The sequence below is a fragment of the Domibacillus indicus genome (assembly GCF_023715895.1).
In the GTDB taxonomy this organism is placed as follows: Bacteria; Bacillota; Bacilli; order Bacillales; family Domibacillaceae; genus Domibacillus; species Domibacillus indicus_A.
The window spans coordinates 1-55031 of sequence record NZ_JAMBOO010000027.1 but is presented as its reverse complement, the minus strand read 5'-3'; the positions used below and the strand labels follow the sequence as shown (position 1 = coordinate 55031).

At 45.5% G+C, this 55031-nt stretch carries 69 protein-coding genes, 2 rRNA genes and 2 other annotated features; of the genes, 70 read left to right on the top strand and 1 reads right to left on the bottom strand.

From position 1 onward, the window contains the following. The 69 genes from rrf to M3221_RS21650 all read left to right on the top strand — a co-directional run. A 5S ribosomal RNA gene (rrf, locus tag M3221_RS21990) occupies positions 1-88 on the top strand; the annotation flags it as partial. A gap of 120 nt (positions 89-208) precedes the next feature. Beyond that, complete coding sequence (locus M3221_RS21985) at positions 209-682, top strand: CtsR family transcriptional regulator (protein ID WP_396395255.1); 474 nt, start codon at positions 209-211, stop codon at positions 680-682. A gap of 5 nt (positions 683-687) precedes the next feature. After that, positions 688-1221 carry a UvrB/UvrC motif-containing protein gene (locus M3221_RS21980; RefSeq protein WP_251273800.1) on the top strand — a complete coding sequence of 178 codons (534 nt, stop codon included), beginning with the start codon at positions 688-690 and terminating at the stop codon, positions 1219-1221. Then, complete coding sequence (locus tag M3221_RS21975; RefSeq protein ID WP_251273799.1) at positions 1221-2276, top strand: protein arginine kinase; 1056 nt, start codon at positions 1221-1223, stop codon at positions 2274-2276. The genes M3221_RS21980 and M3221_RS21975 overlap by 1 nt, the downstream gene beginning before the upstream one ends. 18 nt (positions 2277-2294) lie before the next feature. Continuing rightward, on the top strand, positions 2295-4733 hold the full coding sequence (gene clpC, locus M3221_RS21970) for an ATP-dependent protease ATP-binding subunit ClpC (RefSeq protein WP_242236839.1): 2439 nt from the start codon (positions 2295-2297) through the stop codon (positions 4731-4733). A gap of 60 nt (positions 4734-4793) precedes the next feature. Next, positions 4794-6167: a DNA repair protein RadA gene (radA, locus tag M3221_RS21965; RefSeq protein WP_251273798.1), complete on the top strand. Its 1374-nt coding sequence runs from the start codon at positions 4794-4796 to the stop codon at positions 6165-6167. A gap of 90 nt (positions 6168-6257) precedes the next feature. After that, positions 6258-7340 (top strand): PIN/TRAM domain-containing protein, encoded by a 1083-nt coding sequence (locus M3221_RS21960; RefSeq protein WP_251273797.1) that lies wholly within the window; start codon positions 6258-6260, stop codon positions 7338-7340. A gap of 23 nt (positions 7341-7363) precedes the next feature. Continuing rightward, positions 7364-8059: a 2-C-methyl-D-erythritol 4-phosphate cytidylyltransferase gene (gene ispD, locus M3221_RS21955; RefSeq protein ID WP_251273796.1), complete on the top strand. Its 696-nt coding sequence runs from the start codon at positions 7364-7366 to the stop codon at positions 8057-8059. 5 nt (positions 8060-8064) lie between these two features. After that, entirely contained in the window at positions 8065-8547 is a 483-nt protein-coding gene (ispF, locus tag M3221_RS21950; protein ID WP_251273795.1) for a 2-C-methyl-D-erythritol 2,4-cyclodiphosphate synthase, read from the top strand. Positions 8548-8569: 22 nt separating this feature from the next. Continuing rightward, positions 8570-10030 carry a glutamate--tRNA ligase gene (gene gltX, locus M3221_RS21945; RefSeq protein ID WP_251273794.1) on the top strand — a complete coding sequence of 487 codons (1461 nt, stop codon included), beginning with the start codon at positions 8570-8572 and terminating at the stop codon, positions 10028-10030. A gap of 33 nt (positions 10031-10063) precedes the next feature. Beyond that, positions 10064-10289, top strand: a binding site (T-box leader). Continuing rightward, positions 10260-11000 (top strand): serine O-acetyltransferase, encoded by a 741-nt coding sequence (gene cysE / locus M3221_RS21940; RefSeq protein ID WP_309241441.1) that lies wholly within the window; start codon positions 10260-10262, stop codon positions 10998-11000. Its footprint overlaps the feature before it by 30 nt. Further along, positions 10990-12387 (top strand): cysteine--tRNA ligase, encoded by a 1398-nt coding sequence (cysS, locus tag M3221_RS21935; RefSeq protein ID WP_251273792.1) that lies wholly within the window; start codon positions 10990-10992, stop codon positions 12385-12387. The genes cysE and cysS overlap by 11 nt, the downstream gene beginning before the upstream one ends. Next, positions 12387-12800, top strand: a complete 414-nt coding sequence (locus tag M3221_RS21930) for a Mini-ribonuclease 3 (RefSeq protein WP_285881792.1) — start codon at positions 12387-12389, stop codon at positions 12798-12800. The genes cysS and M3221_RS21930 overlap by 1 nt, the downstream gene beginning before the upstream one ends. After that, positions 12797-13546 carry a 23S rRNA (guanosine(2251)-2'-O)-methyltransferase RlmB gene (rlmB, locus tag M3221_RS21925; protein ID WP_251273790.1) on the top strand — a complete coding sequence of 250 codons (750 nt, stop codon included), beginning with the start codon at positions 12797-12799 and terminating at the stop codon, positions 13544-13546. The genes M3221_RS21930 and rlmB overlap by 4 nt, the downstream gene beginning before the upstream one ends. A 2-nt stretch (positions 13547-13548) precedes the next feature. Further along, positions 13549-14058 carry an NYN domain-containing protein gene (locus M3221_RS21920; RefSeq protein WP_251273789.1) on the top strand — a complete coding sequence of 170 codons (510 nt, stop codon included), beginning with the start codon at positions 13549-13551 and terminating at the stop codon, positions 14056-14058. Positions 14059-14156: 98 nt separating this feature from the next. Beyond that, positions 14157-14774, top strand: coding sequence for an RNA polymerase sporulation sigma factor SigH (gene sigH / locus M3221_RS21915; protein ID WP_251273802.1), 618 nt, complete (start codon positions 14157-14159; stop codon positions 14772-14774). A 61-nt stretch (positions 14775-14835) separates the two neighbouring features. Beyond that, positions 14836-14982: a 50S ribosomal protein L33 gene (rpmG, locus tag M3221_RS21910; protein WP_050182407.1), complete on the top strand. Its 147-nt coding sequence runs from the start codon at positions 14836-14838 to the stop codon at positions 14980-14982. Between the two features lie 30 nt (positions 14983-15012). Continuing rightward, positions 15013-15198 carry a preprotein translocase subunit SecE gene (secE, locus tag M3221_RS21905; protein WP_242236808.1) on the top strand — a complete coding sequence of 62 codons (186 nt, stop codon included), beginning with the start codon at positions 15013-15015 and terminating at the stop codon, positions 15196-15198. Between the two features lie 319 nt (positions 15199-15517). Then, entirely contained in the window at positions 15518-16054 is a 537-nt protein-coding gene (gene nusG / locus M3221_RS21900; RefSeq protein WP_251273788.1) for a transcription termination/antitermination protein NusG, read from the top strand. A gap of 166 nt (positions 16055-16220) precedes the next feature. Further along, positions 16221-16646: a 50S ribosomal protein L11 gene (gene rplK, locus M3221_RS21895; RefSeq protein WP_045851841.1), complete on the top strand. Its 426-nt coding sequence runs from the start codon at positions 16221-16223 to the stop codon at positions 16644-16646. A gap of 108 nt (positions 16647-16754) precedes the next feature. Then, on the top strand, positions 16755-17459 hold the full coding sequence (rplA, locus tag M3221_RS21890; RefSeq protein WP_251273787.1) for a 50S ribosomal protein L1: 705 nt from the start codon (positions 16755-16757) through the stop codon (positions 17457-17459). A gap of 70 nt (positions 17460-17529) precedes the next feature. Continuing rightward, positions 17530-17672 (top strand) — a sequence feature (ribosomal protein L10 leader region). Between the two features lie 59 nt (positions 17673-17731). Continuing rightward, the gene (gene rplJ, locus M3221_RS21885; RefSeq protein WP_242236800.1) at positions 17732-18232 is read left to right on the top strand and encodes a 50S ribosomal protein L10; all 501 of its coding nucleotides are present in this window, start codon (positions 17732-17734) and stop codon (positions 18230-18232) included. 73 nt (positions 18233-18305) lie between these two features. Further along, entirely contained in the window at positions 18306-18668 is a 363-nt protein-coding gene (gene rplL / locus M3221_RS21880) for a 50S ribosomal protein L7/L12 (protein ID WP_251273786.1), read from the top strand. A gap of 72 nt (positions 18669-18740) precedes the next feature. Beyond that, on the top strand, positions 18741-19340 hold the full coding sequence (locus M3221_RS21875; protein ID WP_251273785.1) for a class I SAM-dependent methyltransferase: 600 nt from the start codon (positions 18741-18743) through the stop codon (positions 19338-19340). Between the two features lie 241 nt (positions 19341-19581). Next, positions 19582-23136: a DNA-directed RNA polymerase subunit beta gene (gene rpoB / locus M3221_RS21870; RefSeq protein WP_242236794.1), complete on the top strand. Its 3555-nt coding sequence runs from the start codon at positions 19582-19584 to the stop codon at positions 23134-23136. A gap of 92 nt (positions 23137-23228) precedes the next feature. Continuing rightward, positions 23229-26819: a DNA-directed RNA polymerase subunit beta' gene (gene rpoC / locus M3221_RS21865; RefSeq protein ID WP_251273784.1), complete on the top strand. Its 3591-nt coding sequence runs from the start codon at positions 23229-23231 to the stop codon at positions 26817-26819. 257 nt (positions 26820-27076) lie between these two features. Then, positions 27077-27499 carry a 30S ribosomal protein S12 gene (gene rpsL / locus M3221_RS21860; RefSeq protein ID WP_045851848.1) on the top strand — a complete coding sequence of 141 codons (423 nt, stop codon included), beginning with the start codon at positions 27077-27079 and terminating at the stop codon, positions 27497-27499. Positions 27500-27541: 42 nt separating this feature from the next. Further along, entirely contained in the window at positions 27542-28012 is a 471-nt protein-coding gene (rpsG, locus tag M3221_RS21855) for a 30S ribosomal protein S7 (RefSeq protein ID WP_045851849.1), read from the top strand. A gap of 53 nt (positions 28013-28065) precedes the next feature. Beyond that, entirely contained in the window at positions 28066-30144 is a 2079-nt protein-coding gene (fusA, locus tag M3221_RS21850; protein WP_251273783.1) for an elongation factor G, read from the top strand. 130 nt (positions 30145-30274) lie between these two features. Then, positions 30275-31462, top strand: a complete 1188-nt coding sequence (tuf, locus tag M3221_RS21845; RefSeq protein ID WP_251273782.1) for an elongation factor Tu — start codon at positions 30275-30277, stop codon at positions 31460-31462. A 237-nt stretch (positions 31463-31699) separates the two neighbouring features. Further along, positions 31700-32008: a 30S ribosomal protein S10 gene (rpsJ, locus tag M3221_RS21840; RefSeq protein WP_018395154.1), complete on the top strand. Its 309-nt coding sequence runs from the start codon at positions 31700-31702 to the stop codon at positions 32006-32008. A gap of 35 nt (positions 32009-32043) precedes the next feature. Continuing rightward, positions 32044-32676, top strand: a complete 633-nt coding sequence (rplC, locus tag M3221_RS21835) for a 50S ribosomal protein L3 (protein WP_251273781.1) — start codon at positions 32044-32046, stop codon at positions 32674-32676. Between the two features lie 30 nt (positions 32677-32706). Beyond that, the gene (rplD, locus tag M3221_RS21830) at positions 32707-33330 is read left to right on the top strand and encodes a 50S ribosomal protein L4 (protein WP_251273780.1); all 624 of its coding nucleotides are present in this window, start codon (positions 32707-32709) and stop codon (positions 33328-33330) included. Beyond that, the gene (gene rplW / locus M3221_RS21825; protein WP_046176550.1) at positions 33330-33614 is read left to right on the top strand and encodes a 50S ribosomal protein L23; all 285 of its coding nucleotides are present in this window, start codon (positions 33330-33332) and stop codon (positions 33612-33614) included. The genes rplD and rplW overlap by 1 nt, the downstream gene beginning before the upstream one ends. Before the next feature lie 33 nt (positions 33615-33647). Then, complete coding sequence (gene rplB / locus M3221_RS21820; protein WP_251273779.1) at positions 33648-34478, top strand: 50S ribosomal protein L2; 831 nt, start codon at positions 33648-33650, stop codon at positions 34476-34478. Between the two features lie 60 nt (positions 34479-34538). After that, positions 34539-34817, top strand: coding sequence for a 30S ribosomal protein S19 (gene rpsS / locus M3221_RS21815; RefSeq protein ID WP_046176552.1), 279 nt, complete (start codon positions 34539-34541; stop codon positions 34815-34817). A 19-nt stretch (positions 34818-34836) separates the two neighbouring features. Continuing rightward, entirely contained in the window at positions 34837-35178 is a 342-nt protein-coding gene (rplV, locus tag M3221_RS21810) for a 50S ribosomal protein L22 (protein WP_242236775.1), read from the top strand. Between the two features lie 3 nt (positions 35179-35181). After that, on the top strand, positions 35182-35838 hold the full coding sequence (gene rpsC / locus M3221_RS21805) for a 30S ribosomal protein S3 (protein ID WP_251273778.1): 657 nt from the start codon (positions 35182-35184) through the stop codon (positions 35836-35838). 1 nt (position 35839) lies between these two features. Beyond that, a complete protein-coding gene (gene rplP, locus M3221_RS21800) occupies positions 35840-36274 on the top strand; it encodes a 50S ribosomal protein L16 (protein ID WP_050182391.1) in 435 nt (144 codons plus the stop codon). Continuing rightward, entirely contained in the window at positions 36264-36461 is a 198-nt protein-coding gene (gene rpmC, locus M3221_RS21795) for a 50S ribosomal protein L29 (RefSeq protein WP_045851860.1), read from the top strand. The genes rplP and rpmC overlap by 11 nt, the downstream gene beginning before the upstream one ends. A gap of 19 nt (positions 36462-36480) precedes the next feature. Next, complete coding sequence (gene rpsQ, locus M3221_RS21790; protein WP_050182390.1) at positions 36481-36744, top strand: 30S ribosomal protein S17; 264 nt, start codon at positions 36481-36483, stop codon at positions 36742-36744. A gap of 45 nt (positions 36745-36789) precedes the next feature. Further along, positions 36790-37158, top strand: coding sequence for a 50S ribosomal protein L14 (rplN, locus tag M3221_RS21785; protein WP_018395165.1), 369 nt, complete (start codon positions 36790-36792; stop codon positions 37156-37158). A gap of 41 nt (positions 37159-37199) precedes the next feature. Then, positions 37200-37511: a 50S ribosomal protein L24 gene (gene rplX, locus M3221_RS21780; RefSeq protein WP_050182389.1), complete on the top strand. Its 312-nt coding sequence runs from the start codon at positions 37200-37202 to the stop codon at positions 37509-37511. Between the two features lie 26 nt (positions 37512-37537). Then, positions 37538-38077: a 50S ribosomal protein L5 gene (gene rplE, locus M3221_RS21775; protein WP_242236769.1), complete on the top strand. Its 540-nt coding sequence runs from the start codon at positions 37538-37540 to the stop codon at positions 38075-38077. A gap of 24 nt (positions 38078-38101) precedes the next feature. Further along, complete coding sequence (rpsN, locus tag M3221_RS21770; protein WP_046176559.1) at positions 38102-38287, top strand: 30S ribosomal protein S14; 186 nt, start codon at positions 38102-38104, stop codon at positions 38285-38287. 30 nt (positions 38288-38317) lie between these two features. Beyond that, the gene (gene rpsH, locus M3221_RS21765) at positions 38318-38713 is read left to right on the top strand and encodes a 30S ribosomal protein S8 (protein WP_046180679.1); all 396 of its coding nucleotides are present in this window, start codon (positions 38318-38320) and stop codon (positions 38711-38713) included. A 28-nt stretch (positions 38714-38741) separates the two neighbouring features. Further along, positions 38742-39278, top strand: coding sequence for a 50S ribosomal protein L6 (gene rplF, locus M3221_RS21760; protein WP_251273777.1), 537 nt, complete (start codon positions 38742-38744; stop codon positions 39276-39278). Positions 39279-39312: 34 nt separating this feature from the next. Then, positions 39313-39675: a 50S ribosomal protein L18 gene (gene rplR / locus M3221_RS21755; RefSeq protein ID WP_251273776.1), complete on the top strand. Its 363-nt coding sequence runs from the start codon at positions 39313-39315 to the stop codon at positions 39673-39675. A gap of 20 nt (positions 39676-39695) precedes the next feature. Next, positions 39696-40196: a 30S ribosomal protein S5 gene (rpsE, locus tag M3221_RS21750; RefSeq protein WP_242236762.1), complete on the top strand. Its 501-nt coding sequence runs from the start codon at positions 39696-39698 to the stop codon at positions 40194-40196. Between the two features lie 13 nt (positions 40197-40209). After that, complete coding sequence (gene rpmD / locus M3221_RS21745; RefSeq protein ID WP_050182384.1) at positions 40210-40392, top strand: 50S ribosomal protein L30; 183 nt, start codon at positions 40210-40212, stop codon at positions 40390-40392. Positions 40393-40424: 32 nt separating this feature from the next. Beyond that, entirely contained in the window at positions 40425-40865 is a 441-nt protein-coding gene (gene rplO / locus M3221_RS21740; RefSeq protein ID WP_242236758.1) for a 50S ribosomal protein L15, read from the top strand. Next, positions 40865-42166, top strand: coding sequence for a preprotein translocase subunit SecY (secY, locus tag M3221_RS21735; RefSeq protein ID WP_242236756.1), 1302 nt, complete (start codon positions 40865-40867; stop codon positions 42164-42166). The genes rplO and secY overlap by 1 nt, the downstream gene beginning before the upstream one ends. Before the next feature lie 56 nt (positions 42167-42222). Then, entirely contained in the window at positions 42223-42876 is a 654-nt protein-coding gene (locus M3221_RS21730; RefSeq protein ID WP_251273775.1) for an adenylate kinase, read from the top strand. Then, positions 42876-43622: a type I methionyl aminopeptidase gene (map, locus tag M3221_RS21725; protein ID WP_251273774.1), complete on the top strand. Its 747-nt coding sequence runs from the start codon at positions 42876-42878 to the stop codon at positions 43620-43622. Before M3221_RS21730 ends, map begins: the two co-directional genes overlap by 1 nt. A 43-nt stretch (positions 43623-43665) precedes the next feature. Beyond that, positions 43666-43884, top strand: coding sequence for a translation initiation factor IF-1 (gene infA, locus M3221_RS21720; RefSeq protein WP_018395177.1), 219 nt, complete (start codon positions 43666-43668; stop codon positions 43882-43884). Positions 43885-43922: 38 nt separating this feature from the next. Continuing rightward, entirely contained in the window at positions 43923-44036 is a 114-nt protein-coding gene (rpmJ, locus tag M3221_RS21715; protein ID WP_000868344.1) for a 50S ribosomal protein L36, read from the top strand. 23 nt (positions 44037-44059) lie between these two features. Further along, positions 44060-44425: a 30S ribosomal protein S13 gene (rpsM, locus tag M3221_RS21710; RefSeq protein WP_050182379.1), complete on the top strand. Its 366-nt coding sequence runs from the start codon at positions 44060-44062 to the stop codon at positions 44423-44425. 25 nt (positions 44426-44450) lie between these two features. After that, entirely contained in the window at positions 44451-44840 is a 390-nt protein-coding gene (gene rpsK / locus M3221_RS21705; RefSeq protein WP_045851874.1) for a 30S ribosomal protein S11, read from the top strand. Positions 44841-44991: 151 nt separating this feature from the next. Then, positions 44992-45936 carry a DNA-directed RNA polymerase subunit alpha gene (locus tag M3221_RS21700; RefSeq protein ID WP_242236747.1) on the top strand — a complete coding sequence of 315 codons (945 nt, stop codon included), beginning with the start codon at positions 44992-44994 and terminating at the stop codon, positions 45934-45936. Positions 45937-45971: 35 nt separating this feature from the next. After that, the gene (rplQ, locus tag M3221_RS21695; protein ID WP_242236744.1) at positions 45972-46364 is read left to right on the top strand and encodes a 50S ribosomal protein L17; all 393 of its coding nucleotides are present in this window, start codon (positions 45972-45974) and stop codon (positions 46362-46364) included. A 376-nt stretch (positions 46365-46740) separates the two neighbouring features. Continuing rightward, positions 46741-47580: an energy-coupling factor ABC transporter ATP-binding protein gene (locus tag M3221_RS21690; RefSeq protein ID WP_251273773.1), complete on the top strand. Its 840-nt coding sequence runs from the start codon at positions 46741-46743 to the stop codon at positions 47578-47580. After that, positions 47556-48419: an energy-coupling factor ABC transporter ATP-binding protein gene (locus M3221_RS21685; protein ID WP_251273772.1), complete on the top strand. Its 864-nt coding sequence runs from the start codon at positions 47556-47558 to the stop codon at positions 48417-48419. The genes M3221_RS21690 and M3221_RS21685 overlap by 25 nt, the downstream gene beginning before the upstream one ends. Beyond that, positions 48416-49213 (top strand): energy-coupling factor transporter transmembrane component T family protein, encoded by a 798-nt coding sequence (locus M3221_RS21680; RefSeq protein ID WP_251273771.1) that lies wholly within the window; start codon positions 48416-48418, stop codon positions 49211-49213. The genes M3221_RS21685 and M3221_RS21680 overlap by 4 nt, the downstream gene beginning before the upstream one ends. Before the next feature lie 13 nt (positions 49214-49226). After that, a complete protein-coding gene (truA, locus tag M3221_RS21675) occupies positions 49227-49967 on the top strand; it encodes a tRNA pseudouridine(38-40) synthase TruA (protein ID WP_251273770.1) in 741 nt (246 codons plus the stop codon). Positions 49968-50182: 215 nt separating this feature from the next. Further along, on the top strand, positions 50183-50620 hold the full coding sequence (rplM, locus tag M3221_RS21670) for a 50S ribosomal protein L13 (protein WP_251273769.1): 438 nt from the start codon (positions 50183-50185) through the stop codon (positions 50618-50620). A 28-nt stretch (positions 50621-50648) separates the two neighbouring features. After that, entirely contained in the window at positions 50649-51041 is a 393-nt protein-coding gene (gene rpsI, locus M3221_RS21665; protein WP_045851882.1) for a 30S ribosomal protein S9, read from the top strand. Positions 51042-51269: 228 nt separating this feature from the next. Beyond that, positions 51270-51926 (top strand): N-acetylmuramoyl-L-alanine amidase CwlD, encoded by a 657-nt coding sequence (gene cwlD / locus M3221_RS21660; RefSeq protein WP_396395252.1) that lies wholly within the window; start codon positions 51270-51272, stop codon positions 51924-51926. Between the two features lie 75 nt (positions 51927-52001). Continuing rightward, a complete protein-coding gene (locus tag M3221_RS21655; RefSeq protein WP_251273767.1) occupies positions 52002-53063 on the top strand; it encodes a P-loop NTPase in 1062 nt (353 codons plus the stop codon). Positions 53064-53178: 115 nt separating this feature from the next. Then, positions 53179-53781: a KinB-signaling pathway activation protein gene (locus M3221_RS21650; RefSeq protein ID WP_251273766.1), complete on the top strand. Its 603-nt coding sequence runs from the start codon at positions 53179-53181 to the stop codon at positions 53779-53781. A gap of 20 nt (positions 53782-53801) precedes the next feature. On the opposite strand, the gene M3221_RS21645 is transcribed toward M3221_RS21650, so the two are convergent. Beyond that, the gene (locus tag M3221_RS21645) at positions 53802-54485 is read right to left on the bottom strand and encodes a polysaccharide deacetylase family protein (RefSeq protein WP_251273765.1); all 684 of its coding nucleotides are present in this window, start codon (positions 54483-54485) and stop codon (positions 53802-53804) included. A 322-nt stretch (positions 54486-54807) separates the two neighbouring features. Here M3221_RS21645 and M3221_RS21640 point away from each other — a divergent pair. Then, positions 54808-55031 (top strand): 16S ribosomal RNA (locus M3221_RS21640); the annotation flags it as partial.

The following is a 55031-nucleotide window of genomic DNA, read 5'->3' as shown; positions in this document are numbered from 1 at the left end:
CCGTTCCCATCCCGAACACGGCCGTTAAGCTCTTCAGCGCCGATGGTAGTTGGGGGTTTCCCCCTGTGAGAGCAGGACGCCGCCTGGCAAGATAAGACAACTTGAGAAATCAGGTTGTCTTTTTTGTATTTAAGAGCAAAATAATTGAACCAAGGCATTCTTTCCTTTATAATTATCGTCAAATATAGTCAAGGTCAAGGTGGGGAAAATCATGAGAAACGTTTCTGATATTATTGAACAGTATTTGAAACAAGTACTCGAACACAATGGCAGCGAAATTGTTGAAATAAAACGCAGCGAAATTGCTGACAAATTTCAATGTGTCCCCTCTCAAATCAACTATGTGATTAATACTCGTTTTACCGTGGAACGAGGATATGTAGTTGAAAGCAAACGGGGTGGCGGCGGCTACATTCGCATCATTAAAGTGACCACGCATGAAAAAAGTGATCTTCTTGATCAAATGATAGCTCTTACAGGCTTAAGGCTTTCACAGGCGAGTGCGGAAAATTTTGTTTATCGTCTGCTTGAGGAAAAGGTAATTTCCACTCGCGAGGCGAAATTAATGATAGGTGTAATGGAACGTTCCGTGCTCAATACTGAGTTGCCTGAACGGGATGAGTTGAGGGCGAGAATGATGCAATCATTTTTAGCATCTCTTAAATATGTAGAAGGCAGGTGAGCAGGATGATATGTCAGGAGTGTCATGAGCGGCCGGCAGCTCTTCATTTTACGAAAACAGTAAATGGAGAAGTAACGGAAGTTTATTTATGCGATCATTGTGCACATGAAAAAGGTGAACACTTATTTAGCGGCCATCCGGCTTTTTCATTAAATAATCTGCTTGGGGGATTGTTTAATCCTGAGCCTCATTTTTCCACAAACCCTTCTTTCCGCGATCAGGAAACACATTGCGAAAAGTGCCATATGACATTTCAGCAGTTTTTGCAAAGTGGTAAATTTGGCTGTGCTCACTGCTATAAATCATTTGAGTCAAAATTATTCTCTATTTTAAAACGGCTTCATGGTGGTAATACTGTTCACCAAGGGAAGATTCCGGCACGTATGGGAGGTAAACTTCATTTGCAAAAAGAAGTACATCAATTGCGTGAAAAGCTCCAAGAGATGATAAATGGTGAACAATTTGAAGAAGCGGCCGGCGTTCGCGATCAAATTCGTGCTTTGGAGAAAAAATTGTCGGGTGAAGGAGGCGGTTTGTAATGTCTCTGGAACGATTTATCAACCAGCAAACGACAGCCTGGATGAGCGGTACAGGACCTGACTCTGATGTAGTCCTGAGTACGCGTATAAGGCTGGCACGCAACTTGGAGAATGTTTCATTTCCGACAATCTTATCGATGGAAAAAGCAGAAGAAGTCGTTGACCAAATAAATAAAGCTGCTTCTGAATCATTGTCTCTCGAGCTTTTAAAAATGGAGGATATCTCACAGCTTCAAAAAAGAGTATTGGTAGAAAAGCACTTGATCAGTCCTTATTTAGCGGAAACATCTTTATACGGTGCTGTGCTTATTTCTGAACAAGAAGACGTAAGTATTATGGTAAACGAGGAAGACCACTTACGTATTCAGTGTCTAGCCTCAGGCTTACAGCTGCATGAAACGCTGGAAAAAGCAAATCAGATTGATGACGCAATTGAAGGCCGGGTACCATATGCTTTTGATGAAAAGATGGGTTACTTAACCGCTTGTCCAACAAATGTGGGAACCGGGCTTCGGGCATCGGTGATGATACACCTGCCTGGCTTGGTACTGACACGTCAAATGAGCCGTATTATTCCAGCTATCAGCCAATTAGGGCTCGTTGTTAGAGGAATTTATGGGGAAGGTAGCGAAGCTTTAGGTAACATCTTTCAAATTTCCAATCAGTTGACTCTTGGAAAATCCGAAGAAGATATCATTAATGATCTGGACAGCGTGGTGCATGAATTAATGTCCCGTGAGCAGTCAGCGCGCGATGCGTTAATGCAAACATCCCCTATTCAGCTGGAAGATCGGATTTTTCGGTCGTACGGCATTTTATCAAACAGCCGTGTGATTGAAACAAATGAAGCATTTCAGTGTTTATCAGATGTTAGATTAGGGATTGATTTAGGGTATATCACTCATATACCAAAAAGCATCTTAAATGAGCTGATGATCTTAACGCAGCCCGGCTTTTTGCAGCAGTATGCCGGAGGACCGCTTCGAGCGGAAGAACGGGACATTCGTCGAGCCGCATTGATTCGTGAACGGCTTGAACTAGAAGAAACGAATTAAGATAAGGGGGAAATGGATATGATGTTTGGACGTTTTACAGAAAGAGCACAAAAGGTACTAGCGTTAGCACAGGAAGAAGCGATTCGCCTGGGTCACAATAACATTGGAACAGAACACATTTTACTCGGACTTGTTCGTGAAGGCGAAGGAATCGCAGCTAAAGCGCTGTACGGTTTAGGTCTTAGTGCAGAAAAGATTCAAGAAGAAGTAGAAGAGTTAATTGGAAAAGGAGACGGTGCTTCTAAAACCGTTCATTATACACCGAGAGCCAAAAAAGTCATTGAGCTTTCAATGGATGAGGCTCGTAAATTAGGCCACTCTTATGTAGGAACAGAACACATCCTGCTTGGCTTAATTCGTGAAGGTGAAGGAGTGGCGGCGCGTGTGCTTGGCAACCTTGGCGTCAGCTTAAACAAAGCACGCCAGCAAGTATTGCAGCTTCTTGGCAGCAGTGAATCAGGAAGCGGTCAGGGAGGCCAGGCTTCAAATGTCAGCACGCCGACTCTGGACGGACTTGCACGTGATTTAACAGTGATTGCCCGTGAAGGAAGCTTAGACCCGGTTATTGGCCGCAGCAAAGAAATTCAGCGTGTTATTGAGGTGCTGAGCCGCCGCACGAAAAATAACCCTGTTTTAATCGGGGAGCCAGGTGTCGGGAAAACGGCTATTGCTGAAGGTCTTGCTCAGCAGATCATTAACAACGAGGTACCGGAAACACTTCGCAATAAGCGCGTGATGACGCTGGATATGGGAACAGTAGTAGCGGGAACGAAATATCGTGGTGAATTTGAAGACCGCTTGAAAAAAGTAATGGACGAAATTCGCCAGGCTGGCAATATTATTTTGTTTATTGACGAGCTGCACACACTTATTGGAGCAGGCGGAGCAGAAGGTGCCATTGATGCGTCTAATATTTTAAAACCGTCTCTTGCGCGCGGCGAGCTTCAATGTATCGGTGCAACAACACTTGATGAGTACCGTAAATACATCGAGAAAGACGCGGCTCTAGAACGCCGTTTCCAGCCGATTCAAGTCGATGAACCAACACTAGAGGAATCGATTCAAATTTTAAAAGGACTGCGTGACCGGTATGAAGCCCACCACCGCGTAGCGATTTTAGATGAAGCAATTGAAGCAGCAGTGAAAATGTCTGACCGTTACATTTCTGATCGGTTCCTGCCGGACAAAGCCATTGATTTAATTGATGAAGCTGGTTCAAAAGTTCGTCTTCGTTCTTTTACAACACCGCCAAATTTAAAAGAGCTTGAAGCAAAGCTTGAAGCGTTGAAACACGAGAAAGATTCTGCCGTACAAAGCCAGGAATTTGAAAAAGCAGCGTCTCTTCGTGATTCCGAGCAAAAGCTTCGTGAAGAGCTAGAGCAGACGAAAAACAGCTGGAAAGAAAAGCAGGGCACAGAAAACAGCGAAGTAACAATGGAAGACATTGCGATGGTTGTATCAAGCTGGACAGGGATTCCAGTTTCAAAACTGGCTCAAACGGAAACAGACCGCCTGCTGAATCTGGAAGAGATTTTGCACTCCCGCTTAATTGGACAGGAAGAAGCCGTGACGTCTATTTCTAAAGCGGTGCGCCGGGCACGTGCAGGATTAAAAGATCCAAAACGCCCAATCGGCTCTTTTATTTTCCTTGGACCAACAGGTGTCGGGAAAACAGAACTGGCTAAAGCATTGGCTGAATCTATGTTCGGTGATGAAGATGCAATGATTCGGATCGATATGTCCGAGTACATGGAGAAACATTCAACATCTCGCCTTGTCGGTTCGCCTCCAGGATATGTAGGCTATGAAGAAGGCGGCCAGCTGACAGAAAAAGTTCGCCGCAAGCCGTACTCTGTTGTTCTATTGGATGAAATTGAAAAAGCGCACCCGGATGTTTTTAACATTCTGCTTCAAGTTCTTGAAGATGGACGCTTAACAGATTCAAAAGGCCGTACCGTTGATTTCCGCAATACTGTTCTCATTATGACATCCAATGTTGGAGCGCAGTCTTTGCAGAAAAACAAATATGTCGGTTTTAATATTCAAGATGCATCACAAGACCACAAAGATATGAAAGGAAAAGTGATGGATGAGTTAAAACGCGCGTTCCGTCCGGAATTCCTAAACCGTATCGATGAAATTATCGTCTTCCATGCTCTTGAGAAGAAACACTTAAAAGAAATCGTTACTCTTATGACGGACCAGCTGACAACACGTCTCAAAGAGCAGGACATCAATGTCGAGCTGTCTGATAAAGCGAAAGAAAAAATCGCGGAAGAAGGATACGATCCGGAATACGGTGCACGTCCGCTTCGCCGGGCACTTCAAAAGCAAGTAGAAGACCGCTTGTCAGAGGAGCTGCTTAAAGGCAATGTATTAACTGGACAGCACGTCGTAGTAGATGTGGATGAGAAAGGCGAGTTTGTAGTCCGCACGGCGGCCGGCTCAACCTCGTAATGAAAGCGTGTAGCGGGTCTGTTAAAGACCCGCTGTTTTTTATGAAAAAGGAGAAGGAACATGGCTAAAGTAAAAACAAAATTCGTCTGTGGCTCTTGTGGATATGAATCACCGAAGTGGATGGGGAAATGTCCGGGCTGCGGTCAATGGAACCAAATGGTGGAAGAAACAGAAATTACCGGAAAACCGAAACGTACAACCTTCGCTCATTCGGATACAGTTATGGCAAAGCCATCCCGGCTCGTTGACGTAGAAACCTCTCAAGAGCCAAGAGTGGAAACCGATTTAAAAGAGTTAAACCGAGTATTAGGCGGCGGAGTCGTGCCTGGTTCACTCGTTCTGATTGGCGGTGACCCGGGCATTGGGAAATCCACGCTTCTTTTGCAGGTTTCTTCCCAGCTTTCATCCAAAGGAAGCAATGTGCTTTATATCTCTGGTGAGGAGTCGGTGAAACAAACAAAAATGCGTGCATCCCGAATGGGTATTAATGAACAAAGCCTGTATATTTACGCTGAAACGAACCTTCAGCTGATTCATTCGGCGATTGAAAACATGAAGCCGCAGTTTGTCATCATCGACTCCATTCAAACGGTTCATCATCCCGAAGTAACGTCAGCACCGGGCAGTGTGTCACAGGTGCGTGAGTGTACAGCGGAGTTGATGCGTATTGCTAAAGTGAATAACATTGCTATTTTTATTGTCGGACACGTTACAAAAGAAGGAGCTATCGCAGGACCTCGCCTTCTTGAACATATGGTGGATACCGTGCTTTATTTCGAGGGCGAGCGGCACCATACGTACCGGATTTTACGGGCGGTTAAAAACCGATTCGGCTCAACAAATGAAATGGGCATTTTTGAGATGAAAGAAGCGGGTCTTGAGGAAGTGGCCAATCCATCTGAGATTTTCTTAGAGGAGCGTACAAAAGGAACATCCGGTTCCACAGTAGTTGCGTCTATGGAGGGTACCCGGCCCGTGCTGGTAGAAATACAAGCACTTGTGTCGCCAACGGTCTTTGGAAACCCTCGTCGGATGGCAACCGGCATTGATCATAACCGGGTAACGCTTATTATGGCGGTGCTTGAAAAACGAGTCGGCCTGCTTTTACAAAACCAGGATGCTTACTTGAAAGTAGCGGGCGGTGTAAAGCTTGATGAGCCGGCCATTGACTTGGCGGTGGCAGTCAGTATTGCCTCAAGCTTCCGAGATGAACCAACAGGTGCTTCAGACTGCTTGATTGGTGAGGTTGGCCTGACCGGAGAGGTTCGGCGCGTATCGCGAATTGAGCAGCGTGTAAACGAGGCAGCAAAACTTGGATTCACACGCATTATTGTTCCGTCGAACAACATTGGCGGCTGGACAGCGCCGGCGGGGGTTCAAATTATTGGTGTATCCACTGTAAATGAAGCATTAAAAATGGTGTTCGGTAAATAAAAAACGAAACAAAACCGATTCGAGTCTCGTATTATTAGCGCGAGGCTCGAAACGTGTTTATAATAAAAAGAATAGGGAGGTGAAACAAACATGTTGAAGCGTCTTGTACAGGGCGGGTTCATTATTTTAGGCGGTACGCTTGGCGTATTTCTTCTTCCGGACTTATTCCTTTATCTTCATTTTGATCATCCATTTATTAATAACCCCTATGTCACAGCGCTTGTAGGAGCACTCCTTTTCTATTTGCTTACCTTTTGGGCAGTAGACTACATTGTGGAGTTTATTAAGTGGATCGAGGATCGAATTGTGAATGCACCGCTGACTGATATTGTCACAGGCGGAGTCGGTTTGTTGGCCGGACTTCTTGTGGCGATGCTGGTTGGGATTCCGCTTGCACAGCTGGAACTGCCGATTGTCAATACAGTGGTGCCCATTTTGCTGACCATTGGTCTTGGATATCTTGGCTTTCAGTTTGGGTTTAAGCGCCGGGATGAACTAACCTCTTTATTTTCTTCAAGCAAGTCTTCGAAGCGAAAGGAAGTTCAAGCGGAAGAAACGGCACCTATGCTTCCGGCAAAATCATTTAAAATTCTGGACACGAGCGTGATTATCGATGGGCGGATTGCCGATATTTGTGAAACAGGCTTTTTGGACGGCACGATTGTGATTCCACAATTTGTTCTTGAAGAATTACAGCATATTGCCGATTCTTCTGATACACTAAAGAGAACGAAAGGGCGCCGCGGCCTTGATATTTTAAATCGTCTGCAAAAAGATATCCCGATTGAAGTTGAGATGACAGAAAAGGACTATGAAGATGTTCAGGAAGTAGATTCAAAGCTTGTGAAGCTGGCGAAGGAAATAAGCGGTATTGTCGTCACTAACGACTTTAATTTAAATAAAGTATGTGAATTTCAAAAAGTGCAAGTACTTAATATTAACGACCTTGCCAACGCGGTAAAACCGGTGGTCATTCCGGGAGAAGAAATGCATGTGCTGGTGATTAAAGATGGGAAAGAACAGCGCCAGGGCGTTGCCTACCTCGATGACGGAACGATGATCGTCGTAGAGGATGGCCGCGATTTTATCGGCAAGCAAATTGACGTAATTGTCACAAGCGTACTGCAGACATCTGCCGGACGAATGATTTTTGCAAAACCGAAACATGCATGAGAAGAAAGGAAAGGTTTAAACGAATGGACTATTATGTCGTGATTCCAGCTGCCGGAAAAGGAAAGCGTATGAAAGCAGGCATGAACAAAGTGCTGCTTGAGCTTGAAGGGCTGCCGCTTATTATTCATACGCTCACTGTATTTGAGACGGATGCGTCATGCAGAGGCATTGTGCTGTCGGTTCATCCGGATGAACGGAAGGAATTTGAGCAGCTTTTAGCCATACACCGAATTACAAAAGTGTGCGCATTCGCAGATGGCGGCAAAGAACGGCAGCACAGTGTCTACAGTGGTTTAAAGGCGCTTCCGCCGGAATCAGACATTGTCCTTGTTCACGATGGAGCGCGGCCGTTTATTACAAAAGAAACGGTTGCGACGCTTGTCGAAAGCGCCTGGGCAACAGGTGCAGCCATTGCGGCTGTCCCGGTCAAAGACACAATAAAAAAAGCGGCAAGCGGCATTGTGTCCGAAACAGTCGAACGGTCAAGCCTCTGGTCCGTGCAAACACCGCAGGCTTTTCAAAAAGAGGTTCTTCTTTCTGCCCAGAAAAAAGCGGAAGAAGAAGACTTTTTGGGAACCGATGAATCATCGCTTGTGGAACGGACCGGCTACCCTGTTTGTATTGTCGAAAGTGATTATGACAATATTAAATTAACGACACCGGAAGATTTATATTTTGCCCGGGCGATTATTGCAAAAAGAAATGAAAGCAAGGTGTAAATAATATGTTTCGAATTGGACAAGGGTTTGATGTGCATCAGCTTGTAGAAGGACGCCCGCTTATTATCGGCGGCATTACCATTCCGCATGACAAAGGACTGCTCGGCCACTCGGATGCGGATGTGCTTTTGCACACCGTGGCAGACGCATGTCTTGGAGCGATTGGTGAGGGGGATATTGGCCGTCATTTTCCGGACACAGATGCCGCATTTAAAGATGCAGATTCTGCGAAGCTGCTGGAGCACGTTTGGCAGCTTGTACAAAACAAAGGCTATGAGCTGGGGAATATCGATTGCACGATTATCGCCCAAAAGCCAAAAATGGCACCTTATATTGGCGCGATGCAGGAGCGCATTGCCGAACTGCTCCAGGCGGACACAGATCAAGTAAATGTGAAAGCCACAACGACCGAAAAACTCGGGTTCCCGGGAAGAGGCGAAGGCATCGCATCACAGGCAGCCGTTCTATTGGTAAAAAAACAAAGGTAAAACAGCATCGGAGGAAAAAGCAATGACAAATCATGTACGTGTTCGCTACGCGCCGAGCCCAACTGGCCATTTACATATCGGGAACGCGCGGACAGCGCTTTTTAACTATTTATATGCCCGCAACCTTGGCGGATCATTTATTATCCGGATTGAGGACACAGACCAAAAGCGGAATATTGAAGGCGGCGAACAAAGCCAGCTGGAATATTTGAAATGGCTTGGCGTCGACTGGGATGAAGGGCCGGATGTCGGCGGTGAATACGGACCGTACCGTCAATCAGAACGAAACGATTTATACAAACAGTACTATGAGCAGCTTTTAGCAGAAGGAAAAGCGTATAAATGCTACTGCACCGCTGAAGAGCTGGAAGCGGAGCGCACGGCGCAGCAAGAGCGCAACGAAATCGCCGGCTATTCGGGGAAATGCCGTCATCTGACAGACGAAGAAAGAGCTGTTTTAGAAGCGGAAGGCCGTCGTCCAAGCATTCGTTTTCTTGTTCCATCAGGCGAGACGATTACATTCAATGATATCGTAAAAGAAGAGGTATCTTTTGAGTCGGATGGCATCGGTGGTGACTTCGTTATCGTCAAGCAGGACGGAACGCCAACATACAACTTTGCTGTAGCGGTAGACGATCATTTAATGAAAATGACGCATGTTCTTCGTGGAGACGACCATATTTCCAATACACCGAAGCAACTGCTTATTTACAAGGCGCTTGGCTTTGAACCGCCTGTATTCGGTCATATGACGTTGATCGTAAACGAAAGCCGTAAGAAGCTGAGCAAGCGTGATGAATCCATCATTCAGTTTATTGAGCAGTACAAAGAGCTTGGCTATCTGCCGGAAGCATTGCTCAATTTTATTACACTTCTTGGCTGGTCACCGAAAGAAGAAGAGGAAATCTACACGAAAGAGCAGTTTATTGAGCAGTTTGATGCAGCCCGCCTGTCTAAATCACCAGCATTTTTCGATAAACAAAAGCTTCTTTGGATGAACAACCAGTACATGAAGGAGCAGCCGGTGGATCGGGTCGTTGAACTTGCGCGGCCGCATCTTGTGAAAGCAGGCTTGATCGAAGAAACGCTTTCTCCTGAAAAAGAAGAATGGGTAACAAGCTTAATCGCGCTTTATCAGGAAAAAATGAGTTACGGTGCAGAAATTGTCGAATTATCGGGTCTATTCTTCAAAGAAGAGGTTTCTTACGAAGAAGAAGCGAAAGAAGTTCTTTCCGAAGAACAAGTTCCTGAAGTGCTTCACGCATTTGCTGAAAAAGCAGGAGCTCTTGAGCCGTTCCAGGCAGAAGGTGTGAAAAAAGCAATGAAGGAAGTACAAAAAGAAACAGGCCATAAAGGCAAAAAGCTGTTTATGCCAATTCGTGCAGCTGTAACTGGCCAGACACATGGACCAGACCTTCCGAAAGCGATCGAGCTGCTTGGCCGCGAAAAAGTCATTACACGTTTGAATACTGTTCTTGATTAAAAGGCGGACCTGTATATAATAGAGTATATATAAAGTAAAGCGTTGAAGAGGAAAAGTAAGCGGCAGATGCCTTTCAGAGAGAACCGCCATGGCTGCGAGCGGTTTAGGCCTCTCTGTCCGCAGAAGTGCCCCTCGGAGCCTGCGGCTGAACAAAAAGTAAGCGGCAGCGGGAAATCCCCGTTATCGATCTGGAGTTGGGAAAATGGCGAAGGGCCGTTTTTCAAACAGAGTGGAACCGCGTATACAAAACGTCTCTGTCTATCAGAGGCGTTTTTTTGTATGTCTGAAAAAGGATTTGGGAGGAGTGGAAACAATGCTGCGTGTATTAAAGCAGGACATCGACACGATTTTTGAGCAGGACCCGGCAGCAAGAAGTTACTTGGAAGTGATTTTAACGTATTCGGGGCTGCATGCCATTTGGGCGCATCGCCTGGCCCATGGGTTTTACAAACGGAAGTTTTATTTTATTGCCCGGGTTATTTCTCAAATCAGCCGCTTTTTCACAGGCATTGAAATTCATCCAGGTGCCCGGATTGGCCGCGGTCTTTTTATCGATCACGGTATGGGCGTTGTCATTGGGGAAACATGTGAAATTGGTGACAATGTTACGCTTTATCAAGGGGTGACACTCGGGGGAACTGGTAAAGAAAAAGGAAAGCGCCATCCCACTGTTCTTGACGGAGCATTGATTGCCACAGGAGCGAAGGTGCTCGGCTCGATTACCATTGGGGAATGCGCCCGGGTTGGCGCTGGCTCGGTTGTATTAAAAGATGTACCGGCCAATTCAACGGTTGTTGGGATTCCGGGCCGGGTTGTTATACAGAATGGCAAAAAAGTTCAGCCTTCTGTAAAGGATTTAAACCACAGCAATATGCCTGACCCGGTTGCCGACCGCTTAAAAAGCCTGGAAGCAGAAATTGCTTACTTGAAGGAAGAAATGAAGAGAGGGGATCACACGAATGTCCATTAAATTATATAATACGCTGACGCGCAAAAAAGAAGAATTTGTCCCGCTTGAAGAGGGGAAAGTAAAGATGTATGTATGCGGTCCAACTGTGTATAACTACATTCATATCGGAAATGCCCGTCCGGCTATTGTATTTGATACAGTGCGCCGCCATCTGCAATACCGCGGATACGAAGTAAAGTATGTATCAAACTTTACCGACGTGGATGACAAGCTGATCCGGGCAGCGAACGAGCTCGGAGAAGAGGTGCCGGTCATTGCCGAACGTTTTATTCAGGCATACTTTGAAGATACCCACGCACTGGGTTGCCAGACAGCCGACGTTCATCCGCGCGTAACAGAAAGCATTGAACTGATTATTGAATTTATTGCCGAGCTTGTAAACAAAGGATTTGCTTATGAATCCGGCGGAGACGTGTACTACCGGACCCGTAAATTTAATGGATACGGCAAATTGTCTCATCAATCTATTGATGAACTAAAAGTCGGTGCCCGTATTGGCGCAGGCGAGAAAAAAGACGACGCACTTGATTTTGTTTTATGGAAAGCAGCGAAAGAAGGAGAAATCTCCTGGAGCAGCCCATGGGGAGAAGGACGTCCCGGCTGGCATATTGAATGCTCGGCAATGGCCCGTAAGTATCTTGGTGATTCGATTGATATTCATGCAGGCGGCCAGGATTTAACATTCCCGCACCATGAAAATGAAATTGCCCAGTCGGAAGCATTAACAGGTAAGCCGTTTGCCCGTTATTGGCTGCATAACGGCTACATTAACATCGATAACGAAAAAATGTCCAAATCACTTGGCAACTTTGTACTCGTCCATGACATTATTAAAGAGGTGGACCCGCAGGTGCTTCGCTTCTTCATGCTGTCGGTTCATTACCGCAATCCGGTTAACTACAACAAAGAATTGCTCGACAGCTCTGCCGCTTCGCTTGACCGGTTGAAAACGGCTTATCAAAATGTAAAGCACCGCAAAGAATCCAGCACCAATTTAACGGACCATAACGATCAATGGATCGAAAAAGTGAATCGTCACCACGAGCGTTTCCTGCAGGAAATGGATGATGACTTTAACACAGCCAATGCCATTTCCGTACTGTTTGATTTATCAAAAGATGCGAATGTATATCTACTTGAGGACCATACATCTACAGAAGTCATTGATGCATTTTTGTCGAAATTTGAAGATATGTTTTTCGTGCTCGGCCTGCAGCTGCAGCAGGAGGAACTATTGGATGAGGAAATTGAAGCATTGATCCAGGAGCGGAATGAAGCGCGCAAAAATCGAGATTTCGCCCGCGCAGACAGCATTCGCGATCAGCTCAAAGACATGAATATTATCCTGGAAGATACGGCTCAAGGAATCCGTTGGAGACGCGGATGATGAAAGGACTCGCAGAACCGCTTAAAGATGCAAGACAGCTGAACGGGCTGGCGCTGGCTTATATGGGAGATGCTGTATACGAAGTGTATGTGCGGAAGTTTTTGCTGGAGTCCGGCCGGGTAAAGCCGAACGACCTGCACCGCGCTTCGACAAAATTCGTCACTGCCAAGGCACAGGCTGCCCAGCTGCACCGGCTTTTTGAAGAACAGTTTTTAACCGAAGAAGAAGAAACGGTCGCCAAGCGTGGACGCAATGCAAAATCAGGGCATACTCCAAAAAACACAGATGTTCTGACCTATAACCACAGTACCGCTCTTGAAGCTGTCATCGGTTTTTTGTTTTTAACCGGCCGGCTTGAGCGAATGGAAGAGATTATCTATAACATCTTAGAGAACGGAGGGACGAACGGATGACACAGGAACAAGAATGGATCGGGGGACGAAACCCGGTCATGGAAGTACTGCGTGCCGGACGTGATATCAATAAGCTTTGGGTGCAGGAAGGGGCACAAAAAGGCTCGATTCAGCAAATTATCGCCAAAGCAAAAGAACTGAGCATTCCGGTTCAAATGGTGCCGAAGCGAAAAATTGAGCAAGTGGTGCCGGAGAATCACCAGGGAGTCGCAGCGTCTGTTGCAGCGTACCAGTATGCAGAAATTGACGACTTGTTTGCCAAAGCAGAAGAAAGCGGTGAACCGCCGTTTTTCCTCCTGCTTGATGAGCTCGAAGATCCGCATAATCTTGGCTCGATTATGCGGACGGCCGATGCAGTCGGCGCGCATGGAATTATTATTCCAAAGCGCCGGTCCGTGAGTTTAACCGCAACGGCTGCGAAAGCCTCCACAGGCGCCATCGAATACATTCCGGTAGCCCGCGTCACGAATCTTGCCCGCACAATGGATGAGTTAAAAGAGCGGGGAATTTGGATTGCCGGAACAGATGCATCGGGTGCCGAAGATTACCGCCGGTTTGACGGCACGATGCCTCTTTGCCTTGTGATTGGCAGTGAAGGCCGCGGTGTCAGCCGTCTTGTAAAAGAAAAATGTGATTTTCTCATTCAGCTGCCGATGGTCGGTCACGTTACTTCTCTTAACGCGTCGGTAGCGGCTGCCCTGCTCATGTACGAAGTATACCGGAAGCGTCATCCGCTGGGGAGCTGACAATGGATATTCTCCTCGTCGATGGCTATAACATGATTGGCGCGTGGCCGGAGCTTCGCCGGTTGAAAAACGTAGATTTTGGCGGTGCCCGTGACCGCCTTGTCGAACTAATGGCGGAGTATCAGGGCGCCCACGGCTGCCGCGTGATTATTGTATTCGATGCGCACTTTGTCAAAGGAACGGAGAAAAAGTACCGCGATGCCAAGGTAGAAGTGATTTTTACGCGTGAAAATGAAACGGCGGATGAGCGAATTGAACGAATGGCCATTGAATTGACGAATGTGCGTGATCAAGTAACGGTCGCTACATCGGACTATACAGAGCAATGGGCTGTATTCGGCCAGGGAGCTCTCCGCATTTCTGCGCGGGAACTTTTAACAGAATTGTCAATTACACAAAAAGGAATTCGAAAAAACCTCGGGGAGATCAGTGAAATCAAGCCACACGCGAGAATTCCGCTCAGTAAAGAAACCGCCGAAACGTTTGAGAAGTGGCGCAGAGGAAAAAAATGAAGATTGACGCAGAAAAAAATGGTACTGTATACTAATCCTAGCGAAGATTGACAGGCGGAGGGAGATGTGTAAGCGTGAACCGTTTGATTAGTCCAGGAATGGATATGCTTAGTGATGAACAGCTTGTGGAACTTGTGCACAAAGGAAACAGCGAAGCCCTCGATTTTGTCATTCATAAATACCGAAATTTTGTCCGGGCCAAAGCCCGCTCTTATTTTTTAATCGGAGCTGACAAGGAAGATATTGTGCAGGAAGGCATGATTGGATTATACAAGGCGGTCCGCGACTACAAAGGGGACAAGCTTAGCACGTTTCGGGCTTTTGCGGAGCTGTGCATTACCCGCCAAATTATTACGGCCATTAAAACGGCAACCCGCCAGAAACACATCCCGCTTAATTCCTACGTATCGCTCGATAAGCCGATTTACGATGAAGAATCAGATCGGACGCTTATGGATGTGCTGACAGGAACGAAAGCGAGCGACCCACAGGAATTAATTATTAACCGCGAACAATTTTCAAGCATTGAAGGAAAAGTAAACGAGCTTTTAAGTGATTTAGAGCGTCAGGTACTGGCTCTTTACCTTGACGGCCGTTCGTACCAGGAAATCTCTGAGCAGCTTAACCGGCACGTAAAATCAATTGATAACGCCCTGCAAAGGGTAAAACGAAAGCTGGAGCGGTATCTGGAATTCAAGGAAATTACGATTCAATGAAACTTGACGAAAGCCCGCTTTCAATGATACGTTTTAAGAATCGAAATGGTAAGGTGATAACATGGCAAAAAAAGTGCCTCTTGCGTGTTCAGTATGCGGATCACGTAATTACTCGACGACGGTAAATACAGCCAGCGGCGAGCGCCTTGAAATAAAAAAATTTTGCGGTGTCTGTAACCAGCATACTATGCATAAACAAACGAAATGACACCGGCGCTTCTTTTGGAGGTTTCAGCAAATGTCACGCATTACGCAGTTTTTCCGTAACGTGCGTTCTGAAATGGGCAAAGTCAGCTGGCCGAAACGAAAAGAGCTTACAACGTATACGATTACCGTTATTTCAACCGTAATCTTTCTTGCTCTTTTTTTCTCGGTCGTTGATTACGGCATTTCAGCGCTCGTGCGCTGGGTTTTGGCAATGTAAAAAGCTGTCTGGAAAATTACTTGAATACACAGTGTTTTTTCCGTGCTATAATGGATAATGATAATAAGACCAAAGGCAAAAAGCACAGCATTGTGCCCAAAAGCCTTGATGACCCGCATCATGCGGACCTGAAAAGCCCGTTTAACGGGTTTTTTCATTTGGTTCAAAAAATGTCTAGCTCCAGGCGCTGTCAGCTCGGAGACCCGCATGCTGCGGGTCGAAAAAGTGCTGCGGAATGATGCCGCACTTGCTGCTGGTGAATAGGCGTCTTGCGCTTTTCGTTTAAATGAAAAGGAGGGAAGGACACAAGTCCCTTTCTATGGAAAAAAATTGGTATGTTGTTCACACGTACTCAGGGTACGAGAACAAAGTAAAAGCGAACTTAGAAAAACGCGTTGAGTCAATGGGAATGCAGGATAAAATTTTCCGTGTCATTGTACCGGAAGAAGAAGAGCGCGATGTAAAAAACGGCAAAGAAAAAGTGACAAAGCGGAAAGTATTCCCCGGATACGTACTTGTTGAAATCGTAATGACCGACGATTCGTGGTATGTCGTCCGCAATACACCGGGTGTAACCGGATTCGTTGGATCTGCTGGCCATGGCTCTAAGCCAACGCCTTTGCTTCCGGATGAAGTAACATCTATTCTGAAGCAAATGGGAATGGATGAGCGCCGTCACGATGCCGGCTATGAGCTTGGTGAAACCGTGATTGTGAAAGAAGGGCCGTTTGCGGAGTTTGAAGGCAGCGTTGAAGAAATTGACCAGGACAAAGGAAAGCTGAAAGTGCTTGTAAATATGTTCGGTCGTGAAACACCTGTTGAGCTTGATTTTGATCAAGTGAATAAATTATCCTGAAAACGGGTTGAAATCTTGTTTGAAAAATGTTACTATTTTTTAGGTCAGTACGTGTCGTACTGAGTAAGACTCATTTTTATTAATCATCTTTATTCAAATAAAGATAGACAGAGTGGGAGGGGCAAAGCCCCATGTACCACATCACGGACTTAAGGAGGTGTGTCTCGTGGCTAAAAAAGTAATTAAAGTCGTAAAACTGCAAATTCCTGCAGGTAAAGCAAACCCTGCGCCGCCGGTTGGTCCGGCACTAGGTCAAGCTGGTGTTAACATCATGGGATTCTGTAAAGAATTCAATGCGCGTACAGCAGATCAAGCAGGATTGATTATCCCGGTTGAAATTTCGGTTTTTGAAGACCGTTCATTTACATTCATCACAAAAACTCCGCCTGCAGCCGTTCTTTTGAAAAAAGCAGCTGGCATCGAGTCAGGATCTGGAGAACCGAACCGCAACAAAGTTGCAACGGTTAAACGTGATAAAGTGCGTGAAATTGCTGAAACAAAAATGCCTGATCTAAACGCAGCTGATGTTGAAGCAGCTATGCGTATGGTTGAAGGTACTGCCCGCAGCATGGGTATTGTGATTGAAGATTAATCGGTTGTTCGTTTTTGGGAGGTTGCGAGTGAAGTAGCGATACTTCATCCGCAGCCTTTATTCGTGGGAGGTAAATTCCGCTAAAACCACATAAGGAGGAAACAAAACATGGCTAAACAAGGTAAAAAGTTTCAAGATGCGGCTAAACTTGTTGACCGCACGAAACAATATTCAGTAGAAGAAGCAATTGAGCTTGTAAAGAAAACAACTACAGTTAAATTCGATGCAACAGTTGAGGCGGCATTCCGTCTTGGCGTTGACCCGAAAAAAGCAGACCAACAAATCCGCGGTGCGCTTGTTCTTCCAAACGGAACAGGTAAAACACAACGCGTTCTTGTATTCGCAAAAGGCGAAAAAGCAAAAGAAGCTGAAGCAGCTGGTGCAGACTACGTAGGTGACAGCGACTTCATCAACAAAATCCAACAAGGCTGGTTCGAATTTGACGTAATCGTAGCTACACCTGACATGATGGGTGAAGTTGGTAAACTAGGCCGCGTTCTTGGACCAAAAGGCTTGATGCCGAACCCGAAAACTGGCACAGTAACATTTGATGTAACAAAAGCGATCCAAGAAATCAAAGCTGGTAAAGTAGAATACCGTGTTGATAAAGCAGGTAACATCCACGTACCAGTTGGTAAAGTATCTTTCGAAAGCGAAAAGCTTGTTGAAAACTTTACAGCTATCTTTGATACAATGTTGAAAGTAAAGCCTTCGGCAGCTAAAGGCATTTACATGAAAAACATCGCTGTTACATCTACAATGGGCCCTGGTATCAAAGTAGATGCAGCATCTTTCACAGCAGTAAAAAACTAAGTTGACAACGTAAAAACTTTATGTTAAAGTAATATTCGTTGGGCTTACAGTTAGTAAGCAGCAACTTAATCACATATGCACATTTGTACCGTAGACAGCAGGGGCTTTCAAGCTTAATCATCCTGCCGAGGACTTGCGAAATAGATTGCGCGGCTTTGTCCGCTTTTCGTGCCTCCATGTCTTACGGGACATGGAGGCTTTTTACGTTTCCTAAACGGTATAAAATGAGTGAACGTTTTTCGTTCAGACAAATTTTACAGGAGGTGTAGCAGATGAGCAGCGTTATCGAGAAAAAACAAGAACTTGTTGGCCAAATCGCTGACAAACTAAAAAACAGCCCATCGACAGTCATCGTTGACTACCGCGGTCTTTCCGTGGCACAAGTAACGGAACTTCGTAAGCAGCTTCGTGAAGCAGGCGTTGAGTTCAAAGTATACAAAAATACAATGACTCGCCGCGCAGCTGAACAAGCAGGCATCGAAGGACTTGGAGAGTTCCTTACAGGTCCAAACGCAATCGCGTTCGGTGCTGAGGATGTTGTGGCTCCAGCGAAGATCTTGAACGAATTCGCGAAGAAAAACGACGCCCTTGAAATCAAAGCGGGTGTTCTTGAAGGGAACTTCGTATCTGTTGAGGAAGTTAAAGCACTTGCAGAACTTCCATCACGCGAAGGACTTCTTTCTATGGTACTCAGCGTTCTTCAAGCGCCAATCCGCAACTTCGCTCTTGCAGCGAAAGCAGTGGCCGACCAAAAAGAAGAGCAAGGCGCATAATTGTAAGAAAAGCCGCTTAGCGGTTTAACGAATAAAAAAACATTTTTAAAACACACTAAGGAGGAAATACAAAATGTCTAAAGAGCAAATCATTGAAGCAATCAAAGAAATGTCCGTTCTTGAATTGAACGACCTTGTAAAAGCAATCGAAGAAGAATTCGGCGTAACAGCAGCTGCACCAGTTGCAGTAGCAGGTGCTGCAGGCGGCGACGCAGCAGCAGAAAAAACAGAATTCGACCTTATCCTTAACGGTGCAGGCGACCAAAAAATCAAAGTTATCAAAGTAGTTCGCGAAATCACAGGTCTTGGCTTGAAAGAAGCGAAAGAGCTAGTTGATAACACTCCTAAAGCACTTAAAGAAGGTATCGCGAAAGAAGAAGCTGAAGAGCTTAAAGCGAAACTTGAAGAAGTTGGCGCTTCTGTAGAAGTGAAGTAATTCTTTGATACAATGACACAAAAGTCCGCTGGTTTTACAGCGGGCTTTTGTTTGTTGAAAGGGGAAATGATCGTGGCAGATCATTATTTTTCCAATAAACCAAACAGTGAGCACCGTCTGCAGCAGTTTGATTTTGTACTGCGGGAACGGACCTATAGATTCGAAACCGATGCAGGTGTTTTTTCAAAATCGGAAGTAGATTTTGGCTCAAGATTGTTAATTGAAACATTCGAATGGCCTGAAGCAGAGGGTCCCATCTTAGATGCAGGCTGCGGTTATGGGCCGATTGGCCTTTCAATCGCACCCGAGCAGCCAAGCCGGACGATTCATATGATTGATGTAAACGAACGGGCTCTTGATCTCGCACGCAAAAATGCAAAGCGAAACGGAGTAGAGAACGTTCAAATTTATAAAAGTGACCGTCTTCAAAATGTATCGGAAGAAGGATTTGCCGCTGTGCTGACGAATCCGCCTATTCGTGCAGGAAAAGAAGTGGTATTTGACATTATTCAAACAGGATTTGCGAAGCTCAGAGAGGGCGGCGAACTGTGGGTCGTCATTCAAAAGAAGCAGGGAGCACCGTCTGTAATGAAAGAAATGGAGCGTCTGGCTGGCTCATGTGATGTAGCAGCGAAGTCTAAGGGCTATTTTATTTTACGAGCGAAAAAATAATTGACCCTAAAAAAACCGTATGCTATTATTGTAAAATGCCAATATAATATTTGTGCCCGTTTGTCAATGAGAATATTTTTTTGTTAAAATGGGAACAATGACAACAAAATAGGGCCAATTGTGATAAAAATGAGGTTTTCTTTGACAAAACCTTTTTCTTTTTGTCTTGTTGAGTATGAAAATACTCTGCTTGAAGATAAAGTATAGGCAATAATAACGCTTGATTTGAGGGGTGAATCAGTTGACAGGTCAACTAGTTCAGTATGGACGACACCGCCAGCGCAGAAGCTATGCGCGCATTAGTGAAGTATTAGATTTACCGAATTTGATTGAAATTCAAACAGCCTCCTATCAATGGTTTCTTGATGAGGGTCTGCGTGAAATGTTCCAGGACATTTCTCCGATTGAAGATTTCACAGGTAATCTGGCACTGGAATTTATTGATTACAGCCTGGCAGAGCCAAAGTATCCCGTGGATGAGTCGAAAGAGCGTGATGTTACGTATTCTGCGCCGCTCCGCGTGAAAGTCCGTCTTTTAAATAAAGAAACGGGCGAAGTGAAAGATCAAGAAGTTTTCATGGGCGATTTCCCGCTTATGACCGAAACAGGAACATTTATTATTAATGGTGCAGAGCGCGTTATCGTTTCTCAGCTTGTTCGTTCTCCAAGCGTATACTACAACGGTAAACTGGATAAAAACGGTAAGCGCGGATTTACTGCGACCGTTATTCCAAACCGTGGCGCATGGCTTGAGTATGAAACAGATGCTAAAGACATTGTGTATGTTCGGATCGACCGGACACGTAAATTGCCGATTACGGTATTACTACGTGCATTAGGGTTTGGCACTGATCAAGAAATCATCGACTTGCTTGGTGATAACGAATACTTGCGCAACACACTCGAAAAAGACAACACTGAAACAACGGAAAAAGCGTTGATTGAAATTTATGAGCGCCTTCGCCCGGGTGAGCCGCCAACAGTTGAAAATGCGAAAAGCCTTTTGGTTTCCCGCTTCTTTGACCCGAAACGGTATGACCTCGCAAGCGTTGGTCGTTATAAAATGAATAAAAAGCTTCACACGAAAAACCGTTTGTTTGGACAGCGTCTGGCAGAGACACTTGCCGATCCGGAAACAGGTGAAATTATCGCAGAAGCAGGCACTGTACTAGACCGCCGCACGCTCGATAAAATCATTCCGTATCTTGAAAACGGCGTAGCCTTTAAAACATACCGTCAAAGCGGCGGTGTAGTTGAAGAGGATATGACTGTTCAGACTATTAAAGTATATGCACCAAACAGCGAAGAAGAGCAGGTTATCAACATTATCGGAAACGGCTTCCCGGAAATGAATGTGAAGAATATCACGCCGGCAGACATCATTGCGTCAATCGGTTATTTCTTCAACCTTCTTTACGGAGTAGGCGACACAGATGATATTGATCACCTTGGTAACCGCCGTCTGCGTTCAGTAGGCGAGCTTCTGCAAAACCAATTCCGTATCGGTTTATCCCGTATGGAGCGTGTGGTTCGTGAGCGTATGTCGATTCAAGACACACAAACGATCACACCGCAGCAGTTGATTAACATCCGCCCAGTGATTGCGTCTATTAAAGAGTTCTTTGGAAGCTCCCAGCTTTCACAGTTCATGGACCAGACGAACCCGCTTGGTGAATTAACGCATAAACGCCGTTTATCTGCACTCGGACCAGGTGGTTTGACGCGTGAGCGTGCCGGCTTTGAAGTCCGTGACGTTCATTACTCTCACTATGGCCGTATGTGTCCGATTGAAACACCTGAGGGTCCAAACATCGGGCTGATCAACTCATTGTCTTCTTTCGCAAAAGTAAACCGCTTTGGCTTCATTGAAACACCGTACCGTCGTGTTGATCCAGACACAGGTCGTGTAACACAGCGTATTGATTACTTGACTGCGGACGAAGAAGACAACTATGTAGTAGCCCAGGCAAATGTTCCATTAAATGAAGATGGATCATTTGCGGAAGAAGAAGTCGTTGCTCGTTTCCGCGGTGAAAATACCGTCGTTAAACGTGAGCGCGTGGACTACATGGACGTATCTCCGAAACAGGTTGTTTCTGCTGCGACAGCATGTATCCCGTTCTTAGAAAACGATGACTCCAACCGTGCCCTTATGGGAGCGAACATGCAGCGTCAGGCTGTACCATTGATGCAGCCGGAAGCACCGATCGTCGGAACAGGTATGGAATACGTATCTGCAAAAGACTCCGGAGCTGCTGTTATTTGTAAGCATGAAGGAATCGTTGAGCGTGTAGAAGCACGTCAAATTCTTGTCCGCCGCATTCAGGAAGTAGATGGACAGGAAATCAAAGGCGATCTTGATAAATACAAACTGCAAAAATTCATTCGTTCCAACCAAGGAACATGCTACAACCAGCGTCCAATTGTTGCAGTCGGCAACCGTGTGAAAAAAGGTGAGATTTTAGCGGATGGTCCATCAATGGAACTCGGCGAACTTGCCCTTGGCCGCAACGTTCTTGTCGCGTTCATGACATGGGACGGCTATAACTATGAAGATGCGATTATTATGAGCGAGCGTCTTGTGAAAGATGACGTCTATACATCGATCCATATCGAAGAATACGAGTCAGAATCACGTGACACGAAGCTTGGGCCTGAAGAAATTACGCGCGATATTCCAAATGTCGGTGAAGATGCGCTTCGCAACCTTGATGACCGTGGAATTATCCGTGTTGGTGCAGAAGTAAAAGACGGTGATTTGCTTGTTGGGAAAGTCACGCCTAAAGGTGTAACAGAACTGACAGCAGAAGAACGCCTTCTTCATGCAATCTTCGGTGAAAAAGCACGTGAAGTTCGTGATACGTCGCTTCGTGTTCCTCACGGCGGAAGCGGAATTGTCCTCGATGTAAAAGTCTTTAACCGTGAAGACGGCGATGAGCTGCCACCAGGTGTAAACCAGCTGGTACGTGTGTACATCGTTCAAAAACGGAAGATTTCTGAAGGGGATAAAATGGCCGGCCGTCACGGTAACAAAGGGGTAATCTCCCGTATCTTACCGGAAGAAGACATGCCGTTCCTGCCGGATGGCACACCGGTTGATATCATGCTTAACCCGCTCGGCGTACCTTCCCGTATGAACATCGGTCAGGTGCTTGAGCTTCACTTAGGTATGGCTGCCCGCTACCTCGGCATTCATGTTGCGTCACCAGTATTTGATGGTGCAACCGAGGACGATGTGTGGGAAACAATCGAAGAAGCCGGCATGAGCCGTGATGCGAAAACGGTCTTGTACGATGGCCGCAGTGGTGAGCCATTTGACAACCGTGTATCTGTTGGAATCATGTATATGATCAAGCTTGCGCACATGGTTGACGATAAGCTCCATGCGCGTTCTACTGGACCATACTCACTTGTTACACAGCAGCCGCTTGGCGGTAAAGCCCAGTTCGGCGGACAGCGTTTCGGTGAGATGGAGGTTTGGGCGCTTGAAGCATATGGTGCCGCTTATACACTTCAAGAGATCTTAACAGTTAAGTCCGATGACATCGTTGGCCGTGTGAAAACATACGAAGCGATTGTGAAAGGCGAAAATGTTCCAGAACCAGGTGTTCCTGAATCATTCAAAGTATTGATCAAAGAACTTCAAAGTCTTGGTCTTGACGTGAAAATCATGTCAGGAGACGATCAAGAAATTGAAATGCGCGATCTTGAGGATGAGGATGATGTGCAGCAGGCCGATACGTTAAATATCGCTCCTGAAGCCGCTGGAATCGAGCCAATCGGATCAACAGACTGACCCATATAAATAGCAGTTCGTCCAAAAAGCGCTCCGAGCGCTTTTTGGGCGCTTTCAAGGAAATCGGTAAAAAGAAAAGGGAGGTAGGCCCCTTGCTGGATGTCAATAATTTTGAGTACATGAAAATCGGTCTCGCTTCACCGGATAAGATCCGTTCATGGTCTTATGGAGAAGTTAAAAAACCTGAAACTATTAACTACCGTACGCTGAAGCCGGAAAAAGACGGCTTATTCTGTGAACGGATTTTTGGTCCTACGAAAGACTGGGAATGTCATTGCGGCAAATACAAGCGTGTTCGTTATAAAGGCGTTGTGTGTGACCGTTGTGGCGTTGAAGTAACAAAAGCGAAAGTGCGCCGTGAGCGTATGGGGCACATTGAGCTGGCTGCGCCTGTTTCGCATATTTGGTATTTCAAAGGAATTCCAAGCCGTATGGGTCTTGTTCTGGACATGTCTCCACGTGCATTGGAAGAAGTCATTTACTTCGCATCTTACGTAGTAACAGAATCAGGGGATACAGCGCTTGAGAAAAAGCAGCTTCTTTCCGAAAAAGAGTTCCGTACTTACCGCGACAAATACGGCAGTAAGTTCCAGGCGTCTATGGGTGCAGAAGCGATCAAAAAGCTTCTTCAAGACATTGACCTTGATAAAGAAACAGAACAGTTAAAAGAAGAATTAAAATCAGCGCAAGGCCAGCGCCGTACACGTGCGATCAAGCGCCTTGAAGTGATTGAAGCATTCCGTCATTCTGGCAACCGTCCAGACTGGATGATTCTAGATGTGCTGCCGGTTATCCCGCCAGAACTTCGTCCAATGGTACAGCTGGATGGCGGCCGCTTTGCGACGTCTGATTTGAATGACTTGTACCGCCGTGTAATTAACCGGAACAACCGTCTTAAACGCTTGCTAGACCTTGGTGCGCCAAGCATCATTGTTCAAAACGAAAAGCGTATGCTTCAAGAAGCAGTAGACGCGTTGATCGACAATGGACGCCGTGGACGTCCTGTTACAGGACCGGGTAACCGTCCATTAAAATCTCTTTCACATATGCTGAAAGGGAAACAGGGCCGCTTCCGTCAAAACTTGCTTGGTAAGCGGGTTGACTACTCTGGCCGTTCTGTAATCGTCGTTGGTCCGAACTTGAAAATGTATCAATGCGGCCTTCCAAAAGAAATGGCGCTTGAACTTTTCAAACCGTTCGTTATGAAAGAACTTGTTGAGCGTGGACTTGCGCACAACATTAAAAGTGCAAAACGTAAAATTGAACGCGTTCAGTCTGATGTGTGGGATGTGCTTGAAGAAGTAATCCGTGAGCATCCGGTTCTCCTAAACCGCGCACCGACGCTTCACCGTCTTGGTATCCAGGCATTTGAACCAACATTGGTAGAAGGTCGTGCGATTCGCCTTCACCCGCTCGTATGTACAGCATACAACGCGGACTTTGATGGTGACCAAATGGCTGTTCACGTGCCGCTTTCAGCAGAAGCACAAGCGGAAGCGCGTATGCTGATGCTTGCTGCACAGAACATTTTGAATCCGAAAGACGGAAAACCAGTTGTTACGCCTTCACAGGATATGGTACTCGGTAACTACTACTTAACGCTTGAGCGTGAAGGAGCAGTAGGAGAAGGGGCCGTCTTTAAAGATACAAACGAAGCAATTTTGGCTTATCAAAATGGATATGTTCACCTGCACACACGTGTGGCGGTGGCAGCTTCATCTCTTGAAAACCAGACCTTCACAGAAGAACAAAACAAAAAGCTTCTTGTTACAACGGTTGGTAAATTGATCTTTAATGAAATTTTACCGGATACATTCCCGTACATTAACGAACCAACAAGCAGCAACCTTGAAGTAAAAACACCGGAGAAATATTTCTTAGATGCAGGCGCAAATGTGCCTGAACACATTGCCAAGCAGGAAATTGTTGCTCCGTTTAAAAAGAAAATTCTTGGTAACATCATTGCTGAAGTATTCAAACGCTTCAAGATTACTGAAACATCCAAAATGCTTGACCGCATGAAAGACCTCGGCTTTAGACACTCGACAAAAGCGGGTATCACAGTAGGGGTAGCGGATATCGTTGTATTGGGTGAAAAAGAGGGAATTCTAAAAGAAGCACAGGCAAAAGTGGACAACGTTATGAAGCAGTTCCGCCGCGGTTTAATTACCGAAGAAGAGCGCTATGACCGCGTTATTTCTGTCTGGAGCGCAGCGAAAGATGTTATCCAGGGCAAATTGATGGAATCCCTTGATAAACGCAACCCGATCTTCATGATGAGTGATTCCGGAGCCCGTGGTAACGCGTCCAACTTTACACAGCTTGCTGGTATGCGCGGACTCATGGCCAACCCGGCCGGCCGGATTATCGAACTTCCGATCAAATCTTCGTTCCGTGAAGGTCTGACGGTACTCGAGTACTTTATCTCGACACACGGTGCGCGTAAAGGTCTTGCCGATACCGCCCTGAAAACAGCCGATTCAGGTTACTTAACACGTCGTCTCGTTGACGTAGCGCAGGACGTTATCGTTCGCGAGGATGACTGTGGGACAGATCGCGGCCTGGAAATCAGCTCGATCAAAGACGGCACGGAAATTATCGAGGCACTTGAAGAGCGTCTTATTGGCCGTTATTCACGTAAAGCAATCAAGCATCCGGAAACGGGTGAAGTGCTTGTCCGTGAAAACGAACAAATTGATGAAGACTTGGCGAAAGTGGTTGTGGAAGCAGGCGTGGAAACCGTATGGATCCGCTCAGCATTCACTTGCAACACACGTCATGGCGTATGTAAAAAATGCTACGGACGCAACTTGGCGACCGGCCAGGAAGTGGAAGTTGGCGAAGCAGTCGGTATTATTGCTGCCCAGTCAATCGGGGAGCCGGGAACACAGCTTACAATGCGTACGTTCCACACAGGCGGCGTAGCCGGAGACGATATTACGCAGGGTCTTCCGCGTATCCAGGAGATTTTCGAAGCGCGTAACCCGAAAGGTCAGGCGATCATTTCGGAAATCAACGGAACCATTACGTCTATTACAGAAGGCCGTGACCGTCAGCAGGAGATCACTATTGCAGGCGACGTGGAAACACGCACCTATAACGCTCCATATACAGCACGCTTAAAAGTAGCCGTAAACGATACGATCGAACGCGGCCAAGTATTAACAGAAGGGTCTATCGATCCGAAAGAATACTTGAAAATCAAAGATGTCACATCTGTTCAGGAATACTTACTGCGTGAAGTGCAGAAGGTATACCGTATGCAGGGGGTTGAAATCGGCGATAAACACGTTGAAGTAATGGTTCGCCAAATGCTTCGTAAAGTACGTGTGCTTGAAGCGGGAGATACAGATGTTCTTCCAGGCAGTCTGCTTGAAATTCATCAGTTCCGTGATGCCAATGAAAAAGTTCTTCTTGAAGGCGGAATTCCGGCAACAGGCCGTCCGATCCTTCTGGGAATTACAAAAGCATCCCTCGAAACGGATTCCTTCTTGTCTGCTGCATCCTTCCAGGAGACAACTCGTGTCCTGACCGATGCTGCGATCAAAGGAAAGCGCGACGAATTGCTTGGTTTGAAAGAGAACGTTATTATCGGAAAACTCGTTCCAGCGGGTACTGGTATGCAGCGTTACCGTCAATCCGAAGCAAATCTAAAAGAAGAAGAATCAGTTACAGTCGAATAATTTTTTATCGGCGCCTGGATTATACCGGCGCCGATAAAATTTTTAAAAAGAATAGTTGACACTAGAAAATGAAAATGATACTATGATCAAGGTGTTCCTGTACGACCTTACTTTATGTATGGAGATAGGACCAAAACAATCATTGCCACTATTCGCAAAGAACGTTTTTGCAGGTTTGCTGCAAGAACTTTGTTTTTGCCCAAAAATGAGCCACCTGGTTGTGTTGGCTTAGAAAAAAAGGAAGGGAGGATCTTTACATGCCTACTATTAATCAGTTAGTACGTAAGCCTCGTAAATCAAAGATCACTAAATCGAAGTCTCCGGCGCTTAATAAAGGATTCAACAGCTTTAAGAAATCCCAAACAGATGTACTTTCTCCGCAAAAACGCGGTGTTTGCACACGTGTGGGAACAATGACGCCGAAAAAACCGAACTCAGCGCTTCGTAAATATGCGCGTGTGCGTTTGAGTAACGGTATTGAAGTAACAGCTTATATCCCTGGTATCGGCCATAACCTTCAAGAGCACAGTGTCGTTTTGATCCGCGGCGGACGTGTAAAAGACTTACCGGGGGTACGTTACCACATCGTTCGTGGAGCGCTTGATACTGCCGGCGTTGAAACTCGTCGTCAAGGCCGTTCAAAATACGGTACAAAACGTCCTAAAGCACCAAAAGCATAATTTAAAAAAACATAACTTGAATTTCCGAAAGGAGGAAAACACATGCCACGTAAAGGTCCTGTAGCAAAAAGAGACGTATTGCCTGATCCGCTTTACAACTCAAAATTAGTTACTCGTCTTATTAACAAAATGATGGTTGACGGGAAGCGTGGAAAATCCCAAGCCATCCTTTACGCAGCTTTTGATACAATCCGTGAACGCACGGGAAATGATCCAATGGAAGTATTCGACCAGGCGATGAAAAACATCATGCCGGTACTAGAGGTTAAAGCACGCCGTGTCGGCGGTGCGAACTACCAGGTACCTATTGAAGTTCGTCCTGAGCGCCGCACAACACTAGGTCTTCGCTGGTTGGTAAACTATGCGCGCCTACGCGGTGAAAAAACAATGGAAGAGCGCCTTGCAGCTGAAATTCTTGATGCGGCAAACAACAGCGGTGCTTCTGTTAAGAAACGCGAAGATACACACAAAATGGCGGAAGCGAACAAAGCATTCGCTCACTACCGCTGGTAATTTTTAAAACAAAACTTAAACCTACCCTAATTCAGGAAGGAGAAAGATAATAGATGGCAAGAGAGTTCTCCTTAAAAAACACTCGTAACATCGGAATTATGGCTCACATCGATGCTGGTAAAACAACAACGACTGAGCGTATCCTTTATTACACTGGCCGTATCCATAAAATTGGTGAAACGCACGAAGGTGCTTCACAAATGGACTGGATGGAGCAAGAGCAGGAGCGCGGGATTACAATCACGTCTGCTGCAACAACTGCTCAATGGAAAGGTCACCGTGTTAACATCATCGATACACCAGGGCACGTAGACTTCACAGTAGAAGTTGAACGTTCTCTTCGTGTACTTGATGGTGCGGTAACTGTACTTGATGCACAATCAGGTGTAGAACCACAAACGGAAACAGTATGGCGTCAAGCGACAACATACGGCGTTCCACGTGTTGTATTCGTCAACAAAATGGACAAATTGGGTGCTGACTTCCTTTACTCTGTTGGCACAATCCATGACCGTCTAATGGCGAATGCTCACCCAATTCAATTGCCAATCGGTGCGGAAGACGAGTTCTCAGGCATCATTGATCTTATTGAAATGAAAGCAACAATGTATGGCAATGACCTCGGTACTGAAATTGAGGTTGTTGACATTCCTGCAGATTACCAGGATCAAGCTGATGAATACCGTGAAAAGCTAATTGAAGCGGTAGCGGAGCTTGACGAAGAATTAATGGAGAAATACCTTGGCGGCGAAGAGTTGACGAATGACGAAATCAAAGCTGCGATTCGTAAAGGTGTTATCAACGTAGAATTCTTCCCAGTAATGGTTGGTTCTGCATTTAAAAACAAAGGTGTTCAGCTTATGCTTGACGCTGTTATCGACTATCTTCCAGCACCGGTTGATGTACCAGCAATCAAAGGTACGCTTCCAGACAGCGATGAAGAAGTGGAACGTGAATCTAGCGATGAAGCGCCGTTCTCGGCTCTTGCATTTAAAGTTATGACGGATCCATACGTTGGTAAATTGACGTTCTTCCGCGTATACTCAGGTGTTCTTTCATCTGGTTCATACGTTCAGAACTCAACAAAAGGCAAGCGTGAGCGTGTAGGTCGTATCCTTCAAATGCACGCAAACTCTCGTGAAGAGATTTCACAAGTGTACGCAGGTGATATCGCTGCTGCTGTTGGATTGAAAGATACAACAACAGGCGACACGCTTTGCGATGAGAAAAACCTTGTTATTCTTGAGTCTATGGTGTTCCCTGAACCTGTTATCCACTTGTCAGTTGAGCCTAAAACAAAAGCTGACCAAGATAAGATGACAACAGCACTTCAAAAACTTCAAGAAGAAGATCCAACATTCCATGCACGTACTGACCAGGAAACTGGTGAAGTTGTTATCTCGGGTATGGGTGAGCTTCACCTTGACATCCTTGTTGACCGTATGCGTCGCGAGTTCAAAGTAGAAGCAAACGTTGGTGCACCACAGGTAGCATACCGTGAAACGTTCCGTGCTAGTGCACAGGTTGAAGGTAAATTTGCCCGTCAATCTGGTGGACGCGGTCAGTTCGGTCACGTTTGGATCGAGTTCTCTCCTAACGAAGAAGGAAAAGGCTTCGAATTCGAAAACGGTATCGTTGGTGGTTCCGTACCACGTGAATACATTCCTGCTGTACAAGCTGGTCTAGAAGACGCTATGCAAAATGGTGTTCTTGCTGGTTACCCGTTGATCGATGTTAAAGCCCGCCTATTTGACGGTTCTTATCATGATGTCGATTCATCTGAGATGGCATTTAAAATCGCTGCTTCAATGGCGCTTAAAAATGCAGTGTCAAAATGTAACCCAGTTCTTCTTGAACCGCTTATGAAAGTGGAAGTTGTTATTCCAGACGAATATCTTGGCGACATCATGGGTGATGTTACATCACGCCGTGGACGTGTAGAAGGTATGGAAGCACGCGGTAACGCGCAAGTTGTTAAAGCGTTCGTTCCACTTTCTGAGATGTTTGGTTACGCAACGACTCTTCGTTCTAACACGCAAGGTCGCGGTAACTACTCTATGCACTTCGATCATTATGAAGAAGTACCAAAGAGTGTTATGGAAACAATCATCAAAAAAAATAAAGGCGAATAATTGATTTATACTTCCTAATCAAGTATAAATACTATTGTAAGCTTTCTCTTCTTTCGGAAAATGAATGTTTTCCGGAAGAAGACCAATATAAACTACTACTAATTTCTATATTTTGAAGGAGGACTTCCTAATGGGAAAAGCAAAATTCGACCGTTCAAAACCACACGTTAACATTGGTACAATTGGCCACGTTGACCATGGTAAAACAACTCTAACAGCTGCAATCACAACTGTTCTTGCAAAATCAGGTGGCGCAGAAGCACGTGCGTATGACCAAATCGATGGTGCTCCAGAAGAGCGCGAGCGCGGTATCACAATCTCAACTGCACACGTTGAGTATGAAACTGAAACTCGTCACTATGCACACGTTGACTGCCCTGGACACGCTGACTATGTTAAAAACATGATCACTGGTGCAGCACAAATGGACGGTGGTATCCTAGTGGTATCTGCTTCTGACGGTCCAATGCCGCAAACTCGTGAGCACATCCTTCTTTCTCGTCAAGTAGGTGTACCTTACCTAGTTGTATTCATGAACAAATGTGACATGGTAGATGACGAAGAGCTTCTTGAGCTAGTTGAAATGGAAGTTCGCGACCTTCTTTCTGAGTACGATTTCCCAGGCGATGACATTCCTGTTATCAAAGGTTCTGCTCTTAAAGCACTTGAAGGCGACGCTGCATGGGAAGAAAAAATTCATGAGCTTATGGCTGCAGTAGATGAGTACATCCCAACTCCAACACGTGACACTGACAAACCATTCATGATGCCTGTTGAGGATGTTTTCTCAATCACTGGCCGTGGTACAGTAGCAACTGGACGCGTTGAGCGCGGACAAATCAAAGTCGGTGACGTAATCGAAATCATCGGTTTGACTGAAGAGCCAAAATCAACAACTGTAACAGGTGTTGAAATGTTCCGTAAGCTTCTTGATTATGCTGAAGCTGGCGACAACATCGGTGCACTTCTTCGTGGTGTAGCTCGTGAAGAAATCCAACGTGGTCAAGTACTTGCAAAGCCAGGTACAATCACACCGCATACAACTTTCAAAGCGGAAGTTTATGTTCTTTCTAAAGAAGAGGGTGGACGTCACACTCCATTCTTCACAAACTACCGTCCACAGTTCTACTTCCGTACAACTGATGTAACTGGTATCTGCAACCTTCCTGAAGGCGTAGAAATGGTTATGCCTGGTGACAACGTAGAAATGTCAGTAGAATTGATTGCTCCAATCGCAATTGAAGAAGGTACTAAATTCTCAATCCGTGAAGGTGGCCGTACAGTAGGCGCTGGCGTTGTAGCAACAATCCAAAAATAATCATATTTTCACCGAAAACAGTCCGGTTTCGGCCGGGCTGTTTTTGTTTGTAATTTTTTTTGTTTCTACTATTGCAATCAGTAGAAAATGGATGTATAATAATCAATGTTGGTTTTTGACAGCGTTGATGCGGAAGGTTGCTGACACACCCGGCCGCTTTGCCATGGCGGTGATGTCAGGGAAAAATTTTCGCGGAGTATGTCTATTAGCTAAATAGGCGATAAAGGAGGGAAAATAATGGCAAAACAAAAAATTCGCATTCGTTTGAAAGCATATGATCATCGTATTCTTGATCAATCGGCAGAGAAAATCGTTGAGACAGCTAAACGTTCTGGTGCAAGTGTATCCGGTCCGATCCCGCTTCCAACTGAGAAATCTATCTACACGATTCTTCGTGCGGTGCATAAGTACAAAGATTCTCGTGAGCAGTTCGAAATGCGTACTCATAAACGTTTAATCGATATCGTGAACCCAACTCCAAAAACAGTTGATTCATTGATGCGTTTAGACTTGCCGTCAGGCGTTGACATTGAAATCAAACTTTAATAAATAAATTAATGAAAAATCAGGAGGTGTGACTCATGACCAAAGGAATCTTAGGAAGAAAAATCGGTATGACGCAAGTGTTTGCTGAAAACGGTGAACTGATCCCAGTAACTGTAATCGAAGCAGCGCCAAACGTTGTACTTCAAAAGAAAACAGTCGAAAGCGACGGCTACTCTAGCGTTCAATTAGGTTTTGAAGACAAGCGCGAAAAGCTTGCTAACAAACCAGCTCTTGGACACGTGAAGAAAGCAGGCGAAGGCATCGTACCTAAGCGCTTCATTCGTGAGTTCCGTAACATCGACAGCGATCTTGAAATTGGTCAAGAAGTCAAAGTTGATACTTTTGCAGAAGGCGACATCGTCGACGTAACAGGGATTTCAAAAGGGAAAGGCTTCCAGGGTGCTATTAAACGCCATGGACAAAGCCGCGGACCTATGTCCCACGGTTCACGCTACCACCGTCGTCCAGGTTCAATGGGACCTGTAGCGCCAAACCGCGTATTTAAAAACAAACTTCTCCCTGGCCGTATGGGTGGAGAGCAAGTAACAGTACAAAACCTACAAATCGTAAAAGTGGATGCTGAACGCAACGTGCTTCTTATTAAAGGAAACGTTCCGGGATCCAAAAAAGCCTTGATCCAAGTTAAAACTGCGGTTAAAGCAAACTAATCAACTTTTACAGGAAAGGAGGAAACAGAAATGGCTAAAGTTAAAGTATTAAACCAAACAGGTTCTGAAGTCGGCGATATCGAACTAAATGACGCTGTATTCGGAATCGAACCTAATGAACACGTCGTATTTGAAGCGGTGGTTATGCAGCGCGCATCTTTGCGTCAAGGAAACCACAAAGTTAAAAATCGTTCAGAAGTTCGCGGCGGCGGTCGTAAGCCTTGGAAACAAAAAGGAACTGGACGTGCGCGTCAAGGTTCTATCCGTTCTCCACAGTGGCGCGGCGGTGGTGTGGTATTCGGACCAACTCCTCGCAGCTACAGCTATAAATTGCCTAAAAAGGTACGTCGTCTAGCATTGAAATCTGCTTTGTCATCAAAAGTACAAGAGCAAAACATTCTAGTGTTAGAAGCATTGTCATTCGACGCGCCAAAAACAAAAGAATTCACTGCAGTATTAAAAAACTTGTCTGTTGACTCAAAAGCATTGATCGTGACAGATACAGTAAATGAATTCGTTGCATTGTCAGCACGCAACATCCCTGGTGTAACAGTGGTTGAAGCATCTGGCATCAACATCCTTGACCTGCTTGGCCATGATAAACTTATCATGACAAAAGCAGCGGTTGAAAAAGTAGAGGAGGTGCTTGCATAATGGATGCACGCGATGTGATTAAGCGCCCCGTTATTACTGAACAATCTATGGCTGTAATGGCTGATAAAAAATACACTTTTGAAGTGGACGTACGCGCGAACAAAACGCAAGTGAAGACTGCTGTTGAAGAAATCTTCGGCGTAAAAGTGAAAAACGTTAACGTCATGAACTACAAAGGTAAATTCAAGCGTATGGGACGCCATGCTGGCTACACAAACAAACGCCGCAAAGCAATCGTAACATTAACGCAAGATAGCAAAGAAATCGAACTTTTCGAAGCTTAATAAACGTATAAAATAGAAGAGGAGGGACACGAAATGGCGATTAAAAAGTACAAACCGACCACAAACGGTCGTCGTAACATGACGTCTTTAGATTATGCCGAAATTACAACAAGCACACCAGAGAAATCACTGCTTGAGCCGTTGAAAAAGAAAGGCGGCCGTAATAACCAAGGTAAAATCACTGTTCGTCATAGAGGCGGCGGGCATAAGCGTCAATACCGTATTATCGATTTCAAACGTGATAAAGATGGCATTCCAGGACGCGTTGCTACGATTGAATACGATCCAAACCGTTCGGCTAACATCGCACTCGTGAACTACGCTGACGGAGAAAAACGCTACATTCTAGCTCCAAAAAACATCCAAGTTGGAACGGAAATCATGTCCGGTCCGGAAGCAGATATTAAAGTAGGGAATGCTCTTCCACTTATTAATATCCCGGTTGGTACAGTTATCCACAACATTGAATTGAAACCAGGCAAAGGCGGACAGTTGGTTCGTTCAGCAGGAACTTCAGCTCAAGTACTTGGTAAAGAAGGCAAATATGTACTCGTACGCTTGAACTCAGGCGAAGTGCGCATGATTCTTGCAACATGCCGCGCAACAATCGGTCAAGTTGGCAACGAGCAGCATGAACTTGTAAACGTTGGTAAAGCAGGACGTTCACGCTGGTTGGGCAAACGCCCTACTGTACGTGGTTCTGTAATGAACCCTAATGACCATCCACACGGTGGTGGTGAAGGACGCGCGCCAATCGGCCGTAAAGGTCCTGTTACACCTTGGGGCAAACCAGCTCTTGGATACAAAACGCGTAAAAAGGTTAACAAATCAGATAAATTTATCGTTCGTCGTCGCAAAAAATAACGTAATTGTCCTACGGTTCCAAACGCGAACCGTAGATCAATCACGAAGGGAGGTACACAAATGGGCCGCAGCTTGAAAAAAGGACCTTTTGTTGATGATCATTTATTCAAGAAAGTTGAAGCACTGAACGAAACGGAGAAAAAGCAAGTAATTAAAACTTGGTCTCGTCGTTCTACAATTTTCCCGCAATTCATCGGGCACACAATCGCAGTGTACGATGGTCGCAAACACGTACCTGTATATGTAACTGAAGATATGGTTGGACACAAACTTGGTGAATTCGCGCCAACGCGTACGTACAAAGGACACGTTGCTGACGATAAGAAAACAAGACGTTAATTGAGAGGAGGATATTCCAATGGAAGCTAAAGCTGTCTTAAGAACAGTCCGCATTGCTCCTCGTAAAGCACGTCTAGTAATTGACTTGATTCGAGGCAAGCAAGTTGGAGAAGCGGTGGCGATCTTGAAGCATACGCCAAAAACGTCATCTCCTGTAATTGAAAAACTTTTAAACTCTGCAATCGCTAATGCAGAACACAACTATGATCTTGATGTGAACAAACTTGTTGTTACTCAAGCATACGTAAACGAAGGACCGACATTGAAACGTTTCCGTCCACGTGCAATGGGACGTGCAAGCGCAATTAACAAACGCACAAGCCACATCACAATCGTTGTGGCAGAAAAAAAGGAGGGATAATTCGTGGGTCAAAAAGTACATCCTCATGGACTACGGGTCGGGATCATTCGCGACTGGGATTCTAAATGGTACGCTGAAAAAGACTATGCTAATCTTCTTCATGAAGATTTGAAAGTGCGCGCATACATCGAAGAACGTCTTAAAGATGCTTCTCTATCCCGTGTTGAAATCGAACGTGCTGCAAACCGTGTGAACATCACTGTTCATACTGCGAAACCTGGTATGGTTATCGGTAAGGGCGGTTCTGAAGTAGAAGCACTTCGTAAAGCTTTGAACGAACTAACAGGCAAACGTGTTCACATTAACATTGTTGAAGTGAAACGCGCTGATCTTGATGCGAAACTAGTAGCGGAAAACATCGCTCGCCAGCTTGAAAACCGTGTATCATTCCGCCGTGCTCAAAAGCAGGCTATCCAACGGACAATCCGTTCAGGTGCAAAAGGAATCAAAACACAGGTTTCAGGACGTCTTGGCGGAGCAGATATTGCCCGTGCTGAACATTACAGTGAAGGAACAGTTCCACTTCATACTCTTCGTGCTGACATCGACTATGCACATGTTGAAGCAGACACAACTTACGGCAAACTTGGCGTAAAAGTATGGATCTACCGTGGAGAGGTTCTTCCTGCGAAGAAGAAAACTCAGGAAGGAGGCAAATAATATGTTGTTGCCAAAACGCGTTAAATATCGTCGTGTACACCGCGGCAAAATGCGTGGTCAAGCAAAAGGCGGAACAGAAGTAGCATTTGGTGAATACGGTCTTCAAGCAACAGAAGCTTCTTGGATCACAAACCGCCAAATCGAATCTGCTCGTATTGCGATGACTCGTTACATGAAACGTGGCGGTAAAGTTTGGATCAAAATTTTCCCTCACAAACCATATACGAAAAAACCTCTTGAAGTACGGATGGGTTCCGGTAAAGGTGCTCCTGAAGGCTGGGTAGCGGTTGTAAAACCAGGCAAGATCATGTTTGAAATTGCCGGCGTTTCTGAGGAAGTAGCACGTGAAGCACTTCGCTTGGCAGCACACAAGCTTCCAGTGAAATGCAAAATCGTAAAACGCGAAGAAATTGGTGGTGAATCAAATGAAAGCTAATGAAATCCGTGAACTTACCACTGCTGAAATTGAACAACAAGTAAAGTCGCTCAAAGAAGAACTTTTCAACCTTCGCTTTCAATTGGCGACGGGACAGCTTGAGAATACTGCCCGTATTCGTGAAGTACGTAAAGCAATCGCCCGCATGAAAACCGTGATTCGTCAACGGGAAATTGATAATCGATAATTGAAAGGAGGTTTGCACGATGAGCGAACGCAATCAGCGCAAAGTTTATACAGGCCGTGTTGTTTCCGATAAAATGGACAAAACAGTAACGGTTCTTGTTGAAACATACAAAACACACAAACTTTACGGAAAGCGTGTAAAGTACTCAAAGAAATTCAAGGCTCATGATGAGAACAACGAAGCAAAAATCGGTGACGTAGTACGCATCATGGAAACTCGCCCGCTTTCTGCAACAAAACGTTTCCGCCTTCTTGAAGTAGTGGAAAAAGCAGTCATCATCTAATTAATTGTTCGGATAGATGTTAAAGTCCGAAAGGAGGTAACCTAAATGATCCAGCAAGAATCACGTTTAAAAGTAGCTGACAACTCTGGTGCGCGTGAAGTATTAACGATTAAAGTCCTCGGTGGTTCAGGCCGCAAAACAGCTAACGTCGGTGATGTAATCGTATGTACAGTAAAACAAGCAACACCAGGTGGCGTTGTTAAAAAAGGTGAAGTGGTAAAAGCGGTTATCGTTCGTACGAAACGCGGCGTTCGCCGTAATGACGGTTCATACATCCGCTTCGACGAAAACGCGTGCGTTATCATTCGTGACGACAAGAGCCCACGTGGCACACGTATTTTCGGCCCGGTTGCCCGCGAACTTCGCGACAGCAATTTCATGAAGATTGTTTCCCTAGCTCCGGAAGTAATCTAATTGAACGAATAAATAAAAGGCCCATCAAGGAGGTGCGCAACATGCACGTGAAAAAAGGCGATAAAGTCATGGTCATCACAGGTAAAGACAAAGGCAAAACAGGCGTTGTTCTTGCAGCTTTCCCTAAAAAAGACCGTGTACTTGTTGAAGGAATCAACATCGTGAAAAAACACGCGAAACCTTCACAATTAAATCCGCAGGGCGGCATCCTAAGCCAGGAAGCAGCTATTCACGTATCCAACGTTATGCTGTTGGATCCGAAAACAAACGAACCTACTCGTGTAGGTTACAAAGAAGTGGACGGCAAGAAAGTCCGCGTAGCAAAAAAATCCGGTGAAACTCTAGATAAATAAAAAGTTCAAGAAGGGAGGTATTCTAAGTGAACCGCCTTAAAGAAAAATACCTTAAAGAAATTACTCCTGCTCTTATGAGCAAGTTCGAGTACAGCTCTGTAATGCAGGTGCCTAAAATTGAAAAAATCGTTGTAAACATGGGTGTTGGTGAAGCAGTTCAAAACGCTAAAGTACTTGATACAGCTGTTGAAGAATTGAATCAAATCACTGGCCAAAAGCCAATGGTCACTCGTGCGAAAAACTCAATCGCGGGATTCCGTCTTCGTGAAGGTATGCCAATCGGTGCGAAAGTAACTCTTCGCGGCGAGCGCATGTACGAATTCCTTGATAAACTTGTTTCTGTATCACTTCCGCGTGTACGTGACTTCCGCGGCGTTTCTAAAAAAGCGTTCGACGGTCGCGGTAACTACACACTTGGTGTAAAAGAACAGTTGATCTTCCCTGAGATTGATTACGATAAAGTATCAAAAGTACGCGGCATGGACATTGTTATCGTCACTACTGCCAACACGGACGAAGAAGCTCGTGAATTGTTAACACAAATTGGAATGCCGTTCCAAAAGTAATCGCTATATAAGGGAGGCGAAAACGTGGCTAAAAAATCAATGATTGCGAAACAAAAGCGCACACAAAAGTTTAAAGTACAAGAGTACACACGCTGCGAACGCTGCGGACGTCCACACTCTGTATACCGCAAATTTAAACTTTGCCGTATTTGTTTCCGTGAACTAGCTTATAAAGGTCAAATTCCTGGCGTTAAAAAAGCCAGCTGGTAATACACTGATTCCGGAAGGAGGTAAATATAAATGGTTATGACTGATCCGATTGCTGACTTGCTGACTCGCATCCGTAATGCGAACATGGTTCGTCACGAAAAACTGGAAGTACCTGCTTCCAAAATTAAACGCGAAATCGCTGAAATCTTGAAACGTGAAGGATTCGTCCGTGACGTTGAGTTCATCGAAGACGACAAACAAGGTGTTATCCGCATTTTCTTGAAATACAGTGGCAACGAGCGTGTAATCACAGGCTTGAAGCGTATTTCTAAACCAGGTCTTCGCGTTTACGCGAAAGCTGATGAGGTACCTCGTGTACTTAACGGTCTTGGTATTGCAATTCTTTCTACATCTACTGGTGTAGTTACTGATAAAGAAGCCCGCGCTAAACAAGTAGGCGGCGAAGTACTCGCGTACGTTTGGTAATAATCTTTTAAAGAATGGAGGTGCGACTATGTCACGCGTAGGTAAAAAAGTAATCGAGCTTCCAGAAGGCGTAACGATTACAAACAACAACAATGAAGTGACTGTCAAAGGTCCTAAAGGAGAATTGACTCGTCAGTTCAACAAAGATTTGACAATTGAAGTAGACGGCAGCAACGTAACAGTTGTTCGTCCTTCAGATTCAAAAGAACACCGTACAATCCATGGAACAACTCGTGCACTTCTTGCCAATATGGTAGAAGGCGTATCAAAAGGGTTCGAACGCAACCTTGAGTTGGTTGGTGTCGGTTACCGTGCTCAAAAACAAGGAACGAAACTTGTACTAAGCGTTGGTTACTCTCACCCAGTAGAATTCGAAGCTGAACAAGGCATCGATATCGACGTTCCTGCAAATACAAAAATCAGCATCAAAGGGATCGACAAAGAGCGCGTTGGTGCAATTGCTGCTAACATCCGCCAAGTTCGTCCTCCTGAGCCGTACAAAGGCAAAGGTATCCGTTACGAAGGTGAACAGGTTCGCCGCAAAGAAGGTAAAACAGGTAAATAATGCCGCATAGGCATCAGAAAGGAGTGACCTCGGGATGATCACAAAAGCTGATAAGAATAAAACGCGTAAAAGACGCCATGCCCGTGTACGTGCGAAAATCGCTGGTACAGCCGCGCGTCCTCGCTTGAACGTATTCCGTTCAAACAAGCACCTTTACGCTCAATTGATTGATGATGCAAATGGTGTTACACTTGCAAGTGCTTCAACTATTGAAAAAGATTTCGGTCTTGAATCAACAGGCAACCTTGAAGCTGCTGCGAAAGTTGGCGAATTGCTTGCTAACCGCGCAACTGAAAAAGGTGTCGCTGCTGTTGTATTCGACCGTGGGGGCTACCTTTATCATGGCCGCGTGAAAGCTTTGGCTGACGCTGCTCGTGAAAACGGCCTACAATTCTAATAAAAGGAGGGACACATTTAATGCGTCGCATTGATCCAAACAAACTTGAACTTGAAGAACGCGTAGTAACGGTCAACCGTGTTGCGAAAGTAGTAAAAGGTGGACGTCGTTTCCGCTTTACTGCACTAGTTGTCGTTGGCGATAAAAATGGAAACGTTGGTTTTGGAACTGGTAAAGCTCAAGAAGTTCCAGACGCGATCCGTAAAGCAATTGAAGATGCGAAGAAAAACCTTGTATACGTACCGATGGTTGGCACAACTTTGCCACACCAAGTTATCGGTCAATTCGGTGCGGGTGAAGTTCTTTTGAAACCTGCTTCTGAAGGTACTGGAGTTATCGCTGGTGGACCTGTCCGTGCGGTACTTGAACTTGCTGGTGTTGGTGATATCCTCTCCAAATCACTTGGTTCAAACACGCCAATCAACATGGTTCGCGCTACAATTGCAGGCCTTAAAGACCTGAAAACAGCTGAAGAAGTTGCAAAACTTCGCGGCAAATCTGTAGAAGAACTGTTAGGATAAGGAGGGAATCATAATGGCTGAAAAACTACAAATTACCCTCACTCGCAGTCTGATCGGACGTACACAAGATCAGCGCGATACTGTTAAGGCACTTGGTCTTCGCAAAATGCACCAAACGGTTGAGCAAAACGACAACCCAGCAATTCGCGGTATGATCAACAAAGTGTCTCATCTTGTGACTGTTACAGAAAAATAATTTGATTTTATAGAACAAGGAGGTGCAAGAGCATGAAACTTCATGAATTGAAACCAGCTGCAGGTTCTCGTAAAGAACGTAACCGTGTAGGTCGCGGTACAGGTTCTGGTAACGGTAAAACGGCAGGTAAAGGTCATAAAGGTCAAAACGCACGTTCAGGCGGTGGTGTCCGTCTTGGATTTGAAGGTGGACAAACTCCTTTATTCCGTCGTCTTCCAAAACGCGGCTTTACTAACGTAAACCGTAAAGACTATGCAGTTGTGAACATCGATACATTGAATCGTTTCGAAGAAGGAACAGAGGTTACACCTGAACTTCTTATCGAAAGCGGCGTTGTAAAAAGCGAAAAAGCGGGAATTAAAATTCTTGCAAACGGCAACGTAGAGAAAAAGCTTACTGTTAAAGCTCACAAATTCTCTGCTGCTGCTAAAGAAGCAATTGAAGCGGCTGGCGGTAAGATTGAGGTGATCTAATGTTTCGCACAATCTCCAATTTTATGCGTGTGGGTGATATAAGAAATAAAATTATATTCACCCTCCTTATGTTAATCGTGTTCCGGATCGGTACATTTATTCCTGTTCCTTATGTTAATGCGGATGTTCTCCGCATGCAGGAGCAGGCGGGACTGATTGGATTCCTTAATACGTTTGGCGGAGGAGCGCTTCAAAACTTCTCGATTCTCGCAATGGGGATTATGCCATACATTACAGCATCTATCATTGTGCAGTTGTTACAAATGGATGTTGTGCCTAAATTCACTGAATGGTCGAAGCAGGGTGACGTTGGGCGGCGCAAACTGACTCAGTTTACCCGCTACTTCACAATTGTGCTCGGCCTCATTCAAGGTTTTGGGATGTCATACGGATTTAACCGTCTGTATGGAGGATTACTTGTCGAAAACAGCAGCGTTGGCGGTTATTTGCTCATTGCATTGGTGCTGACAGCGGGTACTGCTTTCCTTATGTGGCTTGGTGAACAAATCACAGCAAAAGGAGTCGGCAACGGAATCTCGGTTATCATTTTCGCCGGAATTGTGGCGGCCATTCCTGGAGCAGTCAACCAAATTTACGCACAGCAAATTGAAGGAGCGGGCGATCAGCTCTTCCTGCGTATTGTTGTACTTCTTTTGATCCTGCTTGCAGTATTGGCGATTATTGTAGGGGTTATCTATTTCCAGCAGGCGCTGCGAAAAATCCCGATTCAATATGCGAAACGTGTTGGAGCAGGTGGCGGCATGACGCCGGTTGGCGGCCAGTCGACACATCTTCCACTTAAAGTAAACGCGGCGGGTGTTATCCCGGTTATCTTTGCGATTTCATTCTTAATCACACCGCAAACAATTGGTTCGTTTTTTGGTTCAAACGATGTGACGACCACGATCCAAAACATCTTTGACTATACGAAACCGATCGGTATGACGATTTATGTAGCATTGATTGTGGCGTTTACGTATTTCTATGCTTTCATTCAAGTAAACCCTGAACAAGTTGCTGACAACTTGAAAAAACAGGGTGGATATATTCCGGGCATTCGCCCTGGGAAGAACACACAGGATTATTTGACAAATGTGCTTTACCGTCTGACTTTTGTCGGTGCAATTTTCCTTTCAGCCGTTGCTGTGCTGCCTGTTTTCTTCATTAAATTCGCGGGTCTTCCACCAGCGGCGCAAATCGGCGGTACTAGTCTTTTGATCGTCGTCGGTGTGGCACTTGAAACAATGAAGCAGCTTGAAGCACAACTTGTAAAGCGCCATTACAAGGGCTTTATGAAGTAAGCACGGTGAAGAGTGTGTGATTCACTTCACCTCGATCAGACTGAGGGGGTATATCGATGAATCTCGTGTTGATGGGATTGCCTGGTGCCGGTAAAGGAACTCAGGCAGAGAAAATTGTTGAAAAGTACGGTGTACCGCACATTTCAACAGGGGACATGTTCCGTGCTGCAATGAAAGATGAAACGGAACTAGGCTTGAAAGCAAAATCATTTATGGATAAAGGCGAACTCGTTCCGGATGAGGTAACGATCGGTATTGTTAACGAGCGCTTGGCAAAAGCGGACTGCGAAAAAGGCTTTCTATTAGATGGCTTTCCTCGTACAGTAGCGCAGGCAGAAGCACTTGAAGATATTTTATTCGGCTTAAACCGTAAAATTGATTACGTCATCAACGTTGAAGTAGATCAAGATATTTTGATGGCACGCTTAACAGGCCGACGCATTTGCAAAGCTTGCGGTGCGACGTATCATTTGGAATTCAACCCGCCAGCAAAGGAAGATACATGCGACCGCTGCGGTGGGGAATTGTATCAGCGTGCTGATGACAATGCAGAAACGGTTCAGAACCGCCTTGACGTAAACGTAAAGCAAACAGCACCATTGCTTGCTTTCTACAGCGAAAAAGGCTATTTAAAGAACATTAACGGCCAGCAGGATATCAATGTAGTTTTCGAAAACATTGACGAACTCCTAAAAGGTCTTCGTAACTAATGATCATTTGTAAAACCCCTCGTGAACTGGAGATTATGAAAGAAGCGGGGCGTATTGTCGCGCTTACACATCAGGAACTGCAAAACCATATCTCTCCCGGGATAAGCACGATGGAGCTGGATGCTGTTGCAGAAAAATTCATTCGAAGCATGAATGCAGCACCTTCTTTTAAAGGGTATAATGGTTTTTCGGGCAGCATTTGCGCTTCAGTGAATGAAGAGCTTGTGCACGGAATTCCAGGTAGCCGTATATTACAAGAAGGCGACATTATCAGCATTGATATTGGTGCTTATTATAAGGGGTATCATGGCGACTCGGCCTGGACATATGCTGTTGGCCGGATTGCACCTGAGACGGAGAAGCTTCTCGACGTAACAGAGGAATCGCTTTACATCGGACTCAATGAAGCGAAACCGGGTGAACGTCTTTCAAACATCTCCCATGCGATTCAAACGTATGTGGAATCGAATGGCTTTTCAATCGTTCGTGAGTATGTTGGGCACGGTGTCGGGCAGAACCTTCATGAGGCTCCGCAAATTCCCCATTATGGTCCGCCAGGGAGGGGACCGGTACTAAAACCTGGTATGGTGCTTGCGATCGAACCGATGGTCAATGCCGGTCATCGTTACGTAAAAACACTTGAGGATAATTGGACTGTCGTTACACAGGATGGAAAAATGTGTGCTCATTTTGAACATACAATTGCGATTACCGAAACAGGCTTTGAGATTTTAACGAAAGCTTGAGGCAGGCTGCCAATCGGATGAAAAGTGAAGGGAGAGGAAGCAAGTGGCGAAAGACGACGTAATTGAAATTGAAGGTACAGTCACTGAAACTTTGCCAAATGCCATGTTTAAGGTAGAATTGGAAAATGGGCATACTATTTTAGCGCACGTTTCAGGCAAAATCCGTATGCATTTTATCCGTATCTTGCCTGGTGATAAAGTAACAGTAGAACTTTCACCGTATGACTTAACACGCGGACGGATCACGTACCGTTACAAATAACATATATGGCGCTCCGGACTATGAAGGAGGTTGGAGAAATGAAAGTAAGACCATCAGTTAAGCCAATCTGTGAGAAATGTAAAGTTATTCGCAGACGCGGCAAAGTTATGGTTATTTGTGAAAACCCTAAGCATAAACAAAAACAAGGCTAATATTAAAGGGAGGTGCACATTTTATGGCACGTGTAGCAGGTGTTGATATTCCACGCGACAAGCGTGTAGTTATCTCATTAACTTATATTTTCGGTATTGGCAGACCAACTGCTGAGCAAATTCTTGAAGAAGCAGGTGTTTCTCAAGAAACTCGCGTACGCGACTTAACGGAAGATGAACTAAACAAAATCCGTGACATCGTTGACCGCTTAAAAGTAGAGGGTGACCTTCGTCGTGAAGTATCTCTTAACATTAAACGTTTGATGGAAATCGGTTCATTCCGTGGTATCCGTCATCGTCGTGGTCTTCCAGTTCGTGGACAGAACACAAAAAACAACGCGCGTACTCGCAAAGGCCCGCGTAAAACTGTAGCTAACAAGAAAAAATAATCGGTAAAGGAGGCAGAATTAGAACATGGCTCGTAAACAACAAACTCGTAAGCGTCGTGTGAAAAAGAATATCGAATCTGGTATTGCTCACATCCGCTCAACGTTCAACAATACAATCGTCACTATTACAGACGTTCACGGTAACGCTCTATCTTGGTCAAGTGCAGGTGCCCTTGGTTTCAGAGGATCACGTAAATCCACTCCGTTTGCTGCTCAAATGGCTGCTGAAACAGCTGCAAAAGCATCAATCGAACATGGTATGAAAACTCTTGAAGTAACAGTAAAAGGTCCAGGTTCAGGCCGTGAAGCAGCTATTCGTGCGCTTCAAGCAGCAGGTCTAGAAGTTACAGCAATCAAAGACGTAACTCCAGTACCTCACAATGGCTGCCGTCCTCCAAAACGTCGTCGTGTTTAATCTTCCTGCATAAAGGAGAACTATTCCGGTTATAATGGAAAATTGACTGTTTTGATTCAGGAATTGACCAATTACTTTGTAAAATCGGGAATGGTAAACATGGGAATTTCGGGTTACCGGAATTTCGACGTATTCGAGGAGGGAAAATGGAATGATCGAAATTGAAAAGCCAAAAATTGAAACGGTTGAGATCAGCGATGATGCTACGTTTGGAAAGTTCGTCGTGGAACCACTTGAACGCGGATATGGTACTACTCTAGGGAACTCCTTGCGTCGTATTTTATTATCTTCACTTCCGGGTGCCGCAGTGACGTCCATTCAGATTGATGGCGTACTGCACGAATTCTCAACAATTGAAGGCGTCGTAGAAGATGTTACGTCGATCATTTTGAACATTAAAAAACTTGCGCTTAAAATTTACTCAGATGAGGAAAAAACGCTTGAAATCGATGTTCAAGGTCCAGGAACCGTAACGGCTGCCGACATTACTCACGACAGCGATGTGGAAATTTTAAATCCGGATCTGCATATTGCGACATTAGGTGAAAATGCTAATTTCCGTATGCGCTTGACGGCACAACGCGGCAGAGGGTACAACCGGGCTGATCACAACAAAAAAGAAGATCATCCAATCGGCGTCATTGCGATCGACTCCATCTACACACCTGTATCACGTGTAAACTTCCAAGTGGAAAACACACGGGTTGGGCAGCTTTCAAACTTTGATAAGTTGTCACTGGACGTTTGGACAGATGGCAGCATCGGACCGAAGGAAGCTATTTCCTTAGGGGCGAAAATCTTAAATGAACATCTTAACATTTTCGTAGGATTAACAGACGAAGCACAGCATGCGGAAATCATGGTAGAAAAAGAAGAAGATCAGAAAGAAAAAGTACTTGAGATGACGATCGAAGAACTTGATCTATCTGTTCGTTCTTACAACTGCTTGAAGCGCGCTGGTATTAATACTGTTCAAGAACTTGCGAACAAGAGCGAAGACGATATGATGAAAGTCCGCAACCTTGGCCGTAAATCTCTTGAAGAAGTAAAAGCGAAGCTGGACGAGCTTGGACTCGGCTTACGAAAAGAAGATTGATTAAATAAACGACATCAATAAAGGAGGGTATCTTCATGGCTTACAGAAAGCTAGGACGTACAAGCGCTCAGCGCAAAGCGATGCTTCGTGATTTGACAACAGATCTTATCATCAGCGAACGCATTGAAACGACTGAAGCACGTGCAAAAGAATTGCGCTCAGTTGTAGAAAAAATGATTACACTCGGTAAACGTGGTGACTTGCATGCCCGCCGTCAGGCTGCAGCATTCCTTCGTCACGAAGTCGCTTCTACGAAAGAAGTAGAGAAAAACGGCAAAACGAAAGAACAGCCAGTTTACGCACTTCAAAAATTGTTTGATGATGTAGCACCACGCTACAATGAGCGTCAAGGTGGCTACACTCGCATCATGAAAGTTGGTCCACGCCGCGGCGATGGCGCACCAATGGTGATTATCGAGCTAGTATAAGCTCCTTAAGACCGCGAAATGGGCAGAACAAAACGAACGTTGCTTTGTTTTGCCCTTTTTTTATACCTTAAGAAAGTGCCGGTTTTTGGAAAGTCCAGTTTCAATTGCCAACGGAGGCCTGCAGTATGCAGAGAACACAAGCATGGCGGACCACGAAACCGCATTCTTTGCTTCTGTTCTGCTCTCCGCAGTCACCTCCTGCACTTTCAAATGAACAAGCTTAGAGCGTTACGATGGGCGTACCTTCTTACGCTTCACGTGCGTCCCGTCTAGCTCATGCACCCCCTGCCACGCTGCTGTAGCAGTAAGAAGAGATTGATTCTTCGGCTCGGGGTGCGGGCTTTTTTTATTTTTGCCGAAATAAGGAGGTGCCAGCATGAAGGAATCCATTATCTCGATTGACGATGTGTCATTTCAATATCCGGATCAAACTGCTTTTGCTCTTCAGCATGTGTCTTTTCATGTGCAGCGCGGTGAATGGCTGGCCATTGTCGGTCATAATGGTTCAGGGAAATCCACGCTTGCTAAAATGCTGAACGGTCTTCACTATCCGCAGGAAGGAACGGTCACCATCAGCGGACTGGCTCTTTCAGAAGAAAATGTGTGGGCGATTCGGAAAAAGCTCGGAATGGTTTTTCAGAATCCAGACAACCAGTTTGTCGGTACCACTGTGCAAGATGATGTGGCTTTTGGGTTAGAAAATAACGGTGTCGAACAAAAGGAAATGAAAGAACGTGTACAGGAAGCGCTCCAAAAAGTCGGCATGACCGCTTTTCTGAATCAAGAGCCACACCATCTTTCAGGCGGTCAAAAACAGCGGGTAGCCATTGCCAGCGTGATTGCGCTGCGGCCGGACATTATCCTGCTTGATGAAGCCACCTCGATGCTTGACCCGGCCGGACGTGATGAAGTGATGAATACGATTCGTGATCTTAAAGAGAAAGAAGGATTAACGGTTATCTCTATTACACATGATTTGGAAGAAGCCGCAAAAGCGGACCGGGTCATTGTGTTGAATGAAGGCAGTGTATATGCAGAAGGGTCTCCGCAGGCTATTTTCCAACTGGATCAGGAGTTGCTTACATTAGGTCTTGATGTTCCATTTTCAGTCCGGATGAGCGAGCTGCTGGCGGATAAAGGAATCACCCTGTCGGAGCGCCATTTTACGGAAGAAGAGCTGGTGAGAGACGTATGGACATTAAATTTCACGGAGTAGAATACCGTTATGCAGCCGGAACGCCGTTTGAGCGGCTCGCGATTACAGATGTCACCTTTCATATTCCTTCCGGTGAATACGTAGCAGTAATCGGCCATACCGGCTCCGGGAAATCGACGGTTCTGCAGCATTTAAATGTGCTGCTGCAGCCGCTGCGAGGCAAAATTGAGGTCGGCAACCGGACGATTGCCGCCGGCCGGAAAGAAAAGAATTTAAAAGACGTCCGCCGCCGCGTCGGTATTGTGTTTCAGTTTCCAGAGCATCAGCTGTTTGAAGAAACGGTAGAAAAGGATATTTGCTTTGGGCCGATGAATTTCGGTGTATCTGAGGAAGAAGCCAGAAAACGGGCTCGTGAAGCGATTCATCTTGTGGGGCTTCCGCCATCTGTGCTGGAGCGCTCTCCTTTTGACCTATCAGGCGGGCAAATGCGCCGGGTAGCCATTGCCGGCGTGCTGGCGATGAAGCCGGATGTGCTCGTATTAGATGAGCCGACAGCAGGGCTGGATCCGCGCGGGCGTCGTGAAATCATGGAGCTGTTTCATTCGTTAAAAAAAGAAAACAGCCTGACCTGCGTGCTCGTGACGCACAGCATGGAAGATGCGGCTCGTTATGCAGACCGGCTGATTGTCATGCATAAAGGCCGTGTTGCGAAAACGGGTACGCCGCGGGAGCTTTTCCGGAATCGGGACAGCTTAACGGCTCTTGGGCTTGATGTGCCGGAGACGGTTCGGCTGCAGTATATGTTTGAGGAAAAGCTTGGACAGCCGCTTCCTCATCTTTGCCTAACACCTGAAGAACTCGCACAGGAAATAGCCCGTCTTCGAGGTGAGCGCCCATGATGGAAAAAATGATTTTAGGACGTTACCTGCCGGGCGATTCAGTTGTACACCGGATGGACCCCCGGGCCAAGCTTTTATTTATTTTCGGCTTTGTCCTGATCGTGTTTTTAGCCAATAATGTGCTTACGTATGCTTTGCTGAGCTTGTTTACGCTTGTTGTTATCCTGCTGTCAAACGTACGGATTGCTTTTTTAATAGCTGGATTAAAACCGGTTATTTTTCTTATCCTCTTTACCTTTTTGATACATGTATTTTTTACAAAAGAGGGAGAGGTTTTGGCTCAGCTGGGGTTCTTGAGCATTTATAAAGGCGGGATTATTAAAGGTGTTTTTATTTCTCTGCGCTTTCTCCTGTTGATCTTTGTTACGTCACTCTTAACACTGACAACGCCGCCTATTTCCGTAACAGATGGAATTGAATCACTGTTTGGCCCGTTAAAACGAGTGAAAGTGCCGGTTCATGAGCTGGCACTGATGATCTCGATTTCTCTGCGCTTTATCCCGACGCTGCTGGATGAAACGGACAAAATTATGAAAGCCCAGATGGCCCGCGGTGCTGATTTTACAAGCGGGTCTGTTTCAAGCCGGGTTAAGGCCGTGATTCCGCTTTTGATTCCCCTGTTTGTCAGTGCCTTTAAGCGGGCGGAGGAGCTGGCAGTAGCTATGGAAGCGCGGGGCTACCGCGGAGGCGAAGGACGCACCAAATACCGTGTACTCGCGTGGCATCTGCGGGATACAGCTGCGCTGTTTGTTCTAGCAGCGCTGGCATCTGCCTTAGTCGGGCTGAGAAGCTGATGGAGGAATGAGCGTGAAACGAATTAAATGTGAGTTAATGTATGATGGGTCTCGCTTTTCCGGCTACCAGTCACAGCCGAAGGACCGGACTGTACAGCAGGAAGTGGAGCGCGCACTTTGGAAAATTCATAAAAAGACTCCGATTAAAACGCAGGCATCGGGCCGGACGGATGCAGGTGTGCATGCAATGGGACAGATCATTCATTTTGACACACCCATTGAAATGCCGGCAGATCGCTGGGCCCGTGCTTTAAACGGGGTGCTGCCGGATGATATATCCGTTAAGCGGACCGAGGAAGTCCCGGAGACCTTTCATGCCCGCTACTCGGTTACAGGGAAGGAATACCGTTATCGTATTTACCGGACACCATACCGTGATCCGTTTCGGACGGTGCATGCCTATCATTATCCATATCCGCTTGACGTTGAACGAATGAAGCGAGCGGCTGCCCATCTGCTGGGGGAGCATGATTTTACTTCTTTTTGCTCGACGAAAACGGATAAAGAAAATAAAGTGCGGACTGTCACAGATATTTCATTTTTAGAGCAGGGTGACGATCTGGAAATCCGCTTTTCCGGTACCGGCTTTTTATATAACATGGTCCGGATCATAACAGGGACGCTTATAAAGGTCGGAAACGGGCGTCTGGAGCCTGATGAGGTGGCTCATATTCTAGCGGCAAGAGACCGCAATTGTGCCGCTCAGACGGCTCCTGCGGAAGGATTATATCTATGGTCCGTTCATTATGACTAAAACATCTGACGGCTTTTGAAGGGGCGGAAAAAAGCCGTGTTTTAAATTCTTTTCGTGACAACTTCACCAAGTGTTGCATTTTATCTTGACAATGAATAACAAGCGGTATATTATAGCATATGGTATGTTATTTGACCCCACGATAAGCCCCGGAAACTTATTCGTGATATAAATACATGGAACCGTAAAATACAAACAAATCAGGAGGGTAAATAATGCGTACGACTTATATGGCGAAAGCAAGCGAAATCGAGCGTAAATGGTTCGTGATCGATGCTGAAGGCAAAACATTGGGCCGTCTTTCAAGCGAAGTAGCATCTATTTTGCGCGGCAAACATAAACCAACTTTCACACCACATGTTGACACAGGCGATCACGTGATCATCATCAATGCATCTAAAATCGAATTAACAGGTAACAAACTTCAAGGGAAAATCTACTACCGTCACAGCATGTATCCAGGTGGTTTGAAATCAACAACTGCTGGTCAAATGCGTGAGAAAAACCCTGAAAGAATGCTTGAGCTTGCAATCAAAGGCATGCTTCCAAAAGGTTCTTTAGGTCGTCAAATGTTCAAGAAACTTCACGTTTACGCTGGAGCAGAACACAAACACGAAGCACAACAACCAGAAGTTTACGAACTTCGCGGATAATTTATTTAACTAAAAGGAGGAAATGACATTGTCACAAGTTCAATACTTAGGCACAGGACGCCGTAAAAGTTCAGTAGCCCGCGTACGTCTAGTACCAGGCGAAGGTAAAATCATCATCAACGGCCGTACTGCTGAAGATTATATTCCATTCGAAGCGCTGCGCACTGTGATCAACCAGCCGCTTGTTGCGACTGAAACAGTAAACAGCTACGATGTACACGTAAATGTAAACGGAGGCGGCTACACAGGACAAGCGGGAGCGATCCGTCACGGCATCGCGCGTGCTCTTCTGCAAGCTGACCCAGAATTCCGTCCAACACTAAAACGTGCTGGCTACCTTACACGTGATGCACGTGCGAAAGAACGTAAAAAATACGGTCTTAAAGGCGCTCGTCGCGCACCTCAGTTCTCAAAACGTTAATTTTTACGTTTGGAAGACTCTCAGCTTTTTGGCTGGGAGTCTTTTTTATTTATCCAGCGCTCTCCAGCTGGATAAAGCAGCTCTCATAAGGCTTCTGGAACGGCTTAAATAGATCAATCAGTCATCCTTTCCTGATAACGGGAAAGGATTCTTTCATGTGAGCCGGTTTTTCTACATATAGTGGTCGTGACAGGAGGGAAAGCGATGAAAAAGCTTATTTTCGTTCTGATGCTCGCAGCGGCTGCTGCTTTTTTATATCAAGGAGTCAAGCCGGTGTTTAATGATTGGCGTCCTCCGCTTACCGGAATGACGATTATGATTGATCCGGGGCATGGAGGAATGGACGGCGGCGCGGGAAGTGAGCCGGCACTAGAGAAGGACATTGCCCTGTCTGTTTCAGAGAAGCTGAGAGAGTATTTAAATGGACAAGGCGCGGTTGTCCTCATGACGAGGGAAAAAGATAAAGATTTAGCCGGGGGAGAAACAGAAAGCGTCCGTACGCGAAAAACTGAGGATCTGCGCAAAAGAAAGCAGCTGATTAACGAGTCGGGGGCAGACCTGTTTATCAGCGTGCACTTAAATGCGATTCCAGCAGAACAATGGCGGGGCGCGCAGACTTTTTACTCGCCTCATATGTCTCAAAACAAACAGATTGCAACAGCCATCCAAAACGAACTGGTTGGCAACCTGGGTAATACGGACCGGAAGCCGGCAGAGATCGGACATGTTTTTGTTTTAAAGGAAGCGGATGTTCCCGGTGCGCTTGTCGAGATCGGCTTTCTATCTAACCCTGCCGAACGCCGGCTTCTTGAAAGTGAAAGCTATCAGGAGAAAACAGCAGCGGCTATTTCCCGGGGCATTTTACGTTACGTAGACGGGAAGTAACCGTTTCCTAACAATCCACAGAGAGTGTGCTATACTGAATAATGAGAATACTACAGTCAAAGGATGGTGCCACTGATGATGACAGAAGCACAGGTACGTGATATCGTGAATACTCTTGAAGACCCTTTTTTACATAAAAAGCTATCCGAAACAGGGGGTCTTGAAGAGGTATCCATTAAAGAAGAAAAAAACCATGTCAGTGTTAAGATCGCAATTGCACAAACGGGTACACCGGAACAGCTTCAGCTGCAAATGCGAATTGTAAATGCGTTAAAAGAAGCGGGTGTGGAAACAGTCGGCATCCGATTTAAACAATTGTCTGAGGAAAGAATTGCCCAATTTCGCGGAGCAGATGCAGCAGGACAGGATGAAGGCCTTCTGTCTCCAAACAGCGAAACAACCTTCCTGGCGATCGCGAGCGGAAAAGGCGGGGTCGGTAAATCAACTGTATCGGTAAACCTTGCTGTTTCGCTTGCACGCCTTGGCAAAAAAGTGGGTCTTATAGACGCCGATATTTACGGATTTAGTGTGCCGGATATGATGGGAATCACGACACGTCCAGTAGTCCGCGGCCAAAAGATTTATCCGGTTGACCGTTTTGACGTTAAAGTCATTTCGATGGGCTTTTTTGTAGACGATAACGCTCCGGTTATTTGGCGCGGCCCTATGCTTGGCAAAATGCTGAATAACTTTTTCTCGGAAGTAGAATGGGGAGATCTCGATTACCTCCTATTGGATCTGCCTCCGGGTACAGGGGATGTAGCGCTTGATGTACATACGATTTTGCCGCGCTGTAAAGAAGTAATTGTTACTACACCGCACCCAACGGCAGCTTTTGTTGCAGCGCGTGCTGGTGCAATGGCACTGCAAACAGATCATGAAGTCGTCGGTGTTATCGAGAACATGGCTTACTTTGAAAGCAAAACAACAGGTGAAAAAGAGTACATTTTTGGACGCGGTGGAGGAGACAAGCTCGCTGATGAGTTGCGCACAGAAGTGCTCGGCCGCCTTCCGCTGCAGCAGCCGGACTGGGATGAGAAAGATTTTGCTCCATCTGTTTATGCGGAGGATCATCGGCTTGGCTCGATTTATCTGGATATTGCTAAAAAGCTCGATCAAAAAATTGGATCTAACTAAACGCTTTTGGGCTTCGGCCCAGAAGCTTTTTTTATGACGGTCAAAAAATGTTCATGGTGCAGGAAGGCATGTCTTGGTACAATCGAAGAAGACGAACATACGGGAGGAATTTTGTGTGGGTATACGAAATTGGATCCGTTTTTTTACACATACGCTGCTCATTGGCGGGGCCGCAACAGGTATCCTAGGTTTTATCATCCGCTGGAATGAATTTGCTCCGTTGTTTGCAAACGGAGAGTGGGGAGAAGTACTATCGGTTTTAACATGGCTTATTGGAGTCGGCTTTACCTTCAGTGTAATCAGCCAAATGGGGTTTTTTGCATACTTAACAATTCACCAGTTTGGTCTTGGACTGTTCAAGTCTTATTGGGGGTTTATTCAAACAGCGCTTATTGCCGTTGTATTATTTGATCTCGTTTATTTCCGCTTTCAAGCATTCAGCAGCGGAGAAACGATCGCTTCCTACATCTTGCTCGCTGCGATTCTTCTTCTCGTTGGAATTGTGACCGCTTACCAAAAAGCAAGAGGCAGGAACAGGAATGTATTTGTGGCGGCTCTGTTTTTTATGGTCGTTGTGACAACGCTTGAATGGCTTCCTGTTCTGCAGGCAAACGAAGAAAGCTGGTTGTATTTAATGCTTTTTACTTTGCTGCCGTGCAACGCTTTTCAGCTGCTGATGCTCCCTAAATATAATCAAAAAACCCTGAAAGCAGCATAACAAACTGCTTTCAGGGTTTTTTAAGGGATATATTCTACTTGTGCCCGGCCGCCAGCCATTTCCGATAAGCTGATGACTTTTTTCTTTGTTAGTAAAAGAGGCAGCCATTTCTTCGTTACACGGAGATCCTCCTGCGGATTGAGAAGAATAATATCTCCTTCATCAACATGACGCACCAATTCTGAAGGCGGCTGGTCTGCTAAATTCACGCTCCATTGAACAGCTAAATAACCTTGGGCAGCGGGCATGTCCGGTAATTCTCCCGTATCTTCAGCTGCTCGTATAAAGAGAAGGGAGTTCTTTCCGTAGGTGCTTAATATCTTTTGGACAGCGGCAATTTCTTTTTCCACTGCCTGATCGTCTGAAACATCTGTCAACAGCACTCCAATATCAAAAGCCCGATCGACTAATAATTTTGCGGTTTTTGGATGTTTTTTCAGCCAGGACGATGTGACAAAAAAAGAAGCCGTCACTTTCTGGTCGATGAATATGTTCACAAGCTTGGACGTATTTTTTGAAGAGGAATCTACGTTTACGGTTAAGGCAATGTGCTCGTTGCCTTTATAAATGGCAGCTGGCTGCCCGGCGAATGAAATGGCCGGCTGCTCAGCAGGCGGAGACATGATGACGAAACCCATGGTGACGGAAGAAAGAAAGAGAACAGCCCATTTTAATTGTTTGAGTCGAATAAATAACCAAGGCATCGCGGCTTCAGCCTCCGTTTTAAAGTGATTTGACAAAGTATATGAAAAAAAATAAAAAAAAGAAGAAAAACTATTGACCATTTGATTGTATGCATGGTAAATTAAATCTTGCCCGTTACAAGAAACAAATGTCGAAAAAACATTTTAAAAAAAAGTGTTGACACATAACGAGGCAGAATGATATTATATAAAAGTTGCTATTGAGCAATGCATTGAACATTGAAAACTGAACAAAATCAATAAAAACGTCAACGTTTTAAATTTTTATCTTCCATTAAAAACACCCCGTGTTTTAATGGGAACAAATGAGCAAGTCAAACACTTTTTGGAGAGTTTGATCCTGGCTCAGGACGAACGCTGGCGGCGTGCCTAATACATGCAAGTCGAGCGGACTTGACGGAGCTTGCTCTGTTCAAGTTAGCGGCGGACGGGTGAGTAACACGTGGGTAACCTGCCTGTAAGACTGGGATAACTCCGGGAAACCGGGGCTAATACCGGATAATATCAAGAACCGCATGGTTCTTGATTGAAAGGCGGCTTCGGCTG

Coding starts and splice junctions, on each gene's coding strand:
- M3221_RS21930 (WP_285881792.1), top strand. CDS start 12,387: ATGAAAGGACTCGCAGAACCGCTTAAAGATGCAAGACAGCTGAACGGG.
- rplW (WP_046176550.1), top strand. CDS start 33,330: ATGGATGCACGCGATGTGATTAAGCGCCCCGTTATTACTGAACAATCT.
- rplB (WP_251273779.1), top strand. CDS start 33,648: ATGGCGATTAAAAAGTACAAACCGACCACAAACGGTCGTCGTAACATG.
- rpsH (WP_046180679.1), top strand. CDS start 38,318: ATGGTTATGACTGATCCGATTGCTGACTTGCTGACTCGCATCCGTAAT.
- rpsE (WP_242236762.1), top strand. CDS start 39,696: ATGCGTCGCATTGATCCAAACAAACTTGAACTTGAAGAACGCGTAGTA.
- clpC (WP_242236839.1), top strand. CDS start 2,295: ATGATGTTTGGACGTTTTACAGAAAGAGCACAAAAGGTACTAGCGTTA.
- M3221_RS21960 (WP_251273797.1), top strand. CDS start 6,258: ATGTTGAAGCGTCTTGTACAGGGCGGGTTCATTATTTTAGGCGGTACG.
- rplO (WP_242236758.1), top strand. CDS start 40,425: ATGAAACTTCATGAATTGAAACCAGCTGCAGGTTCTCGTAAAGAACGT.
- rpmC (WP_045851860.1), top strand. CDS start 36,264: ATGAAAGCTAATGAAATCCGTGAACTTACCACTGCTGAAATTGAACAA.
- M3221_RS21645 (WP_251273765.1), bottom strand. CDS start 54,485: ATGCCTTGGTTATTTATTCGACTCAAACAATTAAAATGGGCTGTTCTC.
- rpsJ (WP_018395154.1), top strand. CDS start 31,700: ATGGCAAAACAAAAAATTCGCATTCGTTTGAAAGCATATGATCATCGT.
- rplL (WP_251273786.1), top strand. CDS start 18,306: ATGTCTAAAGAGCAAATCATTGAAGCAATCAAAGAAATGTCCGTTCTT.
- ispF (WP_251273795.1), top strand. CDS start 8,065: ATGTTTCGAATTGGACAAGGGTTTGATGTGCATCAGCTTGTAGAAGGA.
- rplN (WP_018395165.1), top strand. CDS start 36,790: ATGATCCAGCAAGAATCACGTTTAAAAGTAGCTGACAACTCTGGTGCG.
- tuf (WP_251273782.1), top strand. CDS start 30,275: ATGGGAAAAGCAAAATTCGACCGTTCAAAACCACACGTTAACATTGGT.
- secE (WP_242236808.1), top strand. CDS start 15,013: ATGTCACGCATTACGCAGTTTTTCCGTAACGTGCGTTCTGAAATGGGC.
- rpsM (WP_050182379.1), top strand. CDS start 44,060: ATGGCACGTGTAGCAGGTGTTGATATTCCACGCGACAAGCGTGTAGTT.
- cwlD (WP_396395252.1), top strand. CDS start 51,270: ATGCTCGCAGCGGCTGCTGCTTTTTTATATCAAGGAGTCAAGCCGGTG.
- gltX (WP_251273794.1), top strand. CDS start 8,570: ATGACAAATCATGTACGTGTTCGCTACGCGCCGAGCCCAACTGGCCAT.
- sigH (WP_251273802.1), top strand. CDS start 14,157: ATGGATATGCTTAGTGATGAACAGCTTGTGGAACTTGTGCACAAAGGA.
- rplQ (WP_242236744.1), top strand. CDS start 45,972: ATGGCTTACAGAAAGCTAGGACGTACAAGCGCTCAGCGCAAAGCGATG.
- rplP (WP_050182391.1), top strand. CDS start 35,840: ATGTTGTTGCCAAAACGCGTTAAATATCGTCGTGTACACCGCGGCAAA.
- rplA (WP_251273787.1), top strand. CDS start 16,755: ATGGCTAAACAAGGTAAAAAGTTTCAAGATGCGGCTAAACTTGTTGAC.
- map (WP_251273774.1), top strand. CDS start 42,876: ATGATCATTTGTAAAACCCCTCGTGAACTGGAGATTATGAAAGAAGCG.
- nusG (WP_251273788.1), top strand. CDS start 15,518: ATGGAAAAAAATTGGTATGTTGTTCACACGTACTCAGGGTACGAGAAC.
- cysS (WP_251273792.1), top strand. CDS start 10,990: ATGTCCATTAAATTATATAATACGCTGACGCGCAAAAAAGAAGAATTT.
- rplX (WP_050182389.1), top strand. CDS start 37,200: ATGCACGTGAAAAAAGGCGATAAAGTCATGGTCATCACAGGTAAAGAC.
- secY (WP_242236756.1), top strand. CDS start 40,865: ATGTTTCGCACAATCTCCAATTTTATGCGTGTGGGTGATATAAGAAAT.
- rplM (WP_251273769.1), top strand. CDS start 50,183: ATGCGTACGACTTATATGGCGAAAGCAAGCGAAATCGAGCGTAAATGG.
- M3221_RS21980 (WP_251273800.1), top strand. CDS start 688: ATGATATGTCAGGAGTGTCATGAGCGGCCGGCAGCTCTTCATTTTACG.
- rplV (WP_242236775.1), top strand. CDS start 34,837: ATGGAAGCTAAAGCTGTCTTAAGAACAGTCCGCATTGCTCCTCGTAAA.
- fusA (WP_251273783.1), top strand. CDS start 28,066: ATGGCAAGAGAGTTCTCCTTAAAAAACACTCGTAACATCGGAATTATG.
- rpsL (WP_045851848.1), top strand. CDS start 27,077: ATGCCTACTATTAATCAGTTAGTACGTAAGCCTCGTAAATCAAAGATC.
- rpsS (WP_046176552.1), top strand. CDS start 34,539: ATGGGCCGCAGCTTGAAAAAAGGACCTTTTGTTGATGATCATTTATTC.
- rplC (WP_251273781.1), top strand. CDS start 32,044: ATGACCAAAGGAATCTTAGGAAGAAAAATCGGTATGACGCAAGTGTTT.
- rpsG (WP_045851849.1), top strand. CDS start 27,542: ATGCCACGTAAAGGTCCTGTAGCAAAAAGAGACGTATTGCCTGATCCG.
- ispD (WP_251273796.1), top strand. CDS start 7,364: ATGGACTATTATGTCGTGATTCCAGCTGCCGGAAAAGGAAAGCGTATG.
- M3221_RS21690 (WP_251273773.1), top strand. CDS start 46,741: ATGAAGGAATCCATTATCTCGATTGACGATGTGTCATTTCAATATCCG.
- radA (WP_251273798.1), top strand. CDS start 4,794: ATGGCTAAAGTAAAAACAAAATTCGTCTGTGGCTCTTGTGGATATGAA.
- M3221_RS21680 (WP_251273771.1), top strand. CDS start 48,416: ATGATGGAAAAAATGATTTTAGGACGTTACCTGCCGGGCGATTCAGTT.
- rplJ (WP_242236800.1), top strand. CDS start 17,732: ATGAGCAGCGTTATCGAGAAAAAACAAGAACTTGTTGGCCAAATCGCT.
- rpmJ (WP_000868344.1), top strand. CDS start 43,923: ATGAAAGTAAGACCATCAGTTAAGCCAATCTGTGAGAAATGTAAAGTT.
- rplF (WP_251273777.1), top strand. CDS start 38,742: ATGTCACGCGTAGGTAAAAAAGTAATCGAGCTTCCAGAAGGCGTAACG.
- M3221_RS21975 (WP_251273799.1), top strand. CDS start 1,221: ATGTCTCTGGAACGATTTATCAACCAGCAAACGACAGCCTGGATGAGC.
- M3221_RS21700 (WP_242236747.1), top strand. CDS start 44,992: ATGATCGAAATTGAAAAGCCAAAAATTGAAACGGTTGAGATCAGCGAT.
- M3221_RS21730 (WP_251273775.1), top strand. CDS start 42,223: ATGAATCTCGTGTTGATGGGATTGCCTGGTGCCGGTAAAGGAACTCAG.
- rplR (WP_251273776.1), top strand. CDS start 39,313: ATGATCACAAAAGCTGATAAGAATAAAACGCGTAAAAGACGCCATGCC.
- M3221_RS21655 (WP_251273767.1), top strand. CDS start 52,002: ATGATGACAGAAGCACAGGTACGTGATATCGTGAATACTCTTGAAGAC.
- rpsQ (WP_050182390.1), top strand. CDS start 36,481: ATGAGCGAACGCAATCAGCGCAAAGTTTATACAGGCCGTGTTGTTTCC.
- M3221_RS21920 (WP_251273789.1), top strand. CDS start 13,549: ATGGATATTCTCCTCGTCGATGGCTATAACATGATTGGCGCGTGGCCG.
- rlmB (WP_251273790.1), top strand. CDS start 12,797: ATGACACAGGAACAAGAATGGATCGGGGGACGAAACCCGGTCATGGAA.
- rplD (WP_251273780.1), top strand. CDS start 32,707: ATGGCTAAAGTTAAAGTATTAAACCAAACAGGTTCTGAAGTCGGCGAT.
- rpmG (WP_050182407.1), top strand. CDS start 14,836: ATGGCAAAAAAAGTGCCTCTTGCGTGTTCAGTATGCGGATCACGTAAT.
- M3221_RS21685 (WP_251273772.1), top strand. CDS start 47,556: ATGGACATTAAATTTCACGGAGTAGAATACCGTTATGCAGCCGGAACG.
- rpmD (WP_050182384.1), top strand. CDS start 40,210: ATGGCTGAAAAACTACAAATTACCCTCACTCGCAGTCTGATCGGACGT.
- rpsK (WP_045851874.1), top strand. CDS start 44,451: ATGGCTCGTAAACAACAAACTCGTAAGCGTCGTGTGAAAAAGAATATC.